Below are 57,671 nucleotides of genomic sequence, written 5' to 3' on the forward strand. Positions count from 1 at the left end.
CGTTCTCAATCTTCCTCTCTCTTGCAGGGAGGAATGGCCAAAACCGCTCTGATAGAATCTTTTATCAAACTTAATCCCGCTGTGATGTTCCGAAATCCCGTCATGTTTACGGTCGAGTTAGGAACGGTGGTGATGTTTTTTGTTTGCCTCCAAATCGCTTTCGGAGGCGACACTACCCAGGGTAGTCTAACGTACAACTTCCTGGTGTTTGCCATCTTGTTGCTTACCCTTCTTTTTGCCAATTTCGCAGAAGCCTTGGCCGAAGCCCGTGGAAAAGCCCAAGCCGATAGCCTCCGTAAAACCCGCGAAGAAACGCCTGCGAAAGTCATTCGTCCTGTAGGAAATATGAAGGTCAATGAACAACAAATCATCCCTTCTTCGCAATTGAACAAAGGTGATATTTTTGTCTGCGAAGCAGGCGATATCATCCCGTCTGACGGTGAAATTATCGAAGGACTCGCAACCATCGACGAATCGGCCATCACGGGCGAATCGGCTCCTGTGATTCGGGAAGCAGGTGGCGATAAATCGTCCGTCACAGGAGGCACCAAAGTTCTCTCAGACCATATCAAAGTAAAGGTAACGACTCAGCCAGGGGAGAGCTTTTTGGACAAAATGATTGCATTGGTGGAAGGTGCTTCCCGTCAAAAAACGCCCAATGAAATTGCGCTCACGATTCTTTTGGCAGGTTTCACGCTCATTTTTGTGATTGTGTGCGTCACCCTCAAACCTTTTGCGGATTATGCCAATACACCTATTCCCATATCGGCCTTTATCTCGTTGTTTGTCTGCCTGATTCCCACTACAATCGGCGGTTTGCTCTCCGCGATTGGGATTGCAGGAATGGATCGCGCCCTCCGCGCCAATGTCATTACCAAATCGGGAAAAGCGGTGGAGACAGCTGGCGACGTGGATACACTCTTATTGGATAAAACAGGAACCATCACCATTGGGAACCGTAAGGCCACCCATTTTTGGCCAACCACAGGCATTCAAAATGAGCATTTTATCACTGCTGCTCTTTATTCCTCGCAGTCCGACGACACCCCCGAAGGTAAATCCATTGTTGAGTTGGCTGGCCCCCTAACGCTGCGCGGGGCTACGGGGGAATTTATCCCGTTTACGGCCGAAACTCGCTGCTCAGGAGTCAACTTACCCAACGGCCTCCGCATTCGTAAAGGTGCGCAGGATTCCATTCGCCGATTGGTAGAACAAGCAGGCAATACCTTCCCCGAGGATACGGCCGTAAAAGTTCGCGAAATTGCATCCAACGGAGGAACTCCGCTGGTGGTTTCCGAAAACGAGCGCGTACTAGGCGTCATTGAGCTGCAAGATGTGATTAAACCTGGTATTCAAGAGCGTTTTGAACGTCTGCGCAAAATGGGGGTAAAAACCGTGATGGTAACGGGCGACAACCCACTCACGGCCAAATACATTGCTCAAGTCGCGGGTGTAGATGATTTTATTGCCGAAGCAAAACCCGAAGATAAGATGAACTACATCCGCGCCGAGCAAGCCAACGGTAAGCTGGTGGCTATGATGGGCGATGGTACCAACGACGCCCCTGCCCTCGCCCAAGCTGACGTAGGTGTGGCCATGAACAGCGGAACCCAAGCCGCCAAAGAAGCTGGAAACATGGTGGATTTGGACAACGACCCCACCAAACTGATTGAAATTGTGGAAATTGGAAAACAGTTGTTGATGACCCGAGGAACACTCACAACTTTCTCCATTGCCAACGACGTCGCCAAGTACTTTGCCATCGTGCCTGCCTTGTTTATGACGTCCATTCCTGCCCTGCAATCGCTCAACATCATGCACCTCAGTAGCCCTGAAAGTGCCATTTTATCGGCGGTTATTTTCAACGCAATCATCATCCCGATGCTTATTCCGTTGGCATTAAAAGGGGTAGCTTACAAGCCGATTGGGGCAAGCGCGCTACTTCGTCGAAACCTGCTAGTTTACGGTTTGGGAGGACTTATTATTCCTTTTATCGGCATCAAACTCATTGATTTATTAGTGGGGAGTCTTGTTTAAACAATTATTCTAAAAAGATGAGAACGCACTTTTTTTCTGCCGTTATTATGACCCTCGCCACCTTTGTGCTTTTGGTCGTTATTTATCCTTTACTCGTTTGGGGAGCGGCGTTTGTAGCTCCCGCCCAAGGCCGTGGCGAGACAATTTCTGCCAACGGCCGGGTGGTTGGTTTTGCCAAAGTGGGTCAAAAATTCACTCATGATACCTATTTTTGGTCGCGTCCTTCGGCGGTTGAGTACAATGCCGCTGGTTCGGGAGGTTCCAACAAAGGTCCTTCTAACCCCGACTATTTAGCCCAAGTACAAGCACGTATTGACACATTTTTAGTCCATAACCCTTCCGTTCAAAAAGCAGAAATTCCTGCCGAACTCGTTACGGCTTCGGGCAGCGGACTTGACCCTCATTTGTCGCCCCAAGCAGCCTTCGTTCAAGTTGCTCGCATTGCCAAAATCCGTCATCTGTCAGAAGCACAAGTAAGAAATCTTGTTCAGGCACATACCGAATCCCCCTGGCTTGGGTTGTTTGGCCCCGACAAAGTCAATATTTTAGCACTTAATATCGCATTAGACCAGTTGAAATAGGTCATTTTTCCAAAAATCAAGATGAAATCGTTTTTAATCGCTCTATTGTCAGGCTTACCCCTGTTTTGTCTTTTTGCGCAACATGACTCTACGTCCAAGCTTAACGTGAGTGGCTACGTAGAAGCCTATTACAGCTATGATTTTAATCAACCTGCTCGCAATGAGCGCCCCTCGTTTGTCTATAGCCACAACCGCCACAATGAGTTCAACATCAATTTAGGTTTTGTAAAAGCGGCCTATACGTCTCAACAATTACGTGCAAATCTAGCACTTATGGCAGGAACTTACCCCAATGCTAACTTAGCGGCTGAACCTGCCACTTTACGCAACATTTACGAGGCGAATGTTGGCATTAAACTCTCCAAAAACCGACAACTTTGGCTCGATGCGGGTGTATTTTCGTCGCACATTGGTTTTGAAAGTGCCATTTCGAAGGATTGTTGGGCTTTAACCCGCAGCCTCATGGCCGACAATACGCCTTACTACGAAACGGGGGTAAAAATTGGCTACACTTCCCCCAACGAAAAATGGTTGGTGTCGGGATTGATTCTCAACGGCTGGCAACAAATGCGTCGCCCCGACGGAAATACGCGGCTGGCAATAGGTACGCAAGTAACGTTCAAACCCACCGCAAACGTCACGCTCAACTCTAGTACTTTTTTGGGAGGTCGCCCCGACGACTCTAACCGAAACCGTTTCTTTCACAATTTTTACGGGATTGTTCAGTTGACTCCCCAATGGGCCATTATCGCAGACATTGATTATGGAATGGAACAACGGCAAACAAGTTCCTCAAAGTACGACGCGTGGAGCAGTTGGGCGGTCATTCTCAAATACCAAGTACACCCCAAATGGGTCATCGCGGGTAGGGCCGAAAACTACACCGACAAAACGGGGATAGTTATTGCAACAGGAACGCCCAATGGGTTTGTTACCAACGGTTTTTCGTGTAACGTTGACTTTGTGCCACTTCCCAACGTCGCGTGGCGGGTAGAAGCTAGAAACCTGAATAGTAAAGATGCCATTTTTGAGAAGCACGGAACGGCCACCTGTCAAAATTTTACATTGACCACCTCTTTAGCACTTTCTTTTTGACCTTATGCCCTCTCAACCACCCGAACCCAACGCGGCTTATTTCCTCGACCTGATTCAGAAATCAAAGCGAGGGAAGTTCAAAGTATATATTGGCATGAGTGCGGGCGTTGGCAAAACCTACCGCATGTTGCAAGAAGCGCACACGCTTTTGCGACACGGCGTCAATGTTAAAATCGGGTTTGTCGAAACCCACCGCCGCCCCGAAACCCACGCTTTGTTAGAAGGACTTCCGATGATTCCACACCGTACCGTTTTTTACCGTGGCAAAGAATTAGAGGAAATGGACGTGCAGGCCATCCTAAACCTGCATCCCGAAGTCGTAGTGGTGGATGAGTTGGCGCATACCAATATTCAAGGGTCAAAAAATGAAAAACGCTGGCAAGATGTAGTCGATATTCTCAATGCGGGCATCAATGTCATCTCGGCCGTCAATATTCAGCATTTAGAAAGTCTCAACGAAGAGGTGTTTAACATTACAGGCATTGAAGTAAAAGAGACCGTACCCGACAGCCTTTTGCAGCAGGCCAACGAAGTGGTAAATATTGACCTCACCGCCGATGAACTTATCACGCGGCTCAAAGAAGGCAAAATCTACGATAAATCGAAGGTGGAGACGGCGCTAAACCATTTCTTTCAGGCCGAAAAAATCTTGCAGTTGCGAGAGTTGGCTCTCAAAGAAGTAGCCTCCCAAGTGGAGCGAAAAGTGGAAACCGAAGTCGTTCAAAAAGTGGGACTTCGTTCCGAACGATTTCTGGCCTGCATCAGTTCTAACCACGAAATTGCCCGCAAGATTTTACGCAAAACAGCCCGTTTGGCCAGTTATTACCAAGGGAAATGGTGCGTTCTTTACGTGCAGACCACCAAAGAGGATGCCGATAAAATCGGCCTAGCCGCCCAACGTCACCTCATTAATAATTTTAAATTGGCCACCGAACTAGGCGGCGAAGTCGTACGTATAAAAAGCAACGACGTAGTGCAAACTATTTTTGAGATGGCCCAGAAACAAAACAGCACGAACATTTGCATCGGCAAACCGCACGAGGGTTTTTGGAGCAGCATAACGGGAAACTCGCTCTTTCATAAATTGCTCCAAAAAGTAGCCGACAAAGACATTGATTTAATTGTTATCAGCTAAAAGGTCAGACGATAGTCAGACCAAAACCGCAAGAAAGGTCAGACGGCAGTCAGACCAAAACCGCAAGAAAGGTCAGACGATAGTCAGACCGAAATCGTTGGTCTGACTATCGTTTGACCCTAATAGAACCCTCTCCATGAAACTCAAAGCAAAACTACGCCTAGCGCTTGGCTTTTTATTTGTCGTAATACTTCTCCTTGGCGGGCTAGGCGCTTGGTATCTGCAAAAACTTTCCCAAGAAGCCCAAGGGATTTTAAAAGATAATTACATTTCGCTTGAGTACGCTCGCGCGATGCGTGGAATCATCGACGAAAACAACTGGAAATCCGAAGATTTTCAATCGTTTAATGAAGCCCTCCTTCAACAAGAACGCAACATTACAGAGCTCGGGGAAGGAGAAAGCACTCGACAAGTTCGCAACCATTTTAATGCGTTTCGGACTACCCGAGACAGCAGCCGTATTGGGCTTATCAACAAACAGCTGAATACGATTGTACAACTCAACATGCAATCCATTTTTCAAAAAAACGAACAGGTCAAAAAAATGGCTGACGAAATCTATTCCTACTTGGTTTTCATCGCCACGTTTTGTGCACTCATTGCCTTTTCGTTTATTATTAACTTCCCTCGGTACATTTCTGACCCAATACAGCAGCTTACCGAAGGTTTACGCGAAATTACCCGCAAAAACTACGAACCACGCCTAGGCGTAGAACGCAACGACGAACTAGGCGAAATGGCCAAAGCGTTCAATCAAATGGCGCAAAAGCTCGATGAATACGAACACAGCAGTTTGGCGAGGGTTTTGTTTGAAAAACGCCGTACCGAAACCATCATCAACCAAATGAACGACGCCATCATCGGGCTAGATGAGCACAATCATTTGTTGTTTATCAACTCCGTAGCAGCCACCATGCTCGGGCTTGATGCCGTTCAAATTGTAGGAAGATACGCCCCCGATATTGCCCTCAAAAATGACTTACTTCGTACCCTTCTCAACGACGAACCGACGGCCAAACCACTCAAGATTTTCGCCAATGAACGCGAAAGCTATTTTTCAAAAGAAACGTTGGAAGTCACCAATGAAGAAAAACGTTTGGGTAAAGTCATCGTTCTCAAAAACATTACGCCGTTTCATGACCTCGATCAAGCCAAAACCAATTTTATTGCCACCATTTCGCATGAGCTTAAAACCCCCATTTCGAGCATCAAAATGAGCTTAAAACTGCTCGAAAACGACCGCATTGGCAACCTTAACGGCGAACAAAAACTACTTGTCACCCAGATTCAAGAAGACAGCCAACGATTACTCAAGATTACGGGCGAATTACTTGATTTATCGCAAGTAGAGACGGGCAATCTTCAACTCAATTTTAGGAGCGTTTCGCCCACCGAAATCGTAACTCCCGCCGTGGAAGCCCTCCAGTTTTTTGCCTCCCAAAAACAGATTGACATTCAAGTACAGGTTCCATCGCCTCTTCCTTTGGTTCAAGCCGATTCGGACAAAACCACTTGGGTATTGTTAAACTTTCTTTCCAACGCCATCCGTCACAGTCCCGAAAAATCAATTATTGAAGTAGAAGTTAAACCTAGCACAAAAGCCAATTACCTTGAATTTTCGGTCAAAGACTTGGGCAAAGGCATCGACCTCAAATACCAACAACGGGTCTTTGAACGCTATTTTCAAGTACCCTCCAACAGCCAGAGCAAAACAGGTACGGGACTCGGGTTGGCTATTTCCAAAGAGTTTATCGAAGCCCAAAAGGGAAAGATTGGAGTAGAGAGCGAAATTGGTCTAGGCAGCCGATTCTGGTTTCAGCTTCCTGTGGCATAAATACGCCGAATCACCACCAAATGCGCCCAAAGTACCACAGGAACCACAAATCCTGGTAACCAAATGAACGATGATTTGAATACACCGACATTGGGCTGAGTGAAATTTAGTTGCTGAAATGGCAAAGGCGCCGAAAGAATGGCCATCCCTACAATGTTGATAAGCAATCCTAAAGCCAGCAGGTTCCACCCCAATACAACCCAGCGAGGCGGTGTGCCACGTTGAAGATACCATACAAGTAGTGGTGCAGTAATACCCGCCAAAATATCCCAATTATAACCTTTAAATGTCATCATTTGGGGGATTTGATGTTCCAAAAACAAATACCAAAGTGATACTTCTACCGCTACTCGAACGGTATGCAGCCACGTTAACGATTTCAGCGGAAGTTGGTCAAGAAAATACCGCCCTTGACGGGTTAAAAACAGGGAGGCAACGAATGCTACTGGCGGGACTATAATCACCAAAAAGCGCGGAGGCTTGGCATCCAACTGCACAAAAAAGGGTGTTTGGGCAAGCCCCCAAAGCATACCCAACCACGCCAAACCCAGCACCAAAAAGTAGGAAGCAATACGCTGTGAAACGGTGCGCAACAGGCGCCAAAGAAACCATCCCAAACAGATAACTACGCCCCCAAAGGCCCAAGAAAGTCCATCAGAAATGGGAATAGGAAAGAAATGAAGATTAGGCTGCATTGTCCAACGAACGGTTAAAGTCTGGGCGTCATTACCCACCCAAAGTAACCGCAGTTTTTGGCAAAGTGTCGAGCAGATTTATCCTTTAAAAAACGAATGGTAGCGATTTTGGGGATGAATGGTCAGGTGGAAACAGCTTTTGCTAGCCATTTTTTAAACTCGCCACTTCGATAGCGGCTCACCACCACCTCTTCAGTGGCATCCGCTTGTCGCAATGCTGGTACTAGCGAAACTGTTAGCTTCCGATTGGCTTCTTCCTTTACCGCTTTTATGGCATTAACACAAACTATAAATTGGCGACTAATCACAAAAAAACACGTATAAACACCCAATTGCTCAGACAACACTACCAAAGAGGCATAACTTGTTGTGTGTTTGCTGCCATCCGCTTTAACTAATAAAATTACCCCACCTGAAGAATAAAAATAGGCTATATCTACTGGTTGTAACATCAATTGCCCGTGAGGCGTAGCTATCAGAATCAACCACTTTTGTGATACCTCTAGTAGTTTTTCGGGAAACACACTCTTTCCGTTTTCAGTAGAAAAATTCGTGTTTTGCCAATAAATCGTTCGGAGTAAATAGAGGGAAATATAAGCCCCGTTCACAATGATTGCAATGGTAAAACAAACGATTGTCCCCGTAAACAGTAACGAAAATGCAGGCCAACGCCCCACATACACCCGCTGTGCCAGTGGAAAAACAAGTATAAACGTCAGCAATGTTGCACTTCCATTAAACGCTAATTGGCGAACAATTCGCTTCAATGGGTTGATATAGAATGGATGCGATGCGTCTAACCACCAAAACAAACGCAGATTTATTTCCCAACACGAAAGCATCACCGTAGCAACTGTCAGAAAATAAGGCCATGGAAAAAAATAGCCTGCTTGCCACGGGAAGCTCTTGGTAAACACCAAATGAGATGCCACGAAAGCAGCAATAGGCACAAAAATACGCCTTGCCATCCAGTCTTGCCACCTCGATACTACCTTTCCACTCACAAATCAAATCTTAAACGGTCTTGTGGGTACATCATCGTGGTCTTCGTAAACCAACTCCATGGTATTACGAACAGCGTCCAAAATTTGAATTAGGTTCAGGCTATCCCGCAATGTCCACCAATCACTTTCTTTTCTTCCTTCCCTCAAACAAGTATTTACTTCTTCTATCTCATATTGGTAGCCCCACGTCGGACGATCAAAAGTGAAACGCTCGGTTGTCCCATCTTCGTATTTGACCGTAAATGCCTTGCTTTCGTGCCAACGAGGTTCAATAAAAATCATGCCTTTTTCACCATAGATAACCGCATCAGAAGTCGTTTCAGTCCTAAAAGTACAGCTTAAAAAAGCAAAACTACCATCGCGATAGGTCAATGTCATCCCAGTGGACTCATCCACTTTTGTTTCGGCAAACGTACAATGCGACGCAATTTCGTAGGGCATCCCAAAAACTAAGTATGCCAAAAACACGGGATAAATACCAATGTCAAGCAGCGCTCCTCCGCCAAGGTCTTTGTTGTAGGCACGTTGCGTCAAATCTTGATTTGCCCGAAAACCAAAATCCGCTTTTAGGCCCATCACTTTTCCAATGGCCCCCGACTCAATGATTTCGAGCATTTTATGGGTCCATGGCAAAAAGCGCGTCCAAAAGGCTTCCATCAAAAAAGTATCTCTAACTCGTGACGAGTCCACCATCGTCTCCACCTGCAACTTATTCATCGCAAACGGCTTTTCGCACAGTACAGGAATATTTGCGCTTAGACAAAGTAACGTATGTTCGAAATGAAACACGTGCGGTGATGCAATATAAACCACATCTAGCTCAGGGCAAGCCACTATTTCGTCGTAGCTACCATAGGCATATTTAGCCCCGTATTCATTGGCAAATGTTTCCGCCCGTCCTTTGTCGCGCGATGCAACTGCCGTCAGAACCGCTCCTTCGACATGCTTTAAATCTTGCGCAAATTTATGCGCAATCCGCCCTGGCCCGATTATCCCCCAACGTATCATAATCTTTCTTTTAGTCTGTTTTTATTAATCTTTTCGTATAGATACGCAAAAAAAGGCAGTTCGATGCTTACAAAATCATATTTTGTTCAGTTTTTGTATTGAAATATACTTTTAACGTAACAAAATGACAGGTACGAAGGATGCTACCTATAAACTAGCGACGTAATTTTTGAGCACGTTTTACCCCCTCCCCTTTTAACGCAATTTTTAAATACATTTTTCGTTAAAAAGACAACTAAGTTTTATTGCTTAATATGAACAAATTATTTCAGCTTATTTTGTTTTTGGGGACGTACCACTACTGTTTCGGGCAGTCCGATACAATCACCGTTTTTTACGACAAAGATTGGAATAAAGTTGTCTCTTTGGCAAATGCTTCTTTCTACGGAAAGGTATATGAAAATGACATCGGATACTGGGTAGCTAACGATTATTTCCTAAATGGGAAACTACAAATGACGGGTACCTACCTTGATTCTACTTTACAAACTAAACAAGGAGAATTTATTTGGTTTCACGAAAATGGCCAAAAGAAAACAATTGCTCACTACTGGAACAACCGCCTTACTGGCGAGTATTATGATTATTACGACAATGGGCAAATAGACACCTATCAATTATTTGACAATTTTGGTCAACTGAAGGAGAGTTCTTATTATAAAGAAGATGGAAGTAAAAGCCTCATGGAAATGCCTCTTTTTCAGGGGCAAGACCACATGTTAGCAGGAAATTTTCTGAGCAGCAACGTCAAGTACCCGAAATACGCCCGAAAGAGAAATATTCAAGGAAAAGTAACCATTCGCATTGAAATCAATGAGCAAGGAATCGTTCAAAACACGCAAGTACTAAGCTCACCCGATGCTTCATTGTCCAAAGAAGCATTGCGGGTAGTTATGCTAATGACCGATTGGACTCCCGCTAAAAGAGATGGAGAACCCGTTACTATGGCGCTCAATATTCCCATCAGTTTTACGCTTGATTAGTTTTTCTCCCGTCGTTTCTTGTACGCCTTGGCAAACATAAACAACAGTACGCCAAAAGCCAGTACTCCGCCAAAAGCATATAGAAAATTGAGCGTGTCGCGCAAAACCGCCAACAACGCAATACTTACCAAAAAGAGTGTAGGAAGCTCATTAAGAAGCCTAAATTGGAAGGAATCAAACGGGTTTTTGCCTTGCTCCAATTGCACAATGATGCGTTTGCACCAAAGGTGATAAACCGTTAGTAAAATCAAAATCGCCAACTTAACGTGAAACCAACCCATCTGCCAATAGCCTGGGTTGAGCAAGGTCATCGTGAGGCCGCATGTCCAGGTGAGCATCATGGCGGGGTTACAGATAATTTTATACGCCCGCCATTCCATGAGGTTAAACTGCGCCTTAAACGCCTCTCGAAGCTCGGGAGTAGGCTTTTGTTCGGCTTCTGCATGATATACAAACATCCGTACCAAATAAAACAAACCCGCAAACCACGCTACTGCCCCTACAATGTGGAAGGCTTTAAAATAAAAAAGTGCCATGTATGATGCTGTTACCCTACAATGAGTTTCTGCCCTTTACGAACAGTATTACTTTTTAATCGGTTGATTTTTTTCAAGCGACTGATATTGATTCCATAACGTTCGGCAATGGTCGAAAGCGTATCGCCTGGCTGAACGCGGTGGTAACGAATCTTAATTTTCGTCTTTGTATCCGATGCCAAATGCGCTGGCGCACTGGCGTTTTTGGCGGTCTCTTTGAAGACAATCAATCGCTTACCACGCATGATACTATTGCCCCGCAAATGGTTCCAGCGTTTTAGGTCGTACGTATCTACCCCGTAGCGGCTTGCTATTTTCCCGAGTGTCTCCCCTCGACGCACCGTGTGGTACATTTTCCGCGTTTGGCGCGTAATGATGGTTTCAGGATCTTCATTTTCGTCGCCCGCTGCAACCAACCCACCTACTTTTTTGATAGCACCAGCACTATCGGTAGTTTCCTCCCCGTTGGCTGCCAATAACATACGGCTTTGGAAGGGTGATTTCGTCGCTGAATCCCAAATAGCTAGGCGATTTTCTTGAAAAAAGTCAAAATTATGGCTCGGAACACGGAGCACGTATTCTTTGGTAGTTGCAGGAAGTTCGGTGTTGATAACTTGTGGATTAAGTTTATAAAACTCATCCAACGAAATATTGCTTAGTTTGGCAAACGTATGCAAATTGACATATCCCGATACTTGAATCGTGTCAAAAAGCATGGGATAATCGGGGGTTTCCGCAAAAATACCGTGATCGGCGTGGTAGTGCATCAAGTAGGTCATGGCCACAAATTGAGGCACATAATGGCGCGTTTGTTTGGGCAAGAAATTATAGATTCCCCAGAAAGTACTTGAACCTGAGCGGCGCATCGCCCTTTTTACATTGCCTGGCCCTACGTTATAAGCGGCCAAAGCCATTTCCCAGTCGCCAAAAGCACGGTGAAGACGTTTCAAATACACACAAGCCGCTTCGGTTGATTTTACGGGGTCAAACCGCTCGTCGATGTAGTCATTTTGCTTCATCCCGTACTCACGACCTGTTGCAGGCATAAATTGCCACAACCCGCCTGCTCCTGCGTACGAAATAATACGTGGGTTTAGCCCCGATTCAATCAGTGACAAAAATTTCAACTCGCGCGGCATCCCGTGTTTTTCCAGCATCTGCTCGTACAACGGAAAGTACAAGTGCATTTGCTCTAGCATTCGCTTCACAAAGCTCGGCTTGCGGTAGATAAAATACTCCACAAACTGATGCGTTACCTTATGATAACGGAGTGGAATGATGTTTTCCAACTTAGCAAGACGTTCGCGTACAAGCGCTTCCGACACCGTTGAGTCGGCCATTGCTTCTATTTGAATTTGTTCTTCCACTACGTTGGTGTCAGTCTCTACTTCTTGTGCACGGGCACCCTCGCTTGCTCCAAGCCAACACATCCCCGCTACCAGTCCCATGCCCACAATTCGCTTCAATTCCATCATCGTTCCGTTGTTTTCTCGTTAGGTTTTACATCTTTTTTGTTCGTTTTTCAATGGCTATTTTATCGCTTATGTTGAGTATTAGTCCAAAGAACTTACTGGTTCTTTAGCAACTATGTATTTTGAGAAAGCCAGTAAATCAGCCTCTCCAAAAGGTTTTCCTAGCACTTGAAGTCCCATAGGCAGCCCCTGCGCATCGGTTCCTGCAGGAATCGAAATGGCAGGATACCCAATCACATTTGCCTGTACCGTAAAAATATCGGCCAAGTACATCTGTAACGGATCTTCGGTTTTGTCTCCAATCGGGAAGGCCGTTGTTGGCGTAGTTGGCATTACCAAAAAGTCATATTTCTTAAAAAGCTCATCGGTCTGATTTTTTACCAAACGACGTACTTTTTGAGCTTTGGTATAATACGCATCATAATAACTCGCACTGAGCACAAACGTACCAAGCATGATGCGTTTTTTTACTTCTTTACCAAAACCTTCACTGCGCGATTTTTGGTAAAGTTCCATCAAATCCATGGGAGTTGCCGTACGGTGACCGTAGCGCACGCCGTCAAAACGAGATAAGTTAGAACTTGCTTCTGCCGTGGTAAGAATGTAGTAGGTAGGTAAGATATACGAAAGTAGCGCAAAATCTATCGGTTCTACTTCATGCCCTTGCTCACGTAGCCAGTCAAGTTTGGCTTGCATCGCCTGGCGAATTTCGGGCTGTAACGCTTCACTTTCTACGCCTTCTCGCAAATAGGCTACTTTTTGTTTTTGAACCGTCGTTTCGGCCACTGCTTGTGTGAAAGAAGGCACAGGCAGCTGCGACACTGTACTATCAAAACCATCCGCTCCTGCCATGATTTCTAGCAAAAGAGCGGCATCATCTATGTTCTTGGTGATTGGGCCTATGCAATCAAACGACGAGCCGTAGGCAATCAGCCCCCAACGTGATATACGTCCGTAGGTAGGTTTTAGGCCAACAAGCCCACAAAAAGCCGCAGGTTGACGCACCGAACCACCCGTGTCTGAACCCAATGACGCCAAGCACATATCTGCTTGGACTGCCACTGCCGAGCCTCCCGACGAACCACCAGGAACGCGGGATGTATCCGCAGCATTACGAACAACCCCAAACGCACAGCTTTCGTTGGAAGAGCCCATGGCAAACTCATCGCAGTTTTGGCGGCCAATAATGATTGCATCTTCGGCCAATACCCGCTGCACAGCAGTGGCGGTAAACTGCGATACAAAACCGTTTAAAATAGCGCTTCCTGCTTGTAATCCGTGATTTTGATAGCACAGAACGTCCTTGATTCCGAGTACCATTCCCGCTAGGCGTCCTGCCGTTCCTGCCGCAATTTTTTGGTCAATTTCTTCTGCTCTTTGCGTCGCTTCTTGGTCATACACCGCCACAAACGCATTCAAGACTGGATTTTTTTCCTCTATGTTTTTCAAATAATACGCCACTAGCTCACGGCACGATACAACACCCGAACGGAGGTCGGTTTGAATTTCACTAAGAGAGGTATAATGATAGCTCACAATCAATAGATTACCGCCAACGAACTTGGCATTAAATTGGGATTGGTACAAAACAAAAATCGGCAGTAGTCCGAAGGCTACTGCTGATTTTCAGCTAAATTGTCGTAAAAAAGCCTTTTTTCGGCAACATTTCCCCGAAAATTAGCGGGCAGACCTTAGCGACTTTCGTCAAGTCCTTTTTCGATGTTTTCTTTCACTTCCTTAGAAGCTTCTTTGAATTCACGAATGCCTTTTCCTAACCCTTTCATCAACTCAGGAATTTTCTTTGCGCCGAAAAGTAACAACACGATAAGAGCAATGAAGATGAGTTCTTGTCCACCCAAGCCCATGATTAAAAAAATTGAAAGCGTATTCATTTTGAAAATGCGGTTAGTGATTTCTCTAAATTGTTGGTTTTATACATCGCTGTACATTCAAGCAATGTATTGATTACAGTAATAAAACGAAATAGGACTGTTTATTTACCGTTGATTTTCGATTTTTAACCCTATTTTAAGGAATCTTTTGGCAAAATTAACAACTATTTCGCAGATTATCAGCCAATCGTGATAGTATTTCGTTTTGACTCCCACTCACGAAAAGCATCAAGGTCGTCGCCAATGGCATTAAACAACCAAACAACCAAGGCAATGTCATCGGTCAATCCTACAATTGGTAGTATATCAGGAATGACATCAATTGGTGACAAAAAATACAGCAACACCGCAATAATGCGGGTCAGCGTTTTCCACGGTACTGTTTTGTATTCCCCTTTAACATAGGCTTTGAGCAAACGTACCAATAACATCACTTTTTCCCTAAGGGAATCATAGGTATCACCTTTTAGCGCATTAGTTTTGTTTAATACTTTTCCTAAAAGCTCTAAAAGACTACCCGCATTGCGAGCATAACGCCCTGCTTTACCAGTGGCGCTTTTAAAAAATACAGACTTCAATACCCTAACTAAGATATTGTCAGAAGTGGACGCGGAAGGCATTTTGGTACTATTAATTGGGTGTTAATTTATTTACACCCTCATAAACGTAAAAATGGTTGAAAAGATTTGCTAGGCGCATATCTTATTTCCAACCTTCTTTTATACAAAGCTGGTTGATATGCTCATAATGGTGCTCGCTGTGCCAAGCGTACAGCGCTGCTACTTCGCGCAGCGGGAATACCCGTTTTGTTTCTGGGTGAAAATAGGTACGTTCCCAATCGGAATCAGTCAGTGAGTTGAGTAGCATTACCCAACGCAAATGCACGTATTTCAGCAACTGCAATGACCACTCCACAGGCGCACCTTTTCCATCGGACAATTCGGCCCACAAGGCTTCTTCGTAGGGCTTAATTGCGGGATTATTCTCGGTCAAAGCCAACTTAAAACGAATGTAGGCATTCATGTGACTATCGACCACGTGATGAACCGTTTGGCGCACCGTCCAGCCTTCGGGGCGGTAGGGTGTTTCTAATTGTGCCTCATTAAGTACATTCACTACATTAAATAACTTTGAAGGCAGCGCACTGATTTCCTGAATATGCGCTTGCGTTTCGGCCGCCGAATAGGTTTTTCCAAACTCAAAACGACCAATGGGGTATTTTAGCTTTTCCATTATCTTCCAAAATCATCTTGTACACGTACGATATCATCTTCGTCTGAAGGGTTTTCGGGATCGGTATGTTGCCAAATTTCGGCCAAGACACCCCATTCTGACAACCCTACAAGGCGGTGACGTTCTCCTTGACGCAAGGTAATCAAATCACCTGGCTGGTACGACTGCACCTGCGTTTCTTCGTCGGTATCGCTTTTCACAACCCCTACTATTCCTGACACAACGCGCCAAATCTCTGCACGACGGTGGTGATATTGCCACGACAAACGTTTCTCGGGCGCAACGAGTAGTATTTTAGGGCTTAATTTTTGCGTAATTTGAATGCTTGACAGCTCAACGGTCGGGAAATAGGTGGCGGCAAACTGCGGCGTTTGGTCTTCGTTAATGACAAAAAAACCTCCCCAAGGGCGGGTTTGATCTTGCTTAACAATGCTAAAACCTTGCTCGGCCAGCTGCGCAGCGATGGTTTCAACTACTTCTAACTTAGTGGGGATGAGGTTTTCCATGAAAATTTGCTTGGGTAAGCCGTAAAATTAGAAAAAATCTTGTAAAGTAATCTCCGTATTTTTGCGCGAATGTTTCAAAGTCACATGTCTTTTCAATCTTTAAAAGTTAGCCTTTCGCCCGCGAAGAAAGTCTATTTTGCCTCTGATTTTCACCTTGGTGCCCCCACTCATGCCGATAGCCTCGTTCGCGAAAAACGCATTGTGCGGTGGCTAGAAAGTATCCGTCACGACGCACAACTTATCTGCTTGGTTGGCGATTTGTTTGATTTCTGGTACGAACACAAGCGCGTCGTTCCGCGTGGTTTTGTTCGGTTATTGGGAAAACTTGGAGAATTGACAGATGCGGGCATCCAGATTATCGCATTCCCTGGCAATCATGACATGTGGATGACCGACTATTTTGAAAAAGAATTAAACATAAAAACCTACCGCCGCCCGCTTGATTTACTGGTCGAAACCGCGCCTGATGCGCCCATTCGGTCGTTTCACGTTGCGCACGGCGACGGCCTTGGCCCAGGCGACCATTTTTACAAATTACTCCGCATTGTTTTTGAAAGTAAACTGGCGAGTTGGGCGTTTGGAAACCTTTTACACCCCAATATTGCACTCTGGCTGGGGCAATCGTGGGCGTTGCATAGCTGGCGCAAACACGAAAAAGAAGGGCAGCCGTCGTATTGGGGCGAAGACAAAGAATGGCTTGTTTTGTACGCTAAAGAGCAGGAGAAACTGCACCATCACGATTTTTACGTTTTTGGACACCGACACATTAAGCTCGACTTGCCCATCAATCAGCACAGCCGAACCCTCATTTTGGGCGATTGGATTGTGTATAATTCTTACGCCGTTTTTGACGGCCAAGAAACCTTGCTCGTTGATTATGACGAACTTCAAAAAGCCTAATTAATTATCTTTCTTCAAAATATCTTGGCGGGAGATATTTTCGCGCGGGGCTTGTTTAAGGATGTCGCGGTATTCTTTCTTTTTCAAGTCACCATTTTTGACTGACTTAATAAAGCTTGCCCAGGCAAAGGGGTTCAAAAAAGGCAGGGTATTTGAGAAACTTCGGTTAGCAGCGTTTTCACGACCAAAAATTTGTTGGTCCATAAAACTTCGGTAATTAGAAGCAGCGCTCATCGGTGTGGCGGCGGCCATTTGCATTAGAAGCTCTTGACGCGTATTTCGTTCGAGATTTTCCCGTTCAAATTCGTCAGGCAATTTCATTGCGATAAACGCTTTTTTAAAGTCTTCTTCCGTTGCATACGGATAGACCTTCACTTCTGCCAGCGTTTTTATGTCTTCTTTCATCAAAATGATGGCCGAATACGATTCCTCCATGTGGCGTTTTGGAACCACGTGGTATTGCTTTTGGTATCCCAAATAACTAAACACCACACTATCCCCTGGAAATACGGGCAAGGCAAAATATCCTGCTTCGTCCGCCAAGGTTCCTCGTCCTGCTTTTGGAATAAAAATATAGGCTTTCGCGAGCGTTTGAGTACCTTTCACTCCGACTACACGCCCCGTAAACATAATGCTTTTAACCTGCCCTTGAGCACGGCTCTCAGCCATATTCAGCAATGAAAGCAAGAAAATAACCCCAACGAGGAAGTAGCTGTATGTATGTTTTTGTAGCATAGTTTTTGGTCAAAAATGAACGCAAAGGTGTGTCCTTATAATGAGTAACGTTTTTAGCTATGAAAAAATTTTAACGAATGTCACAATAAACGGTGCCGAAAGCAGTAATCCGTCAAAACGGTCTAAAAAGCCTCCGTGTCCTGGAATCGTACTACCAGAATCTTTGATGGCAATGCTTCTTTTAAAAAGAGATTCGACTAAATCTCCTAATGTACCTGCCACCACAATCAGTGCTCCGATACAATACCAAGCCCATTCTTCATACGAGCGGAAGTAAATTCCAAGGATAAAAGCTACAATAGCTGCAAAAAAAGCCCCACCAACGGCCCCTTCCCATGATTTTTTGGGAGAAACACGTTCAAAAAGTTTTCTTTTCCCGAAATAAGTACCCGCAAAATAAGCACCCACGTCGGTTGCCCACAATAAAAACAAGCTTCCGAGTACGATTTCGTAATTATAGACTCCACCACGCATCGCCAAGACACTTAATAACGAGAAAGGAATGGCGACGTAAATAATCCCCAAAAACGTAAAAGCGATGTTTTGAAAGGGTTTTAGGTCTTTTTTCTTATATAATTTTATAAAGAAAATCATGGTAACCATCGGACTAATCAGGAAGTAATTTTGGAAATCAATGACTTCTTTTTCAACCAAAAATGTTAGGAGGTTGATAAAAACCCCGCATAACGTGCCATAATAGGTTAAGGGTTGATTTCCGTCAAGCCCTAGTAGTTTGTAAAACTCTAATTGGGTAAGAATACTGATGGCACAAAAAAGCAATAAAAACGTCCAATCACTGTACAAAATAGCGGATAAAATGATGGCTACCCCTACAATTGCGGCAATAATACGTTGTTGAAGATTAGATAGGTTATTCAAAGGAGATTTCATTCTCTACGATAGTTTTGGCAATGATAGCATCTTTCAAAGGAACATACAACTCGTACTTGCCAAAGTGGTAACTGCTATCCTGTTTATTAATAACAACTCCCGAAATAGATTGTTGCTCTAAATATTCCCGCACGATTTCGGCACGATGCTGGAAACTTGTCTCAAAGATTTTTTCCCAATTATCAACAGTCATTTGGTTTATTGTACATGTAAGCGCCTCCTTGCTGTGCAGATAGTGCTACAAACTCTACAACTGGGCAACTCTACGGTGAGAAATCATTTTTAAGTTTAAAAGCAAACCTGCCGTTAGTACTAATGATACTAATGCCCCTGTCCATGAAATAGTAGATTCAGGATTCTCAACATTCATTGAAATTAGCTGCTGGTTGGACAAGTAAACCATTAGCAGCGTAGCTGCATTATTGACGAAGTGAGCAAAAATGGGTGTCCATAGATTTCGGCTCCACGCATACATATAACCAAACATGGCTCCTAGGAGCATTCGGGGTATAAAGCCTAAGAACTGCAAATGGGTAGCACTAAATATCGCCGCTGTCAACCAAATGGAGATGTGCATGTCACCAATTTTATGAAATATTTTCCGCTGAATAATTCCCCTAAACAGCACTTCTTCGCCAATGGCTGGAATAATAGCCATCACCGTCATGGCTACTAATAGCTTGGTCAATGACTTAAATTCGGTCAAAAACTGGGTCATTGTGGCCAACTCTTGCTCTTTACGCCTCATCCAGCTTTCAACCCTAAATAGTCCCTGAGGTAAGTGTACACTGTTATTCCATTCAATAATTAGGCTATTCAATGGCATAAAAGCCAGCACGGCCAGACAAGCAACTCCTAGCAGTAAAAAAGAAGGTAACGGACGACGCACGAAGTCTTCAACCCGATGTTGTTCTGACCATCGCCAATAAATAACGCTAGGAATAAGAAACGTAAACGAATGGGATACCGCTTGTATCAACATCAAATACCACCATGAATGCGGGTAGGTCTCAGGCTTTTGAAGCATTTGAGCGATGTCTTCAAGCCCCAGCCCACCGTGCGTCATACTTAGGGCCATAATCGCCGCCATCGCAAGGAGATTACCTAGCGAAGAGCCCAACAAAACCAACCCAAAAAGCAGCATGACGTTACGCCAAGGGGGTCTTTGGGGGACACTATGAAAAATATCTGATTGTATTTCTTCCACGGACTAACTAAATAAACTTACACAAATATAACATTCCCTACCAAATTATGATACTTTGTCCCTCACTCAGGCAACGTTTGTGCGACGTTCTCTGCCTTCCTTAAAACGAAACGGGCCTTTGGTGATACCAAAAGCCCGTCGTAATCAATGTATTTGTATATTTACAGTGTCCGTTTTACTTCTTTCATTTCGAAGCTTTCTACAATATCCCCTACTTGAATATCATTAAGCCCCTTGATGCTAAGACCAAATTCAAACCCTGATTTCACTTCGTTTACATCGTCTTTGTAACGTTTAAGCTGCGAAATTTCACCTTCGTGAACCACAATAAAGTCACGGATAACGCGCACTTTATTATTACGCTTGATTTGCCCATCGGTTACATAACATCCTGCTACGGTACCTACTTTGCTAATCTTGAACACTTCGCGAATCTCAGCGTTACCCACAATGACTTCTTCCATTGTTGGCTCCAACATACCCAACATCGCGTCTTTTACTTCGTTGATAGCGTCGTAAATGACCGAATAGAGGCGGATTTCGATTTGTTCTTGTTCTGCAAGTTTCTTGGCATTGATAGAAGGTCGTACTTGGAAACCAACAATGATGGCATCCGACGCAATCGCCAAGTTGACATCCGACTCAGCGATTTGGCCCACCGCTTTGTTGACAATGTTCACTTGTACCTCTTCTGTCGAAAGTTTCAACAATGAATCCGACAAGGCTTCTACCGAACCGTCCACGTCACCTTTGATGATGATGTTCAATTCTTTGAAAGTTCCGATGGCCTTACGACGACCGATTTCTTCCAGCGTAATGTGCTTACGAGTACGGATTGTTTGCTCACGCATGATTTGTTCGCGCTTGTTGGCAATCTCCCGTGCTTCACGTTCTGATTCCATCGCATTGAACTTATCCCCCGCTTGAGGCGCACCGTTCAAACCAAGCAGCTGCACAGGAGTAGATGGGCCTGCGGTTTTTAGGCGAGTCCCCGACGCGTCAAACATTGCCTTTACACGTCCATGGTGGGAACCTGCCAAAATAGGATCTCCTACTTTCAGTGTTCCTGTTTGAACCAATACCGTTGCCAAATAGCCACGGCCTTTGTCCAGCGATGCTTCAATCACCGTACCAGAAGCACGGCGTTCTGGATTGGCTTTGAGTTCGAGCAAGTCGGCTTCCAACAATACTTTTTCGAGCAAATCAGGAATACCAACCCCTGATTTTGACGAGATTTCTTGTGTTTGGTACTTTCCACCCCACTCTTCCACCAAAATATTCATATTTGCCAATGCTTCGCGGATTTTTTCCGTATTAGCGCCTGGCTTGTCAATCTTACTAAAGGCAAATACAATCGGGCTTCCCGCGTTTTGTGCGTGGTTAATCGCTTCCCGCGTTTGAGGCATGATAGAATCGTCCGCAGCAATCACAATGATAACGACGTCGGTTACTTTCGCACCCCGCGCACGCATCGCCGTAAAGGCTTCGTGACCTGGTGTATCGAGGAATGTAATTCGACGACCACCATCTGTTTTTACGCTGTATGCCCCAATGTGCTGCGTGATTCCCCCTGCTTCGCCCGCTGCTACGCGAGTACGGCGAATGTAGTCAAGCAACGAGGTTTTACCGTGGTCAACGTGACCCATGATGGTAACGATAGGGGCGCGTTCTTCCAAATCAGCCTCATCGTCTTCAATTTCCTGTACATCGCCCTGAATTTCTTCTTCGGCAGAGATGAAGGAAACGTCATAACCAAACTCATCCGCAATCAAGGTAATGCTTTCAGCATCCAAACGCTGGTTGATTGAGACGAACATACCCATGCTCAAACAAACAGAAATAACCTCTTGCACCGACACATCCATCAAAGAAGAAAGCTCATTGGCCGAGACAAACTCTGTTACCTTGAGTACTTTTGCATCTTCTTGTTCTTGCATCAAGCGATCTTCTTCTGCTTCTGCACGAACACGGCGGCGTTCACGACGTTTATCAGCCCCAAAGTTTTTACCACGGGTAGTACCACTCAAACGAGCATTAGTTGCCTTGATTGAGTCTGATACTTCTTTGTCAGAAATTTCCTCCTTACGTTCGCGGCGGTTGTTATTTGCCGTGTTTCCGCCCTTTTTATTGTTATTATTACTGTTATTACTGGTATTATTACTGGTGTTGGTATTGTTAGTATTTGTATTCCCACCTTGTCCTTGACCCGAGTTTGGCCCTCTGCGGTTGTTGTTATTGTTGGAATTATTGTTGTTACCTCCACCTTGCGCATTTCCTCCAGAAGCTTGCTGCGGTCTGTTCTGACCGTCCCTTGCAGGTCGCTCTCCAGATCTTCCGCTGTTGCCACTATTGTTAGCGTTTGCGTTGTTGTTATTTCCAGCAGTATTATTACCGTTGTTATTATTATTGTTGTTACGGTTAGCAGGCGCATTTTCAACCACCTTTTCCCCTTTGCGTACACGCTTACGCTTGCGTTTTTTGTCCTTGTCCTTATCGCGATTTCCTCCCGCATCACCACTACGGCGATCAGTTGGAAGCTCAATTTTCCCTAAAATGGTCAAACCTTTTAGTGGATCAGCTTTCGCTTCGATAAGTACAGGTTGTGCCTCCACTTCGGGGGCGGTAGCCGGCTCTTCTTTGGCTGGCTGGGGAGGAGTTACTGGTGGCTGAGGTTTTTCAACTCGTGGAGCTGGTTTCTCAACCTCCTGTTTAGGTTGCGGTTGGCTTACTTCTACCTTCACTGGTGGCTCTTGAACTTTTGGTGGAGCAGGAGTTGGCTTCACCTCTTGCACTGGTTCTTCTTTTTTCTCCTCCACTTTAGGGGTTTCCACAGGTGGTTTTATCGGCTCTGGAGCAGGAGCTGGTTTTGTCTCCACTACTACAGGAGCAGGGGCTGGAGTTGGTACTGGCGCTGGTTTTTCTTCAACCACTGGTGGTTTCACAACTACTACTGGTTCTTCTACCTTAGGCGCCACAGGTGGTTCTGGTTTTTTCTCCTCAACAGGAGGAACTACCACCACAGGTTTTGGCTCTTCAACTGGCTTGGGAGCTGGCTGAGGAGGTGTAACCGATGATTTAGGCGCGTCTAAATCAATTTTACCTACTACTTTCAATCCAATTTGAGATGTCTCAGCACGTAAAATCTCTGGTTCTTTTGGCGACGTTGATTCAGAGGCTGATTCACTGGCAGGTTTGTTGTTACCTGCTGCTTGTGAGCTACGAAAATACAGCACGGGGCTATCTTCTCCCTTTGCTGGTGGCGTGGGTGCTACTTCTTCTTTTTTGGGTGTACTTCCCCCCAACAACGACTCAGCCTTGAATTCTTTCGCCAAAAACTCAAGTTGTTCTGCGTTTAGCTTTGTATTAGGATTGTTGTCCACCTTATACCCTTTTGCAGCCAAAATACTCGCAACCGCTGCGTGATTACGGTTGAGAATTCGGGCCGCTTGGCTAAGGCGCATACTTTTTTCTTCCGACATATTGGAAATTTTCGTACTAAAGTACGGGTTATTGTTTATTCGTTTTTCTGGAAAAACCCTGAAAATTAGTCCAAAGATACAGATTTATTTGTCAAGTCTTAGTATCTCTCGTACTAACAACGCCTAAAAACCGTTTGTAATGGACATTTTAAATCTAAAAGTCCTGAATTATTCAAACTCTCGGCGCAAAATTTCTAAGATTTCATCAACGGTTTCTTCTTCAAGATCGGTACGGCGAATCAATTCTTCTTTGCTGATGCTGATTACTTGTTTCGCAGTATCCAAACCTATCTTACGGAATTCTTCGATCATCCACTCGTCGATTTCGTCCGTAAATTCGTTCAAGTCAACGTCTTCTTCGTCTTCTTGACCTTCTACATCGCGGAATACGTCGATTTCCATGCTCACTAAGCGACCTGCCAACTTGATGTTTTGTCCCCCCTTACCAATTGCCAACGACACTTGGTCTGGTTTCAAATACACCGATACTCGTTTGGCTTCGCGGTCGATGACCATCGAGGTGATTTTTGCAGGGCTCAACGCACGCTGAATCAACAACTCTAAGTTTTCAGTGTAGTTGATGACGTCGATGTTTTCGTTGTTCAATTCACGTACAATCGTATGAATACGTGAACCTTTCATACCCACGCAAGCTCCTACGGGGTCGATGCGGTCGTCGTATGATTCCACTGCGACTTTGGCTCTTTCACCTGGTTCGCGAACAATCTTACGGATATGGATGAGGCCATCGTAAATTTCAGGGATTTCGTTTTCAAACAAACGCTCCAAGAACACTGGCGACGTACGCGACAAAGTAATGCGTGGCGTGCCGTTGTTCAACTCTACTTTGTGAATGACTACTTTTACAGGCTCTCCTTTGCGGTATTTGTCTTTGAAAATTTGCTCTTGTTTTGGCAATACGAGTTCGTTTCCTTCCGAATCCAAACAAATAAGCTCATTTTTCAAAATTTGATACACTTCCACGTTGAGCAAATCGCCCACCATGTCTTTGTATTTGTAGTACAACAATTCTTTCTCCAAGTCCTTGATTTTCTGAATCAAAGTTTGGCGAGCTGTTTGTACCATACGGCGGCCAAAGTCCTCCAATTTTACTTCTTCGGCTACTTCTTCACCTACTTCAAAGTCATCTTGGATTTTACGGGCTTCTGCCAATGGAATTTTATCTGGTTCCCAAATATCTTCTGAGTTATCATCCACGATTTCGCGGGTACGCCACATTTCGAGGTCCCCACTGTCAGGGTTGATGATTACGTCAAAATTGGTATCGGTTCCATATTTCTTACGAATCATTGTACGAAACACATCTTCCAATACTTTGATAATCGTAGGACGATCGATGTTTTTGGAACGCGCAAACTCCGCAAATGATTCTATCAATACTGCACTATCCATTTTCTTTCGAAAGAGTTAAGTGGCAAGCCACAGTTTATGATTATTCGTTAGTTTTTATTCGTTTTAAAATTTGATTTGTACTTCTGCCCTGGCAATATCACCATAGGCAAAAGTCAACTCCGCAGGGACTTGGTCTTTCTTCTTTTTCTTCAATTCTTCCTTGACGGTAAACCCTTCGTCCGAAACGGCGATTAATTCTCCTCTTTTTTCGATTCCATCTTTCAGAATCACTTTTAGCGTACGGCCAATGTTTTTCTGAAACTGACGAGGAAAAGCTAAGGGATAATCCACGCCTGGCGAGGAAATCTCAAGGGTATAAGCGTTCGGAATAAGCTCCTCCGCTTCAATCATATCATCTAGTTTGCGGCTTATTTCGGCACATTCGTCGATGCTAATTCCCGCGTCACTATCCATCAATATCGTCACTTTTTGTCGCACTTTTGAAGGAGAAACTTGTACCTCCACAATGAAGTATTTATCCTCTTCCAAAAGCGTTGACAGCAAAGCGATTATTCTTTCTTTTAGGTTCATTTTTTGCCAACAAAAAAGGGGAATTTCTTTCCCCTCTGTAATCAATCATCATGTAATTAGGGACAAAGGTAATTGATTTTTACTAATTTAGCAAGTGTGACTCTAACTTATGCTATGCCACAGCACTTTACGATTACCGAACACGGGTACATCCGAAGACTATCTACCGCCCTTCGTAAGGAGCAAACCGATACACTTTCGGCCATTTTTGTGTCTGATTCTACTTTTGAGCTTTTAAAACAGTTATCTTTTCGAGCCAATACCGACCCACTTTTGACTTACAGCGTTCAAAAAGGGGGAGAATTTATCCGTATAAAAAACTACGTGGGCGTGCTCCAACTGGCAGATAGAACACAGATTGAGATTTTACCCAAAATAGCCTTACACACTCAATTGCCTGAGATGCGTTTGGCGCTCTTGAGAATGCTACGCACAGTACCCGAGTTGCCCTTTCATCGACTTTCGCAAGCGCAATTGCAACAGGCACACTTACCCGTTTGGGAGATTTTTATCTCCGCGTTTATTGCCGAAATTGAACAATTGACCCGACAAGGGATTCAAAAATCGTACGAGACGGTGGAGGAACAAAGTCGTTTTTTGAAGGGAAAATGGCAGTATCATCGCCAAAATCACGCCCATCCTGAATTGTTGGCCATTGAACATGACCAATTTATAGCAGACATCTTACCTAATCGATTGCTCAAAACCTGCATTGAGTTTCTAGCCAAACGAAGCCAATATTTACCCAATCAGGCCAAATTACGAAAGTTGCGTTTCATTTGGGACGAAATACAGCCCTCTTCTACGCTGGCGGAAGACTTTCAAAAGGTTCAACACTTAGCTCGAAGTTTTGATCGCTACACTCAAGCTTTAAAATGGGCAAAAATTCTGTTGATGAACCAGTCGTGGAGCACCTTCGGAAAAAACACCAACGAGTCGCTTTTATTTCCTACTGAGCAACTGTTTGAACGATATGTAGCACAAGGTTTTAAACGCTATTGTCAAGGGTATGAAGTAGTTTATCAAGAAACGGCTCACCATTTAGTGCATCGCCACGACGGGAAACCTCAATTTAAACTACGTCCCGACTTGGTTTTGCGCTTTCAGGAACAAGTCATTGTTATCGACATCAAATGGAAACGCATTGCCCCCGATGCTCCCAATTACGGCATCGACCAAGCGGATTTGTACCAGCTCTACGCCTACGGCCAAAAATACCGCGCAACCGAGTTGTATTTGCTCTATCCTGCTCATGAGAGTTTTACGACTTCCCTACCCGCTTTCAGGTTTGAGGATGCGCTTCCACTTACCGTTCTCCCATTTGACATAACCCAGCCTTTATCGACGAGCATGGGAACGATTCGGGCCATTATAGCCCATCAAAAAAATACCCCGACAAGCTAGCTCATCGGGGTATCAGTGATTTGGCTATAAATTCAAGCGTTACGCATTCAAGGCGCGGTTGCCAGTGGCTGCTAAACACGCTTCTTTAAACGCTTCGGTATAAGTCGGGTGCGCGTGCGACATACGGCTAATGTCCTCCGCCGATGCACGGTATTCCATCGCTACTACGGCTTCCGCAATCATGTCGGCAGCACGTGGACCAATGATATGAGCGCCCAAAATTTCGTCCGTTTCTTTGTGAGCCAGTACCTTTACCGTACCATCGATGTCCATACTAGCGCGGGCACGTCCCAACGCTTTGAACGGAAACGAACCCGACTTGTAAGGCACACCTTTGGCTTTGAGTTCTTCTTCCGTGCTTCCGACACTTGCCACTTCTGGCCATGTATAAACAACGCCTGGAATCAACGAATAGTTGATGTGTGGTTTTTGGCCAACAATGGTTTCGGCTACAAATACGCCTTCTTCTTCGGCTTTGTGGGCGAGCATTGCTCCGCGAATCACGTCGCCGATGGCATAAATGTTAGGAACTTTGGTTTGAAGTGTATGCTCGTCCACTTCGATTTTTCCGCGGTTATCAGCGACCAAACCTGCATTTTCAATTGCTAAACCATCGGTATATGGGCGGCGTCCTACGCTCATCAAACAGTAGTCACCCGTAAATGTTACGATTTCACCTTTTGGATTTTCGGCCGTAACCACTACTTCGTCTCCTGTATTTTCAACTGACTTCACTTTGTGACTGAAGTAGAAGTCGGTACCGAGTTTTTTCAAGCTACGTTGAAGCTCTTTACCCATTGTTCCGTCCATGGTAGGAATCATAGCCGAAGCATACTCTACAAAGCTCACTTTTGCACCGATACGGGCATACACAGAGCCTAATTCAGCCCCGATTACCCCTGCTCCAATCACGATTAAGTGCTTTGGAACTTCTTTCATTTGAAGGGCTTCGGTAGAAGTAATAATGCGTTTTTTATCGATAGTTACCCCTGGCAAAGATGAAGGTTTTGAGCCTGTTGCAATAACGATATTTTTTGACGTTACCATCTCAATTTCACCCGAATCTTTGGTCACTTTTACCGTGTTTTTATCCACGAAAGAACCTTTTCCTTGGTAAACGTCGATTTTATTTTTCTTCATCAAAAACTCTACTCCTTTGCAAACTTGGCTGACAACCTCGCTTTTGCGGGCAATCATCTGTGCCAAATCCACCTGCAAGTTTTCGAGTTTGATGCCATGTTCAGCAAAGCTATGCGCCGCATTGTAGTAATGTTCTGACGAGTCAAGCAATGCTTTTGAAGGAATACAACCTACGTTAAGGCAAGTTCCTCCCAGCGTTTTATATTTTTCGATGATGGCCGTTTTCAAGCCTAATTGAGCACAACGAATGGCGCAGATATAGCCTCCTGGCCCTGAACCGATAACGATAACGTCGTATTGCATTGGTTAGTTATGAATTTATGTGCCGAAGCACGAGTTATTAGCTATTTTTAGTCTCACTTTTGCATAACCAGAACTCTCTATAAAACAGCAAAGACGCCTTGAAAAAGCGTCTTTGCATTGATTTTTATACTTCCAACAACAAACGTGTTGGATCTTCAAGGATTTGCTTCACACGTACCAAGAAGCTTACTGAGTCACGTCCGTCGATGGTTCGGTGGTCGTAGCTAAGTGCCACGTACATGATAGGACGTACTACGATTTCACCATTTACTACCACGGGGCGTTCTACGATGTTGTGCATACCCAAAATCGCCGATTGTGGTGCGTTGATAATTGGGGTCGAAAGCATCGACCCAAAGATACCACCGTTGGTAATGGTAAATGTACCACCTTGCATTTGGTCGATGGTCAATTTGTTGTCACGGGCCAAACCTGCCAAGCGAATGATTTCTTTTTCGATTTCGGCAAAGGTCATTTTTTCAGCATTGCGAACCACAGGCACCACCAAACCACGGTCAGTCGAAACGGCGATTGAAATGTCTGAGTAGTCGTTGTAAACCACTTCTTCCCCGTCGATGAACGAGTTTACGACAGGGAACTCCTGCAACGCAATCGCGCACGCTTTGGTAAAGAACGACATAAAGCCGAGGCCAACACCGTGTTTTTCTTTGAATTTATCTTTGTATTTGGCGCGTAACTCCATGATAGGCTTCATGTCCACCTCGTTGAAGGTCGTCAACATGGCCGTTTCATTTTTCACTGCTACCAAACGGCGAGCAATGGTTTTACGCAACGAAGTCATTTTTACGCGACGCTGTCCGCGTGGATCAGCAGCTTTTGGAGCGGCTGGTGCCACAGGGGCTGCTTTTGGAGCAGGGGCAGGCGTAGCTGCCGCTGGCGCTGCAACTTGCGCTTTTTCGGCGTCTTCTTTGGTAATACGTCCACCAACACCTGAGCCAGCTACCTCCGATGCACTAATGCCTTTTTCCGAAAGAATTTTGGCAGCGGCTGGCGATGGGTGACCCGAGGCATAACCACTTGCCGATGCCACTGGCGCAGCAGCTGGGGTTTCTACGGGAGCTGGGGCTGGAGCAGCGGATTGGCTAACCCCTCCGCCTACTTCGATGCGGCAGATGGTCGCACCAATAGGCAAGGTAGCACCTGCTTCGGCAACAATGCGGAGTGTTCCTGCCGCTTCAGCAGGAAGTTCAAAAGTTGCTTTGTCCGATTCCAATTCGCACAAAACCTCATCCAATTGTACTACATCGCCGTCTTTCTTATTCCAGTTGGCAATCGTCACTTCCGTCACCGATTCTCCTACCGTTGGCACTTTCATTTCTACCACTTTAGCAGCTACGGGCGCCGATGCTGCGGGAGCAGGGGCAGGTGCCGCCGCTACTGGAGCAGGTGTAGGAGCGGGGGCAGGTGCCGCCGCTGATGCTTCGATAATACAAATCAAACCACCAATCGGCAGAACATCTCCTTCTTGGGCTTTGATACGCAGTACGCCATCGGCTTCTGATACTACTTCAAACGACGCTTTATCAGAGTCTAAGCTGCATATTACTTCATCACGCTTGACGCTTTCCCCGTCTTTTTTCACCCAAGAACCAATCGTTACTTCGGTGATAGATTCCCCAACGGTTGGGACTTTTATTTCAATTTGTGACATCCTTCTTATATCCTTTACGTGCTGAAGCACAAGTTAATCGTTTATTGTTATTTTCCAGCAAAAGCTTGTTCGATGAGGTCGGCTTGCTCCACCGTATGAATTTTCATGTAACCCGTTGCAGGTGATGCACTTGCTTTGCGGGCAATCACACTTCCCAAACCAATTTCTGGGAATTCACGGAGAATAAACGACCAGTAACCCATGTTTTCTGGCTCTTCTTGCACCCATACAACTTCGGCTTTTTTGTACTGTGACAAGTACGCCTCTATTTGCTTTTTGGGGAATGGGTGCAATTGTTCAACCCGAATGATGGCCACGTCTTTGCGCTGGTCTTTTTGTTGTTTGTCATACAACTCCCAGTAAATTTTACCAGTACACAACAACACTTTTTTCACCTTTTTAGGATCCGCATACGTATCGCCGATGGTTTCTTGGAAACGACTTCCTTCTAAGAAATCGCTCATTGGCGAAACTGCCATTGGACTACGCAACATCGACTTAGGCGACATCAAAATACACGGCTTACGGAATGGCGTCGTTAGCTGACGACGCATCATGTGGAACAAGTTGGCAGGGGTTGTGATGTTACACACATACATATTATATTCTGCCGAAAGAATCAAGAAACGTTCTGGACGGGCGCTTGAGTGCTCAGGGCCTTGGCCTTCGTAGCCGTGTGGCAGAAGCATCACCAAGCCGTTCATGGCATTCCATTTTGATTCGGTAGCCGCAATAAACTGGTCAATCATGATTTGGGCACCGTTGGCAAAATCTCCAAACTGTGCTTCCCAAATCACCAATGCGTGGGGGTTTGCCATGGCATACCCGTATTCGTAACCCATTACTCCGTACTCTGAAAGCAATGAGTTATAGATTTCAAATTTACCTTGTCCTTCGCCAATGTAGGCCAAGCTGTTGTGCGTAGCGTTGGTTTCGCTTTCGTGCAATACCGCATGGCGGTGCGAGAAGGTACCACGCTGCACGTCCTGCCCTGTCATACGAACCGTTCTACCTTCGGCCAAAAGCGAACCGTAAGCCAGCAACTCACCCGCTGACCAGTTGAAAGGTTTTTCGCCCGCAAAAATCTGCTTGCGTTCTTCCAACACCTTTTCAATTTGTTTCAGCACCTTGAAATCGGCAGGAAGGCTCGAAAGGGCGTTACCCACTTTCTCAATCACTTCTTTAGAAATACCTGTTTCGGGCGACTGCTCAAAATCCTCTGGTACTGAGCGGCGCAATTCTGCCCAATCACGTTCAAGCTTTGGACGCTCGTAGGGAAGTTGTTTCTGTTTTACTTTTTGCAATAATTCTTGCAGTTCTCCTTCCAACTCAGCGCGCATTTGGTCGGCAATCTGCGCATCCAACTCACCGCGTTCCGTCAATTCTTTCAAGTACAAATCACGGCCGTTGAGTTGCTGTGAAATTTTAGCGTACATCGTCGGTTGCGTAAAACGCGGCTCATCCGATTCGTTGTGGCCGTATTTACGGTAACAAACCATATCGACAAACACATCACGGTTAAACTCCTGACGGAATTCAACGGCCACTTTCATCACAAACGCTACTGCTTCTGGGTCGTTACCATTGACGTGGAAAATAGGCGCATCCACAATTCTGGCGATATCCGAACAATAAATCGACGAGCGGTCGTCTTCGTGGTCGGTTGTAAAGCCAATCTGGTTGTTAATCACAAAATGTAACGTTCCTCCTGTGTAATAGGCAGGAAGATTCGACATTTGGGTTACTTCATATACGATACCTTGTCCAGCCACGGCGGCGTCACCGTGAATCAAGATAGGTAATACAGGATCATATTTATCTTGACCTGGAATGTGGTTGTAGTGCTCATCCGCACGGGCACGCACGTATCCAACTACTACTGGATTAACCGCCTCCAAGTGCGACGGGTTTGGCATCAGCTTGAGGCTTACGCGTTTACCTTCGGGCGTTTCGATTTGGCTCTCGTAACCCATGTGGTATTTTACGTCACCATCACTGAATTCGTCCAACACCACGTTTTCTTCAAATTCATTGAACACTTGCTCGTAAGGCTTGTGCATGATGTTGGTCAGTACGTTGAGGCGACCACGGTGCGCCATCCCTACTACTACCTCTTCCACGCCCAACTCAGCCCCACGGTTGATGGCCACGTCCAAAGCTGGGATAGCCGCTTCACCACCTTCGAGTGAAAAACGCTTCTTACCCAAAAATTTGGTATGTAGGAAGTTCTCGAACGTAACGGCGTCATTCAATTTTTCGAGAATTCTCTTCTTCTGTTCAATTGTTGGATTGAAATTAAGAAACTCATTTTCAATCTTTTTACGCAACCAGCTCTTCACTTTACGATCGCGGATGTATTGGTATTCAAAACCAATTTTACCCGTATAAACTTTTTGGAGAGCGGCGACAATTTCGCGGAGGGTAGCAGCACGGCCAAACACCTCAATACCCGCTTCAAAAACAGTATCTAAATCTGCTTCTGCGAGGTTAAAATCTGATAAATCGAGTTCTGGATAGCGATTTGTACGCGGCCCGAGTGGGTTGGTTTGCGAAGCCAAATGTCCCCGTTGACGATACCCTCTAATAAGGTGTACCACTTCCATTTCTTTACGGGTATGACTAGCCGAGACGGGCTTTTCGGTCGTAGCCGTTCCGTTTCCGTTTAGAGTAGGCTTTGAATCACCGTATTTGAGTGAAAATTCAAACCCTTCGAAGAAACGTTGCCAGCTTAAATCAACGGAGTCAGGTTGTTGTTGGTATTTTTGGTACAACTCTTCAATGTACGCAGCTTCTGAATTCGCTATATATGAGTATTTTTCCATTTAAAAACCACTTAGTTTCAGGGGCGCAAAGTTAGCTTTGAATTTGTAATTAATTGCAAAAATCGTATAGTTTTAGCAAAAATCTAATCTCTTTGAGGATTCGGTTGAAGGGTAAAAACAATTTCGTGGATTCCCTTTCCCACTCCTGCGATGTTATTGGTTTGGGCGTTAAAATCCTCTACTCGACGAGAACTATACGCATAACCAATCCGAATGTTCTTCGATATGTCGTATGCAAGCAAGAGTTGCCAGTAAGTTGTACTGCCAAATCGAACCGATAACCCGCCCGTAAAGCGGTCTTGTGCAGTAGCAATGGCGTTTAAATCAAGACGCATTTTTGACTTTTCGGGCTTGGTAAGAAGTAGAGATGGCTTGACGATGATTCCGTCGCTTACTTCTGATTTCATCCCTAGTTGGACAAAAATGGGGCGTTGGTAATTGATTAATCCGCTCGTGCTGTTGTACCCGTACTGCTGTTTGAGGATTTCGGGCATCGACACTCCTCCAAAAAACGTTTCATCTTCGTAATAAATTCCAACCCCTGCGCTTGGCAAGGCTTTATTGATGTTTCCGCCCGTATTGAGCACATCGCGCGCAGGCAAAACGTTGATTCCACCCAATGCCCCAATCGACAATTTTTGCTCTTCTGATATTTTGTGAATGTAGCTAATACTCCCAAACACGGCCGTATTGGCCGACACGCGGTCGTTTAGCCCTTGGAGTCCTAGGCCAATTTTTCCGTTCGCTACGGTTCCGTCCATGGCAAAAGATTGGGTAATGGGCAACCCTTGCACGCCCGCTACAAATTGACGACGCAATACAGCATTGAAATGGAAGGTTTCACGGATACCCGTTGCGGCAGGATTAATCGCCAGTGGATTTACCAAATACTGGGCATACTGCACTTCGCGCTGGGCTTGGACGTGGTAAGCGGTTAGCAGTAGGCAAGAAGCCGTTAGCAGAAAATTGGCCGTTTGTCGTAAATATCGTTTTTTCATCATTACACGAGTTGATTCATTCATCAACGCAAAAGAAAGCAGGAATCTTGCCAAACACAACAAAAAAAGCAGAAGTCCTCATGAGCTTCTGCTTTTTGATAGGTAGCGAGTGAATTTATTGCAAAATCTTCATATTTTCTATCAAAGGAGACAAACATATAGAATACTTCGTTGTAAGAAATTTTGCAGGTGACTAGGCAAAGGTAGAAACATAGTTCACATTGGACGGATAGTCGTGGAGATTATTATTTTAGCGAGTTGGCTCAAGTAAAACTCGTTCAATCGTCTTTAAAAAATCTTTTCCTTCATTGTATTTAGGTCTCGGTGGATTGGTATCCGCAAACTTTCCTTCTTTGTCGATGATAAAGTAACTTGGCAAACCCATGACACCGTATTGCTTTGCAACTGTGTCTTTAAAGCCATTTTTTAACCGTATGTGATGCCCCACTATCCCCCATTTAGCAATGGCTTTCTTCCAGTCACTCTCTTTGTCGTCCAAAGAAATGCTCAAAAACACTACTTTGTCAGGCGCACTCAAGGATTCTTTTATCTTTTTGACGTTTTTGGCCTCCGCAATGCAAGAACTACACCAACTCGCCCAAAAATCCAACACAATTACTTTGCCTTTATAGCTTTCTAACTTCGCCAATGCCTCAACTCCCAAATCAAATGCTTTTTGTCCTTCGGCCACTACTTTTGCTTTGATTTGCCTACCTTTCAAAAAAGGGATGTATGGACTATTTGGATAATCTTCAACGTATTGATCGTAAAGCTTTTGGTTCGTGGGATTCCAGCCTTCTGTTCTGAGTTTATCAAAAATTTGGTACGCAAACTGGTTTTCTGCCACCTTTGGATGGTATAAACTCCGCTGAAAATCCATCAAGCTCATCGTCGAACTTTTAAACATCACCTTCATGTCATTGTACAAAAAAGAGGATAACGCATCTAAATAGCCAACGTAATACAAAGATTTTGCCGTAGTATCACTTTGTAAAGGCATTGTTCGCGTAAACTTCTTCAGTTCATTCGGCAAATCATAGAATGGAATGGGAGGCTTGTTTTCGGGCAATAATGGCGTAAAACGGTAACTATTCACCTCTCCCTTGATGTCAGCATACCTGACCTTTGCAAACAGAGGCGACGTTATTTTCTCAAATTTGGCTAATAAATTTATCCTTCCCGCCTCAACAGAATCAATGTATTTAAACTGAAATTCAATAGGCTTACCAAAATTTTGCATAAACTTCTCGCCCCAAGAACCCCAATTGCGGGCATCTTCCACGTAATAATTATACTTGGCAGCATTTACTCCTTTAAACGACATTGTTTCCAAAATTTTTGTGGCATCAAAATACATGGTCACACTGTCCCCCTTTTCGATAAGCCAGTTTCTCAACACAACCGACGATTCATTACTGTGATAAAAGTGAATGTAAGCTAAGTCATCTAAAACCAGCTTCAACGTAAACTTATTCGCTTTGTCTAGCTTCGCTTCTATGATTTCACGCTCTCCCACTAAACCATGCCGAAGCAAAATAAAAGACATGGAAGAATCGAGCGGGTTTTTGATTTCTCCAGAAATAGTTACGTTCTGGGAGAAAACCTCTAGTGTAAAAACCAATAAATAGCTGTAAGACAAAAGGAGAATAGTCCAGGTCGTTTTGAGACGCATAAAAATTGAGAGGTTTATTTTTTGCGCAATATTTCTTCCACTTCTTTCAAAATTCTCGAATCACCTCTCTTGACGATTTTAAGATTTTTGTCCAGCAAAAAGTACGTTGGATAAAACGTGATATTCAACTGCTTCGCTAACGTTTTACGTCCCAGACGTAACTCCTCTATTTGCGTCCACCCAATGTCCTTTTTCTTGAGAAGCGCGCGAAGCTGCGCACTGGGCACTTCATTTTCTCCCGCAATCCCTATGATTTGAAGGCGTGACGCGTCAAAAGTCGTGTATAAGTTTTGTAACTCAGGTATCGCCTTGATGCACGGCCCGCACCAACTCCCCCAAAAATCCAGCAAAATGTAATCCGATTTTATTTCCGACAAGTTGACTTCTTTGTCCTCAATACTCCTCGTATTAAACGGCCGAATGCGAACCCCTTCGCCTACACTCTCTATTTTCTTGATTTCGTCCATAATCGCTTTGTGAAACGGATGGTTTCCCCAAGCAGCTGCGTACGCTTGCAGTTGCTCATTACATACACTTTTGGACCAAGCTCTCCATCGGCCTGCCAACAAATAAAAGTCTATAAAATTCCTGCGGGGCGTAAAAATGATGCTATCCAACTGTTTGTTTAACTCTCCAACAGCTTGGCTAGACTTTAACATGAATTTTTCTGCCCCTAATGTGTCCCCAGCCGCTAGTAATTTATTGTACTCAATTGTATTTGCTACCAATTTGTCGCGCACTGGCAATACCATATTTTTATCAAAATCATCCCATTCGGTTGTTAACGTGCTGCCTTTGACAGTAAACTTACTGGATTCATCAAAGATCAATTCCACGTCGCGCTCCCAAACAAAATCTTTGAAGGTTTCTATTACGTTATTTGCAACAATTCTGTAAAACGTCAAAGGTGCATTTTTGCGATTTAGCGTCGCTGTTCCTTTGGCAGCGATTGTGAGTGAGTCAAATGGTTGCATTGATTTGTATCCTCCCATTACTTCCACTTGAACCGTTATAGGCTTCTCTGTTGTGTTTTGAATGGTGAGGTTTTGTGCGACGGCAGTTAGGCTACTCACAGCCCCCAATATGCCTACTAGAAATGACCAAAGCTTCATCGTAACGTTTGTTTATGGATTTATAAACTAACTTTTGGTTTTAACGTACCCGAAGCTCATGCGTAAAAGGCTGATTTTCGAGCGTTAAGCCGTTGATGGTGACGTAATAGGTGACACCTCTGGGTAACAGAAAACGAACCAGCACTTCTCCTTCTTTCGACAACTCCGTGGTTGGCTGCCAATAAAACAGTTTTCCTTCGTTGACGGAGGCCGTAGGCGCAGCGGAGTGGCTCACCGCCCGCTTGGTCACGACATTGATAGCCCCATTTTTACCGCGCAACCCCAACAGTGGATTCGCGCGTTTGATGACTTCAATGCGTTCTACTTCGCTTACGGGAATGGCGCTGAGGCTTTGCAGGGTTCCGTACGGAATTCCATCCAACAAAAAAAGCGGTTCCTCTTCCCCCGACGATGTTGCCCGCAGGCTGTACCCTCCCCCTCGGATTCTCGCTCCTTTTCGGCTAAAACCGCCGTTGTCGGTTGTTTCAAAAATATCAACCCCAGGTACTTTGCTTTGCAACGCCGTGATGACGTTCCCCGAAATAATGTCTCGGAGGTCTTTACTTTCCACCACGTAGTCTATTTTTCCCAACAAAGTTTGGGTAGCGCGTTTGTTTTGTTTGACCTTCACTTTTACCTCTTCCAACGTAATGGCGTTGTTGGGAGCGACGGCCACCGACGAAGTATCAGTAATGGCCACGACTGGCAACGACGTATCGGCCGCGCTCGCTTGCAGGTCTTCAATAACCGCAATCGATACTTTTCCCTGCACGGGCGTTCCGTCCGTTTTTTTCACTTGGATGCGAAAAACCGTCGAATCTCCTTCAAACGAATGTTTGACCGATACCAGCGGTGCGGGGAGTGCCTCTAACGCACTCAAAATGGGGGCTTCGGCTTCCGTTTTGGGCAATAACAACTGCCAATTAGCGGATTCGGGCAGCGGCTCAGGGTCAAAGTCCAGCGGCAACAAATCGGCGACTCGCCCTTCGGCAATGTCGCCCGCCCATTCGCTGCTGTTAGCGTCAAAAAGCAAGCCCGAGGTTGTCACTTCGGCTTTGCCGCCTTTGATACGCAGCCACGACACGGGAAAAGGAGCATCTTGGTACGTCCCGATTCGCGCCACTTGGTTGACATTGAGCACTTCAATTTCATTCCGAATGTACAATTCCCTTGACATCGGAAACTTGCCCATTCGTACGGCCGCCGTATCGTTGAAAGGAAACAGACGCTTGCCCAACTGCGGGTTCAAATGCGTAAATGTGGTTTTTTCGTGGTAGGTAGGACTGACTTCATACACCACAAACCCTTCTTGCTTGAGTTTGTTTTGGGCCAGTGCTTTCAGGAAGTGCCGCTCCGAGCCTTCATACGCCCGTTGGCGGTTTTCGGCGACTTTCTTTTGTTGTTTGGGGTCTGTCAATTTTATTTCTTCAAACCGCGCCAAGCCCGCAAAGCTACTGCGTATAGGTGAAACCGTTGCCCGTTGAAGTTCAAAATAGATATTGTATCCCAACGCTTTGTTTTCGATGGCAATGGGCTGTTTGGCCGAAGCCGAAAACGTATTGCCGTCCCCATCAAAGTCAACGACCCAAGCGTTCAGAATTTTGGTATGACGAACATTTTCACCCGTCCCGACAAACGCCTTCTCAAATTTTTTGTACTGCTTGAGCCACGTTTGGTCGCGCGTACCTTTAACGGCTATTTCGGCGATGGTTTGTTGGGAAGGAACCAGCGAAATGGGAAACAAAAGCGTGTCTCGTTGGCTGTAAGTAATTTTCTGGCGAAAAGTAGTGTAACCCAACAGCGAAACCACGACTTCTACGCTACCACCGCGCAGGTGTTGAAAGACGTTTTTTAGGGTATATTTCCCCAGCGTATCGGTTTCGGTGGCTTTGGAGGTATTGCTAATAAACACAACCGCAAAAGGAACAGGCGCCGAGGTGTGGGCATCTATTACCTTACCGACCAACACCTGTGCTTGGACCGCCGTTTTGACGAAGATACCCAACAGTAAACCGACGATAAACTTTCTTGTCCCGAATTTGAGCATACGATTTGGGCGAATAGTGCCATTATTCCAAGAAAGTTAGTGAATTATGCAGTAACTAGCAACTGTTTTTTTATTCGGTTCAGACTCCCCTATTATTTCCACAACTTTCTTACTTCGTACAGCATTCGTTCGGCCACGCTCACATCGTCCGTCACTATCTCTGCCGTGGCATTCAAGCCATTTTTAAACGGGAGCATTTTGTGCGTAGAGGTCTGTAAACCTTTGGGCAAAACGACAAAGGCCAGAAAGGTACTGTCGGACGAAGGCACTGATGCAATGGTTTGAAGCTGACCCGCAACTACGCCAAATTGCTCAAACGGATAACTCTGAAATTTGATGATGACTCGTTGTCCTACTTTTACTTTCCCCCCATTTTGTTGAGGAATTTTCACTTCCCCCACGGCGTTATTTTGAGGGTTTCCTACGTAAAAAAGCACATCTTCGGCTTTTACTAGCTGCGTTTCTTGCCAAAGTGACGTAAAATAAACCTGTCCATTTTTAGGAGCAATCAGTAAGTAACGTACTTTCCAGGCCATCAGCGAAGCGCGTAACGTATGCAAGGCTTGGCTGCACTTTACTTTTTGGTCATTGGCTTGTTTTTCAAGCTCTGCCATTTCCTTTTGTTTTTGAAGTTGAGCCGTTCCATTGGTCGTTATGTTCATTTCTAACTGCTTCAACGGCATCTTTTTATTCAGGTAATTACGTTCTTCTCGGTTCATTTCCACGGCTGCAATCACCCGTTCTTGAAAAAGTTGTTGGTGCATTTTAAATTCTTTTTCCACCAATGCAAATTCTTCTCGCTGTATTTCTAATTGGGCTTTGAGGTGTTCGTGATTCTGCCGTAAATCTGCTAATTCTTGCCTTAAAAAGTCCTGTTTTTTAGCCAGATACCCATTGGCAAAAAGCGTAGAGGTTTCATTGAATTGCTGGATAAACGCTTGGTAATCGGCCTGTAGCTCGCCCAATTGTTCAAAGTCACTATTTCCCACCACCGACAGCAAGTCAAAGCGGTTTGTATTCACCCACTTTGCGATGGTTTCAAGTTGTTTTTCCAAAGCTGCTACCTGCTGCGGCGAAGCCGTACTTTCCACGTATCCCAATAATTGTCCCTCGCGTACTTGCTCATGCTCGCGAACGCTTAATTTGACTAACCGTCCGTTGGTTCGGGCTACTACGGGCGAGGGGGCATTGTCGGACGTAAGGCGAAATCGAGCGGTGACTATTTCAGGGTACTGAATGACCCACGCCAACACCATCACTCCCGCTAAAATCAATAAAAACAACGAATTTCCCCACTGTACTATCCAGGGAGGTTGATGACCTAACACTTCCTGCAAGTCTTCGTTACGAAGTTCTTCAAACAAAGCAGCTCCTTCGGGGCGGTCGGTGAATAAGTCGTTTTCTTCCTTTGTCATTATTTTGTCATTTCGTAGAAATCCAGTCCCTCCCTATCTGATGGCTCATAACTCCAACTGATTTTTCACCAATTGATAATAATCACCTTGCCTGCGTGTTAATTCGGCGTGAGTCCCTATTTCGGTGATTTCCCCTTTGTCCAGTACGACGATTTGGTCCGCATTTCTGACCGTACTTAGTCGATGCGCTACCACAACAACCGTTCGCCCTTTAAAGAACTCGCTCAGGTTTTCTACAATAATGGCTTCATTGTGCGCATCCAAAGCGTTGGTGGCTTCATCAAAGAAAATGTATTGCGGGTCTTTGTAAACGGCTCGGGCAATGAGTAACCGTTGTTTTTGCCCTTGGCTCACACCAGTTCCCTCGGCTCCGATTTTAGTATGAAAACCCAGCGGCAAAGAGTCTATAAATTCCAAAATATTAGCTACTTCGGCTGCATGATAGAGTTTTTGGCGGTCAATGATTTCTACACCCACGGCAATGTTACGAGCGATGGTGTCTGAGAATATAAATCCATCCTGCATCACTACACCGCATTGTTTACGCCAATGTTTGTGACTGATATTGTTTAATGCAACGCCTCCCACCCTGATTTGTCCTTTCGTAGGTTCATAAAACCGAAGCAATAATTTCAACAAGGTTGTTTTCCCGCTGCCGCTCATCCCTACAATGGCAGTGGTTTTTCCTTCGGGGATAATCAGGTTGATGTCTCGCAGTACAGGTTCATTCCCCGCTCCTCGGTAGGTGAATGACACATTACGAAAGAACAGCCCCCTAACCCCCAATGGGGGAATAACTGTTCCCCCATTGGGGGTTAGGGGGTCCTCTTCATCCTTCAATTCATAGATTTCGTTCAATCGCTCCAAACTGATTTTGGCATCTTGCCCCGACTGTACGAGGCCGATAAGTTGTTGAAGCGGTGCGTTGACTTGGCCAATTATGTATTGGACAGCCAACATTCCCCCCAATGTAAGCTGACCGTTGATAACCGCTTGTGCCGACAAAAACGTGATAAAAATACTTTTGCCTTCATTGATAAGCAGTGCACCTGCTTGCTGCCACTGCGAAACCGCCAACCCTTTCATCCCGAGTTTGAACGACTGCGTTTGTAACTGTTCCCATTGCCAACGCATGGGTGTCTCCGCACCTGCCAAGCGGATTTCGTGCATTCCTTGAATCAGCTGTACCAATGTACTATTACTTTGAGCCGATACCCCAAAACGCTGATAATCCAATTTTCGACGAACCTTCAAAAACAACACTACCCAGCCTGCGTATAGCAATGCAGCGAACATCAAAACCCCAAAAATGGTGAGATTATAAAAGGCCAATACCGACCCAAACACCAATAAATTGAACAGAGAAAAGAGCGTATTGAGGGCTTGACCTGTTAAAAACTGCTCAATGCGCTGATGATCGCCGATGCGCTGCATGATGTCGCCAAACTGCTTGGTATCGAAGAAAGACAGCGGCAAACGGGTGAGTTTGATGAGAAAATCGGAGAGCAGCGACAGATTGAGCCGCGTGCTGAGGTGCATCAGCAACCAAGAACGTATAAACTCTACCGTTGTACGCCCCACGGTTAAGGCCAACTGCGCCAACAAAACCAACAGTACAAAGGAAGGATTACGCGTTTGTACGCCTACATCCACCACCGACTGCGTGAGAAAAGGAAAAATAAGCTGTAACAAGCTCGCCACCAACAGCCCTATAGCTAATTGCCCAATTAAACGACGATGCTCAAGAAGATAATCCCAAATACGGCCAGCCCCCAAAGCAGCCCCTCGCGGCGTACCGTCCTTACCCCCAATGGGGGAATTATTTTTCCCTTTATCCTCACTATATTCCATTCCCCCATTGGGGGCAAGGGGGCTTGGCTCTAACAACAACGCCACGCCCATCTTTTGGCCATTGACAATGGTGGTAGCCCAGTGTTTTTCAAACTCTTCGCGGGTGTAGGTGATGAGGCCACGGGCAGGGTCAGCGACTTGAACCCCACCACCCGACCTCCTCCCCAGTAGGGAGGAGGAGAAAAAAGCCCTCCCAACAGGGGAGGGTTGGGGTGGGGTTATTACCACAAAATGATTCTGAGACCAGTGTACAATGCACGGAAGAGGGGCTTCTTGGAGGAGTTTATCTAACGAGACTTTGACAGCGATGGTGCGAAAACCGATACTCTCCGCCGCCTCCGCAATACCGAGTAGATTGACCCCATCTTTGCCGATTTGCGTAAGTTCCCGTAACTCCTGCGCCGAATAGCTTCGCCCGTAGTACTTAGCTACCATGCGCAAGCAGGTAGGGCCGCAATCCATGGCGTCGTGTTGGCGGTAGAGGGGAAATTTTCTGGACATAGAACACCTATTTATCGAGGATACTTATGGCATTATTGTGCCTCAAATCGCGACTCAATACCACGTATTAATTGCGTTGATGAAATACCCTGAGTATAAGGTAGGTATTTCAGAATTCCTCTTTCTATCGCAATTTTATAATGAAAAAGTGTTTGATCATCGTTAAAATCATCTCCATGAACCACCAAATCTATTTGATATTCATCTATCATTTCACGAGTAACCATCCCTACTCCTTCAATGACCCTCTCCACATATCTACATGCCCTTACTACCTCATACCTAGTTTGTTGAGGAATGTATGGTCTTCTTTTGTAGGATGCGACGAAGTCATCATCATGAATACCTACAATTACTTTTCCATAAGAGGCTGCTCTTTTTAATAAATTAATATGGCCTTCATGAAACAAATCGAAGGCGCCATCTACATATATAAATCCCATGGTATATAAAGAGTTTTTAGTAAAAAATGAACTTAGTGTTTGGCTTATCAATTAAATATATTTCACAAATTTACCATTTGCATCCACCTTTATGCCCACTTTTAGAGGCTTGAAACTAGGCCGTTCCAATCGGTGCGACCAAGGGAATACTTGGATTTCTTTTCGCCAATTTTTATAATGCCTGTCCAAACATAGAAGTGAATTGTGAGGGATACCAAACTTGGCTCCTTCAAAAACCACTTCTTTTGTTGGATAGTAATCAGGAACTGGGTGTCGTACTTCTCCAGAAAAATTTATCCACTTTTCGTTATCAATTGTATAAAGCCATATATCTACAAAGGGAAATGTATGCAAATGCCCTCCTATAGGTTCCCCCTGCTTTGTCCAAAATTTAAGGTACTTTATACCCGTGTTAGCATAGAAAAATTCATCAAATAATAGGGAACCTTCTTGCTCTACAGCCTTAAGAAAGTTAGGAACGTCAGCACTATGAATAGCTAAATCAGCATCATCGTCCCAAGGCATTATCCCATTATGTCTGATATATCCCAGAAGGCTTCCATAACTTAACTCTAATTTAATATTGGCTTGTAATCCAACAGTAGAAAGGGTTAATAATATTTTTTGTACTCTATTTTTAGTAATTTCTGTCCATGAATTACAAGAATCAACTTCTTGAATCAATCTTTTTCTATTAGCATCGTAAATACTCTCTTTTACTAATTGATTGGATTTAGATAAAAATTTACTAAAAAATGTCAAAATTGTATATTTGCACATCGATATTTTAAGAATTTATGGTTATCTATCGTACTTTGTGAAATCACACAGAAACAGCTAAAACTCTCAATCTAATGCTTTTAAAATTAGGCATATTAAAAGCAAGATCCCCAACACTACGCATAAGTTATTAAGTCTCGCCATGATATCAACAGAAAAATTATTGAGTACATAGTTAACTACATATTGTTTTGTTTTAGCGAACACTTTGAAAGCTATCAAAGGCTATAATACTCATTTCTAATAAGTCTTGAGTTCGCTTCTCAGTGGCTAAAAATGTTTGCATCACACACAAGTTATTATTCAATATATGATGAAAATTTTTCTATCCTAATAGATTTCGATTCCATTATCACTCCAAATAAGTGAGTATGTTTGAAGGCTAAAGCCAATTCATTTAACCCTGAATCAGAAAACGTATGATACTTTTTATAAATTATCAATTTTAGTTTTTAAAGTGAGTATTTTCTTAGGATTATATAGGCACCCCAATAATCATAAGTTACATTGGCAATTTGGGCAAAAATTCAACTAATATCTTTTACTATTAAGAAGCAAATCCACAATGATACCTCTGTCTAAGTCGGTCAAGATGAGTAAAAAGTCTTTTTTACCCTTGCGATGACTGTGTTCATCTATGCCTAAGAGTCGAGGTTGGGCATATCGTGCAGGCAAATCAATGTTTTTTTGCATTGTGTCAACACTGCGCGTTTTACCGTCTTGGGGCTTACATCCACGATAGCAGCTACTTTTGTATAACTTTGTTTGCGTGCCAAACAAAACATATAGTTGCTCTAATGATTAGTAAATTCTTTGTCCAAATCAGCGCAATGTAAACTTTCACTATAGTAACGATGACAATTAACACAATAAAACTGTCTCATTTTTACCAATAAATGTACGTGGCGAACACCCATATTAAACTCTGTAAGAGTACGTTCATAATATTGATATGAGTAGAATCTTGACCACAAACAGGGTAGGGTGAACTAGAAGTATTCACTTCACGAGATACAGGGATTAATTTATCCCCAATAGTTACATCAGTTATTGTGACTGATGACAAATTGAGTAATTGCTCCTACATTTCAACTTTGTCCATCTACAACTTTACCGTTTTTATCCTACTATCACAAAAAACTGTCAGGTAACCTTTTTTCTTTTATCCCCCATCAGAGTTTATTAGGAGTCCTAGTTCTAACAACAACACGCCTATTTTTTAACCATTGACAATGGCATTAACCCATTGTTTTTCAAACTCGTCACAAGTATATACCATGAGGGTCAGCGACAGAAAGTCTTACCTTGAGAGACTCCGACCACAATGTTTTTTTTACGAAATAAGCCCCCGTCTAGACGAGTGGTACGCCAATGCGACGCAGCGCGGGCAATGAGACTGTATTATAAAATGATTCTGAGACCAGAGTACAATGCACGGAAGAGAAGCTTCTTGAAGAAGTTTATCCAACGAAACTTTAACAGCTATATTGCAAAAGTCAATACTTTTGGCCGCCTCCGAAATTCCTAACAAATTGACTCCATATTTTACCGATTTGGGTACGTTCCCGTAACTCTGCGCCGAGTAGTGCTGCCCGTAATATTTGACGACCACCCGTAAGCAAGTATGGCCACAATCCATGGCATCATGTTGACGATACAGGGAGCTTCATTGGGAAGTCATTTATTAGATAATTTTTTAATTAACGTACTTTCAATTCATTATTTTTTCTATCTCCTTTAGTTGCTGCTCGCCACACCCACGAGAAAGAATTTTACCAGATTTATCTAATAGTATAAACGTAGGGAAACACCCCACACTCAGCTTCTCTACTAATTTTTCTGGATTCTTTTCATCATTTTTTTCAAATTTATGAACCCAATTCATTTCTTTTTCTTCAATAAATTTCTTGACTTTTTCAATATCTTTATCATGTGCTATACTGATTAATTCAATTTTGTCTTTGTATTTTTGGTAAAACGTTTTAAGTTTTGGTAGTCCAATTATACAAGGGCCGCACCAGGTCCCCCAAAAGTCTAACAATGTGTATTTATTTTTTCGTTTATTAATATCATACAATTGAATATTTATATCGTAAAATGGAGGTAAAATAATTTGATAACCCGTTCTATATCCTACTTCTACCGTTGAATCACTCCAAATACGCAATTTTAATGTATCTCCAAATTCAGAAGCTGAAATTATTTTTATTTTTGTATTCTTTTCAAAAACAAATGAATCCCCAATCTTAGGCACTGGCTGAATAGAAATATTCTTATAGTCAGAAGAATCGCTAAAAATTACATTTTCATTGGAATAATCACCTCCTTTAAAAAAAGTAAAAGGCAAAGTAACAGTATAATATTTTTCTCCTATATTTATTTTAGAAGTTTTTCTGTCGACAATAGTAAAAAAAACTGTAAGTAGCTCTTTTATTGAATCTCTAATTTGGTAAGATTTATCAAATGGCCTAATTTTTATATTTGATTCTCTGTTGAAAATATTTTTACCATGATAGTATTCATACTTCGCTTTAAATGTCTTTAATGTATCCCAGTTTAATATTTCTTTTTTTTTATTAATGTCAAAAATTTGAAGTTCATCATCTGCAAAATCTAAATTATTATTACAATCACAAACAACAAATTTTTCCTTTCCTTTTATGCCAGAAAATATATAAATACTTTGATTTACATATTTATCTGTCAATTTACTTTCGTCTATTTTATATACTTTTTTTAAAGCAATATAAGTAGAAGAATCTATGTCTTTATTTATAATACGAGAATATAAACTCTGCTTTAATTGCATATCAATAACAGACACTGCAAACGTATCCAAGTCATTTAATATCCCCTTGAATTTTTTAAAAATATCTCTATTCGTTATTAGCCGAGCAGGAGAAGTAAACTTATTCCGATACAAATCACTTTTTGTAACCATTGCAAGAGTAACAGTATCTGCTTTTTGAGCAAAAATTTTTGTGCTTAAAATTAAAAGCAAAGTAATTATAAATATTTTTTTCATTTTTGGTTTACAATTTTTAACTAAGAAATTATTTCAAATTTATTTTTTCAAAATACTATAAATCAATAATTTACAATCAAATAATAACTTGATTTATAAATATTGATTATCTTTGTTTTAGTAATATTAGCAGCTTGGAATCATAATAGAGCCTAGTTTTTATAGGAGATATACCATTTAATGCATATCTCCTATTCTATTTACGCATCACAACCTTTCTCATAGAGTCCACTGTCTCCACACCCACACCCGATATTATCATCAGCAAAACACCGTACACCCGATTCACATGAGCAGTCAACTTGTAGTCCAGTAGAACTAAGAGGACACGATGCAAAACATGTATTTGCTGCACCATATCCACCTTTTATACTTTTCATCTGCATTTTATTCAATTCATTTTCAACAAATTGAATAAGGATTTGTTTTAGATTTTTCATAATTTTATTATGTTGGTATGCAAAATTTTGTTTCTGTATCTGATTGACATCCACCTCCCAGATCTTCAAAGGTATAACAGCTTGTTCCACTACAACTTACAGATGGTAAAAGGCCACAATCATTTGTACAACCTGCAGCTTCATACCCTCCTTTAATACCCTTCATTTGTATTTTCGACAGAATACCGTCAGCTAGACTAATTAGTATTTTTTTCATTTTGATTTGTCCTACGGAAACGCCGCATCGTTTTGAAAATTAAACAATTATTTTGTTTACTTGGCCAAGTCACTTTCAGTATCAATAAGCTATACGTACATAACGATTAAAACCACCTAAGTTATACTTTCAGCTAAATAGACAATCCATTTTCCTTCGAGTTGTTACTGATAATTCAAACTCTTCCGATGGATTTCAATCACAAATGGTTATTGTACTTGGTATAGTTTGATTTCGTAATGATTCTACTATTTTATCTATATTTTTTGTACTCTTCCAATTAAAAAGTACAATTTTAATGTCGTTTTTCTCATTTTTCTATTTTGACAACTAAATTACAACTTACTTATCCCTATTTATTTGTCACAGCATCACTTATAAAATAAGCCTTTATTTGTGAAATTTTGGTACGATAAGCAGAATTGTTGAGAAGATTTTCAATTTTAGCTTTGAGTACTTGAGGAGTTTCATTCCTTAGATTGCCCTTGAGTCCCAAGCCATGATAGACTACCCGTGCCGCATTGCCAGGCTGGTCTATTTTTAGATTGAGTGGATAAACCAACATTGGAACTTCGGCAAGAACACACTCTTTAATACTGTTAAGTCCACCATGCGTTATCATCAAATCACAATGGGGCAATAGCTCCTTTTGAGGTACCCATTCATAAACGCGTAAAGTAGAGTTACTGGCTTTTAATTTTTGTCCCAACGTACCTGCCGATATGATTAAAAATACATCAGGAAGATTTTTGTGCACCTCTATTACTTTCCTTAAAAAAACAATTGCGGCCTGAAAATCAATGGTTTCAAGCGTACCCAACGAGCAAAATACAATACGGTAATTTTGTTTGATGGCTTTTAATTCTTCCCAAAAGGGCCATGTACTTCTCTTATTTTCACCAATATTATACCATATATGTCGCTCTCGAGGCAATAGTTTTTTCCACGAATATTCTAATACATTTGGGCAAAGAATCTGCGTTGAGACTTCGTTCATACCCAAATAGGAAATATTGGCATAGTTGAATAACTTTTTAGGGTCAAGCTTATTTTGACGGGCGATACGTTCCAAAAAATACGCATCATCCTTACCCAAATAAGCAACTTTAGTAAATAGCCCTTTTGTTCTCTTCGCTGCTTGATATCTCCACCAAAGTAGATTTGCCCAACAACGATATAATAAAGAATCCTTAAAAACAGTGTCACAAGTCATGGGCGGAATACCATCGTATTGGCGTACCGAAAGCTTTGTTTGTACCAACTCAACAGAAATACCAAAGCGTTTCAAGAATACATAATAATAACCCAAGTGTGATTCAATATAAATACAATGAGGCCGTTGTTGTTTAACAATATCCTCAATTGCATGTACTTCTTCCAAGAATGAACGATAGCGTTTTTTAACAAAAAGAGGATTTAGCCAACTACTCAACAGCACTGCTAACCACACTTTGAGGCTTTTAATATAACTTTCTTTTACATACCTCAAAGGTAGTGTTTCGTAACCCAAACCTTGAGCATAAACTTGTAGGTTGGGGGTAACCGTAACTAGAGTACGATAGCCCTCTTGCTCCAAATACTGCCTCAGTCCATTACAGGCATTGTAATGGCTCGAATAAGGTAGGATTATAAAAAGAGCCGTTTTCATTTTTGTTCGTTTTTTGTTAAACGATTCATTTATGTTGATTCGGCCAAATCCGTAGTAAAGTATTGCATAAGATGTGACGCTCCTGTAAGTCCATATAATTCAGGGAGTCTTTTCCCATTCATAAAGAACGTCGGTGTTCCTTCAATATTAGCCACTTTTGCCCACTTGCAGTGAGCTTCTATTATACTGTCGGGCACAATAGACACATCGGCAAGATACTGTGCCGCCCATGCGTCGTAGCTTTTTGTAGTTTGGGCGTACCAAGCCGTCATAGCAGCCCCCAAACCCTGCGAGGATACGCCTCCAATGGGTGTTTCAATACCATTTATAGCTCCTATTTCGGCAATAAATAGGCTTGTCATATGTTTAGCTACTTTTGTCTTACGGCCATCGGGGTCGTGACATACAGCAAAGATAATTTGGGCTTTGAGGTTTGGATTTTCGGCCAATACCTCCTCCAATTGTGCATGAGCATTGGCACACGGTCCACAATAAGGGTTGGTCACCATCGTAATGGTATGCTCCGCTGCGGGGTTTCCCAAAACAATCGGCTGTAAATCGGCAGGTATGGGTGGCATTTGTTTTTGCTGCTTGAGCAATGCTTCAAACAACACAGGGTTGTTTTTAAACTTCCGTAATTCTCGCTGCCATCCGTCAGCTTGTTTTGATTTCAACAGCAATGGTTTGATAATAGGCCAGAGGAGGATAGGAAGCAGAAAAGAAATCCACAGTCGATAGTCCATAGTCGGCAGTAGCTGTAGGGTGTTTTCTTCCATCATCTCCCAACTTCCAACGGCTACTTCAGCCCAAATCATCACCTGCACCGCCACACACAACGGACACCACTGCTTGGCCACTCGCCACTGGTACCAGATAGACCAAAAAGTGTAAGGTAAAGCCAAGAATGACAAAATGTCGAGGGTAGATTGCAAAATGTCGAATTGGGTTTCTTTATGCCCCATTACTAACGTTATCCATCCTCCCATAAAGTAAAAAAAGCCTATTTCGCTCCAACCTAACCATGAGGTAATTTTGGCAGCAGGGGAAGTCAGAATATGGTTACAGTCGGTTTTTTGGTTGATTCGACAAAGAGAATCGGTAAAGTCGTTGGTTTTTCCGTACTGTACTGATAAGAGCAAGGCAGTCAATATCACCCCAGTGGCTTTCAAGCCCAATAATACCCCTGTAGATACATCAGGACTTTGGAACATTCCTAACGCTGTCAGCATTATAAAACCTACCAACACTAATGGCCAGCGGAGGCTTTCGAGTTGTTCTTTTTGGCGTTTTTTGGCATAATCGTTTTCACCTGAGGCTTCGTTGGGCTCGGCAATGAACACCACACCCGACCATTTTTTGAGAAACTCTTCGCGGGATTCAGTAAAGCGTTTGCCTTTTTCGTTACGGTAGATGAAGACATCAGCAGTAGCAGATTCTATTAGCACAAATGTGCCTCCATTGGTACGCAGGTGCGCTATATAAGGTACCTGCAACAATGCCAACTGTTCGGCATCAATGCGCAGGGCGGCATTTTCAATGTGATAACGATCGAGGGTATCGCCCAAACTCAACAAACTGGGATAATCGGGATGCTGTTCGAGCGCAGCACGCAAGCTAGTAAGTGTAAGGTTTGGGTGTAGGTTACGTAGATACCCCCAAGCTACTCCAAGTAAGTTTTCTCGATCGGTAAAAGAGTTTAGTCGTAGAGCCATCATAACGGAAATGATTTGATAGTACAAACATAACTAACCATCTCATACCTTCTTATCAGGATTTTTGATAAAATTATCAGTTATTCTGATAAAATAAAACTATTCTACCTTGGTAAAATTATATTTATAGCCATTTTGACGTATCTTTTCTTCACTTTGTATCGTTTTTTTTACCGTTTGATAAGTTTTTCAACTAAATATCTTATTTACGTTTTTTTTTAGTTTTATTTGTAATTACAACACTCTACCCTGCAAAAGTAAAATAATAGAACCCACTTATCTATCATAAGATAGCTGAGGAAGTATGGCTTTGGCAAAATCATTAGACCACATCTAATTTTTATACGGTATGAGCATTGGTGAAAAACTACGAAAACGACGTTATGATCTCGGAAAAACGCAAGAATGGGTTGCTTTTGAGTTGGGTAGTGCCATGAAAGTAAAAGTAAGCCAGCCAACCATCAACAATTGGGAAAACAACAAATCTCACCCCTCACTCTTTCAATTACAGGCATTGGCCACAACGCTTCGCACTAGCGTATCCTACTTCATTTCAGAAACAGAAACAGAAACAGAAAAATGGCGTAAGTTAGCTGAAGAATACGCCGAACGCTGCCGAATGCTTGAAAAAATGAATGTGATGTTACTAAAAGAAATTGAGCAGCTGCGCGGTGAATAATACCATCCACTAAAAAAAAGCAGAGGCTCTCTCGAACCTCTGCTTTTCTAATAACTCACCTTCAAAACATCTATTTCTATAAACTCAGGATTTTGATTTCAGTACGGCGGTTTTGTTGGTGCTCTTCTTCGGTACAACCAATGCCGTCTTTGCACTTGTTGACGAGTTTGCTTTCACCGTAACCCGCCGCAATAATCCGCTTTGAATTAACGCCTTGTTTTACAATGTAAGCCACCGCCGATTTTGCCCGCTGCGTTGAGAGCGTTTTGTTGTATTTGGCCGAGGCACGGCTGTCGGTATGTGACCCAAACTCAATCTTCATTTTCGGGTATTTTTTCATTAGGTCAACCAACTTATTAAGCTCTACCGTTGCGTCTGAACGAATATCCCATTTGTTGAGGTCATAGTAGATGTTATCAATTTTGATGACATCACCTTTTTCAAACATCGTAATGTTGGCCTCGGTCGTTTCGCCACCTTTGACTTTGCTACCCATCGTACCCAAGTTATCTTTCATAGCTTCAATCGAGTAATCACAACCAATAGGCACCTCAAATTTATAGCTTCCGTTTTCGTCCGTCACCGACTCTTGGGTCGAGCCGTCACATTCGTTGTGGAGCAATACTTTTACGCCAGGAATCGGTTTACGTTCTTTTTGCGTCGTTACCAACCCACGCAACGTAAAGGTCTTAGGCCCCGTATTTTTAGGCTTTGCTTTGTCGAGCGGGATTTCCAATTTTACCAGCTCCGAAATATCCAAGTCTTTGGTGGTAAAATTGCGGGTATTGTTCAAATAGCCTTCACTCGACGCTTTAAACACAAAATCAATGTCGCTATCCAAGCACAAACGAAGGTTTCCTTCGCTGTCGGTTGTCATGGTTTTTGACTCTGGCGCGCTTTCGTCTTTGCTAATGACTTCTACGTCCACGTTGGCCAAGGCGTTCTTGGTTTCGGCGTCAAATACGTTTACAATAATATCTTGACAAGGGTCTAGCGGCCCCGAACGCTCAAAACGATACAAATCGTCGTCGGCACCACCGTTGCGGCGGTTACTGCTGAAAAAGCCACTCTTACGCTCACCGTCAGTAATAAGTCCAAAATCGTCTTTGGTTGAGTTGATAGGCTCACCAAGGTTTTTTGGTTTTTTGGCCATTACGCCTTCGATAAGTTTGGCATAAAACATGTCCAGTCCACCAAGTCCTGCATGACCATCTGAGGAGAAATACAAGTTTCCTTGCTCATCGGCAAACGGGAACATTTCGTTGCCTTTGGTGTTTACGGCTGGGCCTAGATTGACGGGCACCGACCAATTGTTATTTTCGTACTTGCTGACGTAAATATCGGTTCCACCAAAACCACCTGGCATATCTGATACAAAATACAACAGCTTATCGTCCTTCGACAAAGCAGGATGCCCTACCGAATATTCGTCGCTGTTGAAGGGCAGTTCTTTGATTTTTCCCCAGTCGCTGCCTGTTTTATCGGCGATGTACAGTTTCAATTTATTCACACCATCTTTACTCGTTTTGTACTTGCCATCCAAGTAATTATTCCGAGTAAAGAGCATTTTGCTTCCATCTTTAAAGAAAGCCACGGGACCTTCGTGGTATTTTGAGTTGATGGCTTTCCCCATGTTTTGCGATTCAATTTTTGCATTTTGGAGGGGATCAGGTTTTCCATTACTCGTTACTTTGAAATTCCCTGGTGTATTCGAGTCGTTGGCTGTTCTTTCGGTATATTCATCCGCACCAAGCAAATACACGCCTTTTCCTTTGGCAGCTCTTGCGGTCGTTTCCGAACCACCCACACGGCTTGTTTTAGCGGAGTTGACCACCGACAAATCAGGAATTTCGTACAAATCCAAAAACGCGGTTTGGTTCCAACCGTACGTTCGTTTGATGTTTACACCTTCATTTCTTGAAGACACAAACACCAAGCCTTTTTTATAATAGGTAGGGCTAAATTCTGCTCTATTGGTATTTATATTATCGAGAGACTCAATCTTATAACTTGTTTTATTCTTTTTAAGCTTATTTACGTCGCCGTAAAGCTTCGTAAATTCTTTGCCACGGTTGTCGTCTTGTTGTGCTTGGCTGTAGCGCTCATACATGTCTTTTGCCTCATCATATTTGCCATTGCTTGCCAATGCCTGGGCGTAGTACAAATAGCTACTTGCTTGACTTTTAGGAATACTTTTTGTTTCTCCAAACAAAAGTCGATACACACGTTCGGCGTTTTGGGTATCTCTAATTTGGTGATAGCTATGCCCTAGTTTGACGAGTGTATTTACTTTGGTAGAGTCTTTTAGGTTGTCTTTTAATGACTGCTCATAAAGCTCGATAGCCTTTGAATAGGCCATCATTTCGTATTGGCGATTTGCGTGACTCAACGTCGTCTGGGCCTTCACTTCAACACATGCAAGCGCAACTACCAATAGAGTCGATAAGATAGACGTCTTCATAATTCCAAAATTTGGGTAAAGAAAAAGGTATATTCCCCTGTTGGCGTTGCAATACCCCTTCATGAAGAATATACCCTTAACTAGATTCTAACTAATAAACCCTTAGAAATAACGTGGAGTAAGAATCTTACTCTTGCTGAATCCGAATTCGTAACGCAGCATGATTTCGTGGGTTGGGATGTTCAAAAACTTACGACTTTGATTGAGGTTGTTACGAGTCCAGTCGTACGAGTATCCCAATCGGAATTGATCAGAAAGCTGAAGCTCAATCATTCCTACGAGTGCGTCGCCTTTCATGATGCTACCATCAGGAAGTTGCTGAATTTTGCCCGCATAAGTTGAAAAGCGATTGTGACGATACGACACCCCAAAAGCGATACGATCGTTGAACCACAAGTTCATGTTTCCATCCAACGATAGGCCCGCGCCATTTACGTAGCGAACCATCATTGAGGGTTTGAGTTTAACCGAGTTACGGCCTACGACAAACCCACCCATTGCGTACAAGTGACGACGTACTTTCGCACGTTGGTCGTTGTCATAATCATTCAAATTGTTCTCAATCAAATAAGGTACTGACACCCCGAGGTATGAGCGGTCGTTGCTCAGGTAAATACCCGTACCGAAGTTTGGCAGAATTTTCGAGATGTTACTAGCAAAAGCAGGATCGGATAAGTTATTTCCTAAATCTGCCTTGGCCAAATCCCAGCGAAAATTCATGGCCCCACCCTGCAAACCTAGTGCCAAAGTTGTACGTTCGCCAACTTTAATTCGGAAAGCATAAGAAAGCATCGCACCTGTCCAGTTTTCGAGACCAATTTGGTCGTTGAACAACTGCAAGCCCAACCCTACTCTTTCGCGGTTTACGGGCATATCAATACTGAAAGTTGCGGTTTGGGGTGCTCCTGTCATTCCGCCCCATTGGTTACGGTATAGTGCAGTTGCACTTAGCACGTCACGACTCCCAGCATACGCGGGGTTCAAGGCCATCATGTTAAACATGTACTGCGAGAACAACTTGTCCTGCTGGGCCCAGGTTTTACTGCTGCTAATCAGAGCGATTAGCAGCAGTAAGAACGCATACTTTTGTTTGATGAGGTTGATCATCGTTATTAGCGGTTAATGGTCATAAATCGACTTGACTTCTTAATCTCGCCGCCGTTTTGGTCAATCAGAACTACGTTGTAGAAGTAAGTTCCAGCAGGGATGCTCTGATTACTTGTTCCAATACCTACGTTTGATGTACCTTCCCAATCGTTGTTATAATCGTTGTTACGATACACCAAATTCATCCAGCGGTTATAGATTTCTAATACAATCTTCGTGCCAGATGGGTGACGAATGACAAATTTATCATTGATACCGTCGCCGTTTGGTGAGAAACCTTCTGGGATAAACATACCGCCATCCGAAGGAATCACAATTGGAGTAAACTCAGACTCTGCTGCCCCTGTTGGGTCGTTGTCGTTGTTCAAATCTGGGTTCAGACCGTTTGTTGACAAGTCTGTTACCGTAGTTTGACCAGCGAGGGCCGTTCCAAGAGCACGGTTTTGGTAAGGAGTCAAACGTCCATCCGTTGTCACATTGATTGTGAAGAACAACGAGTCAGTACGTCCACCTGCCAAACGGCTTTGTTCTGCAATCAAGAGATTAACATCACGAAGACCATCAAAGTCAGGGTTGATACGTAGTGTGCTTGAATCATTTGCCGTTGGTGTACCAACCAATTGATAGCTTGCGCCAGTCAATGAGCCATATACTTTCGACAATGAGTCAGATACCTGAACGTTCGTCAATGTACCCGTTCCGTAGTTTTTAAGGATGATACGGTACGTGATGTTCAAGCTACCGTCGCCTTTGCGCAAGGTATCTTTGATAGACATCGCAAGACCGAGCAATCCTTTACCTGGAGTCGAGTTAAGCGATACTGGTGTCGATTCGCTGTTATTACGTGGATCAAGGTCATTGTCAGGGTCAGCATTTGAACCTACCGTTGACGTATCCGCCGTTGCAACCCCTGCTTGGGTGAGTGCCGAACCGATCGCAATGTTATTGAACGTTGTTACCGAATCAGGGTTGAACAACGATACAATTACTGCAAGGTTGATTTTGCGAGACGCACCTTTTGGCAATGAGCTCAACGAATCTACCAACATGTTTGTAAGAAGCCCTTGACCTGTGTAGTTAGATTCTACTACGAATCCTTCGTCTGCAGTCACAAGTGGCTTACCAATAATCGCCGCTTTGTTTCCAAATGTAAGACCTAAGTCGTCTTTTACTTGAACCTTTGCAAGGTCATTTGTACCCAAGTTCGTCACAGTAATTGTGTATGGAATTTTGAAAGTTCCATTTTCGAGCAATACTGGTGAACCTGCTGACTTAGACAAACCAATCAAAGTACTTGGCAAATCGAAACGTACTGCTGTAGAAGTGCTTGATGGGGCATCCACCACTGTACCTTTGTTTGACACATCAGATACTGGTGTTCCGCTTCCATCGCCACTTGCTACTACATTACCAGCAAACGGTCCGTAGTTGCCATTAGGCTTGATATTTACAACTACTGTTATTACGTCCTCAGCACCTACTGCAAGTGCACTTCCAGTGCCTAAGATGTTCTTATCAGTCGTTCCGTTGTAGTTGGTATTTGGAACCAATGTGCTTCCACTAGCTACTGCTGGTGCACCTACTACTGTATAAGTAGCTGGTGAAACAATTTGGCTAGTTAAGCTATCCGCAATTGCTACATTCGTAAGTGGCACATTTCCTACGTTTTTAACCGTAATCTTGTACGTTACGTCATAGCTTTCATCACTTCCTTCGCCTTTCTTCGTGATTTTATCAACCGCAAGCGCAACACCGATAGCTGGGCTAACTGTACCATCGCTTACTACGATACTTACTGAAGATTGGTTGTTTGAAGTAGCTGGGTCAACTTGGTCAGCATACGTAATCAAGGCTTTGTTTGTCACTTGGTTACCTGCTTTGATTGCTTTCGCTACGACAGTCAATGTAGCCGAATCTCCCGATGCCAACGTTGCAATGCGTGTTGTAAGTGTACCGTTTGATGCTGTCATTCCTGAAGTAGAAACCACTTCGAGTTCAGCTGGCATCACGTCACGTACATCCACGTTAGTTGCCGTATGAGGGCCACCGTTTTTCACTACAATTTTATACGTTACTTGCTCACCTAAGCTTACCACCGACTTGTTAGCCGTTTTTGCAATGCTTACGTCTGAACGAAGTGTGTCAGTAGCACAGTCAAAGATTTTCACTTCAACTGCGGCTGGTGCACTGTAGCATCCATCTTTCTTGTAGTAGATATAGTAAGTTCCAGCTCCAACTGCTTCTGGTGTTCCGACCAAGCAAGTGCAAAGGCGTTCAGCTGCCGAACGGAATTCCGTGGTGTAGTTTGAACCACCTTCGATCGCTTTTGTCAAATCCACGGTAGTACTTGGGCAAGTATTACGCATGTTTTTCACGATTGGCGTTGGTACCGACTTCACTACTACAGTAATGTAAGCGGAGTTCACTGAGCAACAACGTTTAGCGTCCACCAAGGCGTAAGAGTAAGTACCTGGCTCAGTTACATTCCACTGTCTGATACCATCAGAAGCAGGGAACAACACTTTACCATCCTTAAACCATTTCACTTGGTAGCCTTCTTCGCTTGCTTTCAATTTCACGGTGTCGCCTTGGCAGATAGTAATTGTTTGTGGCAATGTATCTGCTTTAAGCGTACCGTTTACGATGATTTGAGGTCTGAATTTGATACCTTCAAACACCAACTTCAAGTCATCTTTTCCTGCAACACACTTACCATCACCATCAGGATCGTTGGTGGTAAGGGTGAGTATTACGTCACCCTTAATCAAGTCTTCCAACGATGGATAATAAGTTGCATCAAGTGCAAGAGCGTTGCTGAAACGACCCGTACCGTTTGTTGTCCAAACCGCACTTGTCGCTACCCCACCAATCTTACCATTGAGTTTGTATTCAAGAGCCGCGCAGATTGAAGCATCTGCACCTGCATCCGCCGTAGCTGGATTAGTTTCGCATGGCGTTGTTTCGCAAGATGAAATCTGTACGTAAATCGCCACACCGTCGCTATAGCAGCCTGTTGTCGAGCGGAAGAATGCGTAGTAAGTACCTGCTACACCTA

The 57,671-nt window shown here is 43.7% G+C and carries 46 protein-coding genes (2 of these 46 running past the window's edge); 9 read left to right on the forward strand and 37 right to left on the reverse strand.

The window, feature by feature from the left end:
* The 5 genes from kdpB to DTQ70_RS18685 form a co-directional block, all read left to right on the forward strand.
* Window positions 1–2,037, forward strand: the 3' portion of a protein-coding gene (kdpB, locus tag DTQ70_RS18665; protein ID WP_122932211.1) for a potassium-transporting ATPase subunit KdpB. It extends 6 nt beyond the left edge of the window; 2,037 of the gene's 2,043 nt are visible here — the last part of the coding sequence; the start codon falls outside the window, past its left edge; the stop codon is at window positions 2,035–2,037.
* A 17-nt stretch (window positions 2,038–2,054) separates the two neighbouring features.
* Window positions 2,055–2,618: a K(+)-transporting ATPase subunit C gene (locus DTQ70_RS18670; protein ID WP_122932212.1), complete on the forward strand. Its 564-nt coding sequence runs from the start codon at window positions 2,055–2,057 to the stop codon at window positions 2,616–2,618.
* A gap of 21 nt (window positions 2,619–2,639) precedes the next feature.
* The gene (locus DTQ70_RS18675; protein WP_122932213.1) at window positions 2,640–3,713 is read left to right on the forward strand and encodes a porin; all 1,074 of its coding nucleotides are present in this window, start codon (window positions 2,640–2,642) and stop codon (window positions 3,711–3,713) included.
* 4 nt (window positions 3,714–3,717) lie between these two features.
* Window positions 3,718–4,848 (forward strand): sensor protein KdpD, encoded by a 1,131-nt coding sequence (locus tag DTQ70_RS18680; RefSeq protein WP_122932214.1) that lies wholly within the window; start codon window positions 3,718–3,720, stop codon window positions 4,846–4,848.
* A 136-nt stretch (window positions 4,849–4,984) separates the two neighbouring features.
* Window positions 4,985–6,682, forward strand: coding sequence for an ATP-binding protein (locus DTQ70_RS18685; RefSeq protein ID WP_122932215.1), 1,698 nt, complete (start codon window positions 4,985–4,987; stop codon window positions 6,680–6,682).
* Here the strand turns inward: DTQ70_RS18685 and DTQ70_RS18690 are convergent.
* From DTQ70_RS18690 to DTQ70_RS18700, 3 genes are all read right to left on the reverse strand, one after another.
* Window positions 6,664–7,377 carry a hypothetical protein gene (locus DTQ70_RS18690; RefSeq protein WP_122932216.1) on the reverse strand — a complete coding sequence of 238 codons (714 nt, stop codon included), beginning with the start codon at window positions 7,375–7,377 and terminating at the stop codon, window positions 6,664–6,666. The two genes, DTQ70_RS18685 and DTQ70_RS18690, sit on opposite strands and share 19 nt — an antisense overlap.
* Window positions 7,378–7,499: 122 nt before the next feature.
* The gene (locus DTQ70_RS18695) at window positions 7,500–8,345 is read right to left on the reverse strand and encodes a LytTR family DNA-binding domain-containing protein (RefSeq protein WP_122932217.1); all 846 of its coding nucleotides are present in this window, start codon (window positions 8,343–8,345) and stop codon (window positions 7,500–7,502) included.
* Between the two features lie 39 nt (window positions 8,346–8,384).
* Complete coding sequence (locus tag DTQ70_RS18700) at window positions 8,385–9,389, reverse strand: Gfo/Idh/MocA family protein (RefSeq protein WP_122932218.1); 1,005 nt, start codon at window positions 9,387–9,389, stop codon at window positions 8,385–8,387.
* Between the two features lie 254 nt (window positions 9,390–9,643).
* Between DTQ70_RS18700 and DTQ70_RS18705 the strand changes: the two genes are divergently transcribed.
* Window positions 9,644–10,372: an energy transducer TonB gene (locus tag DTQ70_RS18705; RefSeq protein WP_122932219.1), complete on the forward strand. Its 729-nt coding sequence runs from the start codon at window positions 9,644–9,646 to the stop codon at window positions 10,370–10,372.
* Here the strand turns inward: DTQ70_RS18705 and hemJ are convergent.
* The 7 genes from hemJ to DTQ70_RS18740 all read right to left on the reverse strand — a co-directional run bounded on the left by hemJ (window position 10,369) and on the right by DTQ70_RS18740 (window position 16,011).
* Window positions 10,369–10,908, reverse strand: a complete 540-nt coding sequence (hemJ, locus tag DTQ70_RS18710; protein WP_122932220.1) for a protoporphyrinogen oxidase HemJ — start codon at window positions 10,906–10,908, stop codon at window positions 10,369–10,371. The two genes, DTQ70_RS18705 and hemJ, sit on opposite strands and share 4 nt — an antisense overlap.
* A gap of 11 nt (window positions 10,909–10,919) precedes the next feature.
* On the reverse strand, window positions 10,920–12,383 hold the full coding sequence (locus DTQ70_RS18715) for a lytic transglycosylase domain-containing protein (RefSeq protein WP_122932221.1): 1,464 nt from the start codon (window positions 12,381–12,383) through the stop codon (window positions 10,920–10,922).
* Between the two features lie 78 nt (window positions 12,384–12,461).
* Entirely contained in the window at window positions 12,462–13,916 is a 1,455-nt protein-coding gene (gene gatA / locus DTQ70_RS18720) for an Asp-tRNA(Asn)/Glu-tRNA(Gln) amidotransferase subunit GatA (protein WP_229600158.1), read from the reverse strand.
* Window positions 13,917–14,071: 155 nt separating this feature from the next.
* Window positions 14,072–14,272 carry a twin-arginine translocase TatA/TatE family subunit gene (locus DTQ70_RS18725; protein WP_028524216.1) on the reverse strand — a complete coding sequence of 67 codons (201 nt, stop codon included), beginning with the start codon at window positions 14,270–14,272 and terminating at the stop codon, window positions 14,072–14,074.
* Window positions 14,273–14,451: 179 nt separating this feature from the next.
* On the reverse strand, window positions 14,452–14,892 hold the full coding sequence (locus DTQ70_RS18730) for a YkvA family protein (RefSeq protein ID WP_206019537.1): 441 nt from the start codon (window positions 14,890–14,892) through the stop codon (window positions 14,452–14,454).
* 82 nt (window positions 14,893–14,974) lie between these two features.
* Window positions 14,975–15,505: a YfiT family bacillithiol transferase gene (locus tag DTQ70_RS18735; protein ID WP_122932222.1), complete on the reverse strand. Its 531-nt coding sequence runs from the start codon at window positions 15,503–15,505 to the stop codon at window positions 14,975–14,977.
* Window positions 15,505–16,011 carry a cupin domain-containing protein gene (locus tag DTQ70_RS18740; protein ID WP_122932223.1) on the reverse strand — a complete coding sequence of 169 codons (507 nt, stop codon included), beginning with the start codon at window positions 16,009–16,011 and terminating at the stop codon, window positions 15,505–15,507. The genes DTQ70_RS18735 and DTQ70_RS18740 overlap by 1 nt, the downstream gene beginning before the upstream one ends.
* 84 nt (window positions 16,012–16,095) lie before the next feature.
* Here DTQ70_RS18740 and DTQ70_RS18745 point away from each other — a divergent pair, with 84 nt between their 5' ends.
* Complete coding sequence (locus tag DTQ70_RS18745; protein ID WP_122934474.1) at window positions 16,096–16,911, forward strand: UDP-2,3-diacylglucosamine diphosphatase; 816 nt, start codon at window positions 16,096–16,098, stop codon at window positions 16,909–16,911.
* On the opposite strand, the gene DTQ70_RS18750 is transcribed toward DTQ70_RS18745, so the two are convergent.
* The 7 genes from DTQ70_RS18750 to rimP all read right to left on the reverse strand — a co-directional run bounded on the left by DTQ70_RS18750 (window position 16,912) and on the right by rimP (window position 25,167).
* Window positions 16,912–17,646, reverse strand: a complete 735-nt coding sequence (locus DTQ70_RS18750; RefSeq protein WP_122932224.1) for a carboxypeptidase-like regulatory domain-containing protein — start codon at window positions 17,644–17,646, stop codon at window positions 16,912–16,914.
* Between the two features lie 57 nt (window positions 17,647–17,703).
* The gene (locus tag DTQ70_RS18755) at window positions 17,704–18,537 is read right to left on the reverse strand and encodes a phosphatidate cytidylyltransferase (RefSeq protein WP_122932225.1); all 834 of its coding nucleotides are present in this window, start codon (window positions 18,535–18,537) and stop codon (window positions 17,704–17,706) included.
* The gene (locus DTQ70_RS18760; protein WP_028524209.1) at window positions 18,518–18,730 is read right to left on the reverse strand and encodes a DUF2007 domain-containing protein; all 213 of its coding nucleotides are present in this window, start codon (window positions 18,728–18,730) and stop codon (window positions 18,518–18,520) included. The genes DTQ70_RS18755 and DTQ70_RS18760 overlap by 20 nt, the downstream gene beginning before the upstream one ends.
* A gap of 54 nt (window positions 18,731–18,784) precedes the next feature.
* Window positions 18,785–19,681: a CPBP family intramembrane glutamic endopeptidase gene (locus tag DTQ70_RS18765; RefSeq protein ID WP_122932226.1), complete on the reverse strand. Its 897-nt coding sequence runs from the start codon at window positions 19,679–19,681 to the stop codon at window positions 18,785–18,787.
* Between the two features lie 224 nt (window positions 19,682–19,905).
* A complete protein-coding gene (gene infB, locus DTQ70_RS18770; protein ID WP_122932227.1) occupies window positions 19,906–23,223 on the reverse strand; it encodes a translation initiation factor IF-2 in 3,318 nt (1,105 codons plus the stop codon).
* Between the two features lie 168 nt (window positions 23,224–23,391).
* Window positions 23,392–24,636 (reverse strand): transcription termination factor NusA, encoded by a 1,245-nt coding sequence (nusA, locus tag DTQ70_RS18775; protein ID WP_122932228.1) that lies wholly within the window; start codon window positions 24,634–24,636, stop codon window positions 23,392–23,394.
* Between the two features lie 63 nt (window positions 24,637–24,699).
* Window positions 24,700–25,167: a ribosome maturation factor RimP gene (gene rimP, locus DTQ70_RS18780; RefSeq protein ID WP_122934475.1), complete on the reverse strand. Its 468-nt coding sequence runs from the start codon at window positions 25,165–25,167 to the stop codon at window positions 24,700–24,702.
* A gap of 114 nt (window positions 25,168–25,281) precedes the next feature.
* Here rimP and DTQ70_RS18785 point away from each other — a divergent pair, with 114 nt between their 5' ends.
* Window positions 25,282–26,571, forward strand: coding sequence for an McrC family protein (locus tag DTQ70_RS18785; protein WP_122932229.1), 1,290 nt, complete (start codon window positions 25,282–25,284; stop codon window positions 26,569–26,571).
* 39 nt (window positions 26,572–26,610) lie between these two features.
* Here the strand turns inward: DTQ70_RS18785 and lpdA are convergent, their stop codons facing one another.
* The 17 genes from lpdA to DTQ70_RS18865 form a co-directional block, all read right to left on the reverse strand.
* Entirely contained in the window at window positions 26,611–28,014 is a 1,404-nt protein-coding gene (gene lpdA, locus DTQ70_RS18790) for a dihydrolipoyl dehydrogenase (protein ID WP_122932230.1), read from the reverse strand.
* A 124-nt stretch (window positions 28,015–28,138) separates the two neighbouring features.
* Entirely contained in the window at window positions 28,139–29,686 is a 1,548-nt protein-coding gene (gene odhB / locus DTQ70_RS18795) for a 2-oxoglutarate dehydrogenase complex dihydrolipoyllysine-residue succinyltransferase (RefSeq protein ID WP_122932231.1), read from the reverse strand.
* Between the two features lie 47 nt (window positions 29,687–29,733).
* Complete coding sequence (locus DTQ70_RS18800) at window positions 29,734–32,508, reverse strand: 2-oxoglutarate dehydrogenase E1 component (protein WP_122932232.1); 2,775 nt, start codon at window positions 32,506–32,508, stop codon at window positions 29,734–29,736.
* 83 nt (window positions 32,509–32,591) lie between these two features.
* A complete protein-coding gene (locus DTQ70_RS18805; RefSeq protein WP_164490106.1) occupies window positions 32,592–33,509 on the reverse strand; it encodes a PorP/SprF family type IX secretion system membrane protein in 918 nt (305 codons plus the stop codon).
* 247 nt (window positions 33,510–33,756) lie between these two features.
* A complete protein-coding gene (locus DTQ70_RS18810) occupies window positions 33,757–35,178 on the reverse strand; it encodes a TlpA disulfide reductase family protein (protein WP_122932234.1) in 1,422 nt (473 codons plus the stop codon).
* A gap of 14 nt (window positions 35,179–35,192) precedes the next feature.
* The gene (locus tag DTQ70_RS18815; protein ID WP_122932235.1) at window positions 35,193–36,290 is read right to left on the reverse strand and encodes a redoxin domain-containing protein; all 1,098 of its coding nucleotides are present in this window, start codon (window positions 36,288–36,290) and stop codon (window positions 35,193–35,195) included.
* Between the two features lie 40 nt (window positions 36,291–36,330).
* On the reverse strand, window positions 36,331–38,337 hold the full coding sequence (locus DTQ70_RS18820; protein WP_122932236.1) for a carboxypeptidase-like regulatory domain-containing protein: 2,007 nt from the start codon (window positions 38,335–38,337) through the stop codon (window positions 36,331–36,333).
* Between the two features lie 92 nt (window positions 38,338–38,429).
* The gene (locus DTQ70_RS18825; protein ID WP_122932237.1) at window positions 38,430–39,752 is read right to left on the reverse strand and encodes an HlyD family secretion protein; all 1,323 of its coding nucleotides are present in this window, start codon (window positions 39,750–39,752) and stop codon (window positions 38,430–38,432) included.
* 45 nt (window positions 39,753–39,797) lie between these two features.
* On the reverse strand, window positions 39,798–42,104 hold the full coding sequence (locus DTQ70_RS18830; protein WP_122932238.1) for a peptidase domain-containing ABC transporter: 2,307 nt from the start codon (window positions 42,102–42,104) through the stop codon (window positions 39,798–39,800).
* 32 nt (window positions 42,105–42,136) lie between these two features.
* Window positions 42,137–42,547 carry an adenylyltransferase/cytidyltransferase family protein gene (locus DTQ70_RS18835; RefSeq protein WP_122932239.1) on the reverse strand — a complete coding sequence of 137 codons (411 nt, stop codon included), beginning with the start codon at window positions 42,545–42,547 and terminating at the stop codon, window positions 42,137–42,139.
* Between the two features lie 51 nt (window positions 42,548–42,598).
* Window positions 42,599–43,309, reverse strand: coding sequence for a LicD family protein (locus DTQ70_RS18840; protein WP_164490107.1), 711 nt, complete (start codon window positions 43,307–43,309; stop codon window positions 42,599–42,601).
* Window positions 43,310–43,858: 549 nt separating this feature from the next.
* Window positions 43,859–44,020: a hypothetical protein gene (locus DTQ70_RS30795; RefSeq protein WP_164490108.1), complete on the reverse strand. Its 162-nt coding sequence runs from the start codon at window positions 44,018–44,020 to the stop codon at window positions 43,859–43,861.
* A 640-nt stretch (window positions 44,021–44,660) separates the two neighbouring features.
* Window positions 44,661–44,966 carry a cysteine peptidase family C39 domain-containing protein gene (locus DTQ70_RS31335; RefSeq protein ID WP_122932241.1) on the reverse strand — a complete coding sequence of 102 codons (306 nt, stop codon included), beginning with the start codon at window positions 44,964–44,966 and terminating at the stop codon, window positions 44,661–44,663.
* 72 nt (window positions 44,967–45,038) lie between these two features.
* Complete coding sequence (locus DTQ70_RS18850; protein ID WP_122932242.1) at window positions 45,039–46,352, reverse strand: TlpA disulfide reductase family protein; 1,314 nt, start codon at window positions 46,350–46,352, stop codon at window positions 45,039–45,041.
* 200 nt (window positions 46,353–46,552) lie between these two features.
* A complete protein-coding gene (locus DTQ70_RS18855; protein WP_206019538.1) occupies window positions 46,553–46,792 on the reverse strand; it encodes a hypothetical protein in 240 nt (79 codons plus the stop codon).
* A 569-nt stretch (window positions 46,793–47,361) separates the two neighbouring features.
* Window positions 47,362–48,657: a nucleotide disphospho-sugar-binding domain-containing protein gene (locus DTQ70_RS18860; RefSeq protein ID WP_122932244.1), complete on the reverse strand. Its 1,296-nt coding sequence runs from the start codon at window positions 48,655–48,657 to the stop codon at window positions 47,362–47,364.
* A gap of 29 nt (window positions 48,658–48,686) precedes the next feature.
* Window positions 48,687–50,372, reverse strand: a complete 1,686-nt coding sequence (locus DTQ70_RS18865) for a vitamin K epoxide reductase family protein (protein WP_122932245.1) — start codon at window positions 50,370–50,372, stop codon at window positions 48,687–48,689.
* Between the two features lie 346 nt (window positions 50,373–50,718).
* Between DTQ70_RS18865 and DTQ70_RS18870 the strand changes: the two genes are divergently transcribed.
* The gene (locus tag DTQ70_RS18870; protein ID WP_122932246.1) at window positions 50,719–51,048 is read left to right on the forward strand and encodes a helix-turn-helix domain-containing protein; all 330 of its coding nucleotides are present in this window, start codon (window positions 50,719–50,721) and stop codon (window positions 51,046–51,048) included.
* Between the two features lie 76 nt (window positions 51,049–51,124).
* On the opposite strand, the gene DTQ70_RS18875 is transcribed toward DTQ70_RS18870, so the two are convergent.
* The 3 genes from DTQ70_RS18875 to DTQ70_RS18885 form a co-directional block, all read right to left on the reverse strand.
* The gene (locus DTQ70_RS18875) at window positions 51,125–53,509 is read right to left on the reverse strand and encodes a carboxypeptidase regulatory-like domain-containing protein (protein ID WP_122932247.1); all 2,385 of its coding nucleotides are present in this window, start codon (window positions 53,507–53,509) and stop codon (window positions 51,125–51,127) included.
* 102 nt (window positions 53,510–53,611) lie between these two features.
* On the reverse strand, window positions 53,612–54,616 hold the full coding sequence (locus DTQ70_RS18880) for a type IX secretion system membrane protein PorP/SprF (protein WP_122932248.1): 1,005 nt from the start codon (window positions 54,614–54,616) through the stop codon (window positions 53,612–53,614).
* A gap of 5 nt (window positions 54,617–54,621) precedes the next feature.
* Window positions 54,622–57,671 carry the 3' portion of an SdrD B-like domain-containing protein gene (locus DTQ70_RS18885; RefSeq protein ID WP_122932249.1) on the reverse strand. Its footprint extends 8,638 nt past the window's final position, so 3,050 of the gene's 11,688 nt are visible here — the last part of the coding sequence; the start codon falls outside the window, past its right edge; the stop codon is at window positions 54,622–54,624.

Origin of the sequence: Runella sp. SP2, from assembly GCF_003711225.1 — a bacterium.
GTDB lineage: Bacteria > Bacteroidota > Bacteroidia > Cytophagales > Spirosomataceae > Runella.

Excerpts from the sequence above, each read along its gene's own strand:
- DTQ70_RS18695 (WP_122932217.1), bottom strand. The coding sequence starts at position 8,345 with ATGGCAAGGCGTATTTTTGTGCCTATTGCTGCTTTCGTGGCATCTCAT.
- DTQ70_RS18835 (WP_122932239.1), bottom strand. The coding sequence starts at position 42,547 with ATGGGATTTATATATGTAGATGGCGCCTTCGATTTGTTTCATGAAGGC.
- DTQ70_RS18715 (WP_122932221.1), bottom strand. The coding sequence starts at position 12,383 with ATGATGGAATTGAAGCGAATTGTGGGCATGGGACTGGTAGCGGGGATG.
- DTQ70_RS18760 (WP_028524209.1), bottom strand. The coding sequence starts at position 18,730 with ATGACTGTTGATAATTGGGAAAAAATCTTTGAGACAAGTTTCCAGCAT.
- DTQ70_RS18880 (WP_122932248.1), bottom strand. The coding sequence starts at position 54,616 with ATGATCAACCTCATCAAACAAAAGTATGCGTTCTTACTGCTGCTAATC.
- DTQ70_RS18740 (WP_122932223.1), bottom strand. The coding sequence starts at position 16,011 with ATGGAAAACCTCATCCCCACTAAGTTAGAAGTAGTTGAAACCATCGCT.
- DTQ70_RS18805 (WP_164490106.1), bottom strand. The coding sequence starts at position 33,509 with ATGATGAAAAAACGATATTTACGACAAACGGCCAATTTTCTGCTAACG.
- DTQ70_RS18750 (WP_122932224.1), bottom strand. The coding sequence starts at position 17,646 with ATGCTACAAAAACATACATACAGCTACTTCCTCGTTGGGGTTATTTTC.
- DTQ70_RS18745 (WP_122934474.1), top strand. The coding sequence starts at position 16,096 with ATGTCTTTTCAATCTTTAAAAGTTAGCCTTTCGCCCGCGAAGAAAGTC.
- DTQ70_RS18675 (WP_122932213.1), top strand. The coding sequence starts at position 2,640 with ATGAAATCGTTTTTAATCGCTCTATTGTCAGGCTTACCCCTGTTTTGT.
- DTQ70_RS18860 (WP_122932244.1), bottom strand. The coding sequence starts at position 48,657 with ATGAAAACGGCTCTTTTTATAATCCTACCTTATTCGAGCCATTACAAT.
- DTQ70_RS18755 (WP_122932225.1), bottom strand. The coding sequence starts at position 18,537 with ATGAAATCTCCTTTGAATAACCTATCTAATCTTCAACAACGTATTATT.
- DTQ70_RS18830 (WP_122932238.1), bottom strand. The coding sequence starts at position 42,104 with ATGTCCAGAAAATTTCCCCTCTACCGCCAACACGACGCCATGGATTGC.
- DTQ70_RS18730 (WP_206019537.1), bottom strand. The coding sequence starts at position 14,892 with ATGCCTTCCGCGTCCACTTCTGACAATATCTTAGTTAGGGTATTGAAG.
- DTQ70_RS18800 (WP_122932232.1), bottom strand. The coding sequence starts at position 32,508 with ATGGAAAAATACTCATATATAGCGAATTCAGAAGCTGCGTACATTGAA.
- hemJ (WP_122932220.1), bottom strand. The coding sequence starts at position 10,908 with ATGGCACTTTTTTATTTTAAAGCCTTCCACATTGTAGGGGCAGTAGCG.
- DTQ70_RS18670 (WP_122932212.1), top strand. The coding sequence starts at position 2,055 with ATGAGAACGCACTTTTTTTCTGCCGTTATTATGACCCTCGCCACCTTT.
- DTQ70_RS18870 (WP_122932246.1), top strand. The coding sequence starts at position 50,719 with ATGAGCATTGGTGAAAAACTACGAAAACGACGTTATGATCTCGGAAAA.
- DTQ70_RS18680 (WP_122932214.1), top strand. The coding sequence starts at position 3,718 with ATGCCCTCTCAACCACCCGAACCCAACGCGGCTTATTTCCTCGACCTG.
- DTQ70_RS18810 (WP_122932234.1), bottom strand. The coding sequence starts at position 35,178 with ATGCGTCTCAAAACGACCTGGACTATTCTCCTTTTGTCTTACAGCTAT.
- DTQ70_RS18700 (WP_122932218.1), bottom strand. The coding sequence starts at position 9,389 with ATGATACGTTGGGGGATAATCGGGCCAGGGCGGATTGCGCATAAATTT.
- odhB (WP_122932231.1), bottom strand. The coding sequence starts at position 29,686 with ATGTCACAAATTGAAATAAAAGTCCCAACCGTTGGGGAATCTATCACC.
- DTQ70_RS18815 (WP_122932235.1), bottom strand. The coding sequence starts at position 36,290 with ATGAAGCTTTGGTCATTTCTAGTAGGCATATTGGGGGCTGTGAGTAGC.
- DTQ70_RS18850 (WP_122932242.1), bottom strand. The coding sequence starts at position 46,352 with ATGAAAAAAATATTTATAATTACTTTGCTTTTAATTTTAAGCACAAAA.
- DTQ70_RS18785 (WP_122932229.1), top strand. The coding sequence starts at position 25,282 with ATGCCACAGCACTTTACGATTACCGAACACGGGTACATCCGAAGACTA.
- DTQ70_RS18875 (WP_122932247.1), bottom strand. The coding sequence starts at position 53,509 with ATGAAGACGTCTATCTTATCGACTCTATTGGTAGTTGCGCTTGCATGT.
- infB (WP_122932227.1), bottom strand. The coding sequence starts at position 23,223 with ATGTCGGAAGAAAAAAGTATGCGCCTTAGCCAAGCGGCCCGAATTCTC.
- DTQ70_RS18820 (WP_122932236.1), bottom strand. The coding sequence starts at position 38,337 with ATGCTCAAATTCGGGACAAGAAAGTTTATCGTCGGTTTACTGTTGGGT.
- DTQ70_RS18765 (WP_122932226.1), bottom strand. The coding sequence starts at position 19,681 with ATGCTGCTTTTTGGGTTGGTTTTGTTGGGCTCTTCGCTAGGTAATCTC.
- DTQ70_RS18825 (WP_122932237.1), bottom strand. The coding sequence starts at position 39,752 with ATGACAAAGGAAGAAAACGACTTATTCACCGACCGCCCCGAAGGAGCT.
- DTQ70_RS30795 (WP_164490108.1), bottom strand. The coding sequence starts at position 44,020 with ATGCAAAAAAACATTGATTTGCCTGCACGATATGCCCAACCTCGACTC.
- DTQ70_RS18735 (WP_122932222.1), bottom strand. The coding sequence starts at position 15,505 with ATGGAAAAGCTAAAATACCCCATTGGTCGTTTTGAGTTTGGAAAAACC.
- DTQ70_RS31335 (WP_122932241.1), bottom strand. The coding sequence starts at position 44,966 with ATGGATTGTGGCCATACTTGCTTACGGGTGGTCGTCAAATATTACGGG.
- DTQ70_RS18725 (WP_028524216.1), bottom strand. The coding sequence starts at position 14,272 with ATGAATACGCTTTCAATTTTTTTAATCATGGGCTTGGGTGGACAAGAA.
- DTQ70_RS18690 (WP_122932216.1), bottom strand. The coding sequence starts at position 7,377 with ATGCAGCCTAATCTTCATTTCTTTCCTATTCCCATTTCTGATGGACTT.
- DTQ70_RS18685 (WP_122932215.1), top strand. The coding sequence starts at position 4,985 with ATGAAACTCAAAGCAAAACTACGCCTAGCGCTTGGCTTTTTATTTGTC.
- DTQ70_RS18855 (WP_206019538.1), bottom strand. The coding sequence starts at position 46,792 with ATGAAAAATCTAAAACAAATCCTTATTCAATTTGTTGAAAATGAATTG.
- nusA (WP_122932228.1), bottom strand. The coding sequence starts at position 24,636 with ATGGATAGTGCAGTATTGATAGAATCATTTGCGGAGTTTGCGCGTTCC.
- lpdA (WP_122932230.1), bottom strand. The coding sequence starts at position 28,014 with ATGCAATACGACGTTATCGTTATCGGTTCAGGGCCAGGAGGCTATATC.
- DTQ70_RS18865 (WP_122932245.1), bottom strand. The coding sequence starts at position 50,372 with ATGATGGCTCTACGACTAAACTCTTTTACCGATCGAGAAAACTTACTT.
- DTQ70_RS18705 (WP_122932219.1), top strand. The coding sequence starts at position 9,644 with ATGAACAAATTATTTCAGCTTATTTTGTTTTTGGGGACGTACCACTAC.
- rimP (WP_122934475.1), bottom strand. The coding sequence starts at position 25,167 with ATGAACCTAAAAGAAAGAATAATCGCTTTGCTGTCAACGCTTTTGGAA.